Annotated in this window: 57 protein-coding genes (1 of these 57 running past the window's edge); 43 read left to right on the forward strand and 14 right to left on the reverse strand. The window is 40.1% G+C overall.

Annotation, left to right across the window (positions count from 1 at the left end):
• Positions 1–193: 193 nt before the first annotated feature.
• Positions 194–1,705 (reverse strand): acetaldehyde dehydrogenase ExaC, encoded by a 1,512-nt coding sequence (gene exaC, locus ACZ8ZH_RS07775; protein WP_086210170.1) that lies wholly within the window; start codon positions 1,703–1,705, stop codon positions 194–196.
• 198 nt (positions 1,706–1,903) lie between these two features.
• Here exaC and ACZ8ZH_RS07780 point away from each other — a divergent pair, with 198 nt between their 5' ends.
• Positions 1,904–3,079 carry a helix-turn-helix domain-containing protein gene (locus tag ACZ8ZH_RS07780; RefSeq protein ID WP_086210169.1) on the forward strand — a complete coding sequence of 392 codons (1,176 nt, stop codon included), beginning with the start codon at positions 1,904–1,906 and terminating at the stop codon, positions 3,077–3,079.
• 45 nt (positions 3,080–3,124) lie between these two features.
• On the opposite strand, the gene ACZ8ZH_RS07785 is transcribed toward ACZ8ZH_RS07780, so the two are convergent.
• Positions 3,125–4,096, reverse strand: a complete 972-nt coding sequence (locus ACZ8ZH_RS07785) for an alpha/beta hydrolase (protein WP_119063406.1) — start codon at positions 4,094–4,096, stop codon at positions 3,125–3,127.
• 192 nt (positions 4,097–4,288) lie between these two features.
• Positions 4,289–5,500, reverse strand: a complete 1,212-nt coding sequence (gene mdh, locus ACZ8ZH_RS07790) for an iron-dependent methanol dehydrogenase (protein WP_119063407.1) — start codon at positions 5,498–5,500, stop codon at positions 4,289–4,291.
• 238 nt (positions 5,501–5,738) lie between these two features.
• Between mdh and ACZ8ZH_RS07795 the strand changes: the two genes are divergently transcribed.
• The 3 genes from ACZ8ZH_RS07795 (at position 5,739) to ACZ8ZH_RS07805 (ending at position 10,629) form a co-directional block, all read left to right on the forward strand.
• Complete coding sequence (locus ACZ8ZH_RS07795) at positions 5,739–7,712, forward strand: hypothetical protein (RefSeq protein ID WP_119063408.1); 1,974 nt, start codon at positions 5,739–5,741, stop codon at positions 7,710–7,712.
• A 116-nt stretch (positions 7,713–7,828) separates the two neighbouring features.
• Positions 7,829–9,544, forward strand: a complete 1,716-nt coding sequence (locus tag ACZ8ZH_RS07800) for an AAA family ATPase (RefSeq protein WP_119063409.1) — start codon at positions 7,829–7,831, stop codon at positions 9,542–9,544.
• A 101-nt stretch (positions 9,545–9,645) separates the two neighbouring features.
• Positions 9,646–10,629 carry an ion transporter gene (locus ACZ8ZH_RS07805; protein ID WP_119063410.1) on the forward strand — a complete coding sequence of 328 codons (984 nt, stop codon included), beginning with the start codon at positions 9,646–9,648 and terminating at the stop codon, positions 10,627–10,629.
• An 87-nt stretch (positions 10,630–10,716) separates the two neighbouring features.
• Here the strand turns inward: ACZ8ZH_RS07805 and ACZ8ZH_RS07810 are convergent, their stop codons facing one another.
• Entirely contained in the window at positions 10,717–11,937 is a 1,221-nt protein-coding gene (locus ACZ8ZH_RS07810) for an MFS transporter (RefSeq protein ID WP_119063411.1), read from the reverse strand.
• A gap of 248 nt (positions 11,938–12,185) precedes the next feature.
• On the reverse strand, positions 12,186–12,644 hold the full coding sequence (locus ACZ8ZH_RS07815) for a DUF441 domain-containing protein (protein WP_119063412.1): 459 nt from the start codon (positions 12,642–12,644) through the stop codon (positions 12,186–12,188).
• Positions 12,645–12,779: 135 nt separating this feature from the next.
• On the opposite strand from ACZ8ZH_RS07815, the gene ACZ8ZH_RS07820 reads away from it, so the two are divergent.
• Positions 12,780–13,517, forward strand: coding sequence for a pseudouridine synthase (locus ACZ8ZH_RS07820; protein WP_470247898.1), 738 nt, complete (start codon positions 12,780–12,782; stop codon positions 13,515–13,517).
• An 8-nt stretch (positions 13,518–13,525) separates the two neighbouring features.
• On the opposite strand, the gene ACZ8ZH_RS07825 is transcribed toward ACZ8ZH_RS07820, so the two are convergent.
• The 3 genes from ACZ8ZH_RS07825 to ACZ8ZH_RS07835 all read right to left on the reverse strand — a co-directional run bounded on the left by ACZ8ZH_RS07825 (position 13,526) and on the right by ACZ8ZH_RS07835 (position 15,424).
• Positions 13,526–13,966, reverse strand: coding sequence for a GNAT family N-acetyltransferase (locus ACZ8ZH_RS07825; protein ID WP_086210160.1), 441 nt, complete (start codon positions 13,964–13,966; stop codon positions 13,526–13,528).
• A 94-nt stretch (positions 13,967–14,060) separates the two neighbouring features.
• A complete protein-coding gene (locus tag ACZ8ZH_RS07830) occupies positions 14,061–14,396 on the reverse strand; it encodes a type II toxin-antitoxin system RelB/DinJ family antitoxin (RefSeq protein ID WP_086210159.1) in 336 nt (111 codons plus the stop codon).
• Positions 14,397–14,509: 113 nt separating this feature from the next.
• The gene (locus ACZ8ZH_RS07835) at positions 14,510–15,424 is read right to left on the reverse strand and encodes a pseudouridine synthase (RefSeq protein WP_162900257.1); all 915 of its coding nucleotides are present in this window, start codon (positions 15,422–15,424) and stop codon (positions 14,510–14,512) included.
• Positions 15,425–15,547: 123 nt separating this feature from the next.
• On the opposite strand from ACZ8ZH_RS07835, the gene tsaE reads away from it, so the two are divergent.
• The 4 genes from tsaE (at position 15,548) to hfq (ending at position 19,514) form a co-directional block, all read left to right on the forward strand.
• Positions 15,548–16,024: a tRNA (adenosine(37)-N6)-threonylcarbamoyltransferase complex ATPase subunit type 1 TsaE gene (tsaE, locus tag ACZ8ZH_RS07840; protein ID WP_119063415.1), complete on the forward strand. Its 477-nt coding sequence runs from the start codon at positions 15,548–15,550 to the stop codon at positions 16,022–16,024.
• Positions 16,017–17,957, forward strand: coding sequence for a DNA mismatch repair endonuclease MutL (mutL, locus tag ACZ8ZH_RS07845; protein ID WP_119063416.1), 1,941 nt, complete (start codon positions 16,017–16,019; stop codon positions 17,955–17,957). The genes tsaE and mutL overlap by 8 nt, the downstream gene beginning before the upstream one ends.
• A gap of 6 nt (positions 17,958–17,963) precedes the next feature.
• Positions 17,964–18,908 (forward strand): tRNA (adenosine(37)-N6)-dimethylallyltransferase MiaA, encoded by a 945-nt coding sequence (miaA, locus tag ACZ8ZH_RS07850; protein ID WP_470247899.1) that lies wholly within the window; start codon positions 17,964–17,966, stop codon positions 18,906–18,908.
• Between the two features lie 93 nt (positions 18,909–19,001).
• Positions 19,002–19,514: an RNA chaperone Hfq gene (gene hfq / locus ACZ8ZH_RS07855; RefSeq protein ID WP_086210155.1), complete on the forward strand. Its 513-nt coding sequence runs from the start codon at positions 19,002–19,004 to the stop codon at positions 19,512–19,514.
• A 106-nt stretch (positions 19,515–19,620) separates the two neighbouring features.
• On the opposite strand, the gene ACZ8ZH_RS07860 is transcribed toward hfq, so the two are convergent.
• Both ACZ8ZH_RS07860 and ACZ8ZH_RS07865 read right to left on the reverse strand, forming a co-directional pair.
• The gene (locus ACZ8ZH_RS07860) at positions 19,621–20,925 is read right to left on the reverse strand and encodes a peptidylprolyl isomerase (protein WP_086210154.1); all 1,305 of its coding nucleotides are present in this window, start codon (positions 20,923–20,925) and stop codon (positions 19,621–19,623) included.
• A complete protein-coding gene (locus ACZ8ZH_RS07865) occupies positions 20,925–23,384 on the reverse strand; it encodes an LPS-assembly protein LptD (protein WP_110973926.1) in 2,460 nt (819 codons plus the stop codon). The genes ACZ8ZH_RS07860 and ACZ8ZH_RS07865 overlap by 1 nt, the downstream gene beginning before the upstream one ends.
• A gap of 120 nt (positions 23,385–23,504) precedes the next feature.
• Between ACZ8ZH_RS07865 and ACZ8ZH_RS07870 the strand changes: the two genes are divergently transcribed.
• From ACZ8ZH_RS07870 to pyrF, 28 genes are all read left to right on the forward strand, one after another.
• Positions 23,505–24,518, forward strand: coding sequence for an aminoglycoside phosphotransferase family protein (locus ACZ8ZH_RS07870; RefSeq protein WP_119063418.1), 1,014 nt, complete (start codon positions 23,505–23,507; stop codon positions 24,516–24,518).
• A complete protein-coding gene (murU, locus tag ACZ8ZH_RS07875) occupies positions 24,515–25,204 on the forward strand; it encodes an N-acetylmuramate alpha-1-phosphate uridylyltransferase MurU (RefSeq protein WP_119063419.1) in 690 nt (229 codons plus the stop codon). Before ACZ8ZH_RS07870 ends, murU begins: the two co-directional genes overlap by 4 nt.
• A gap of 84 nt (positions 25,205–25,288) precedes the next feature.
• Entirely contained in the window at positions 25,289–25,921 is a 633-nt protein-coding gene (gene rsmG / locus ACZ8ZH_RS07880; protein ID WP_119063420.1) for a 16S rRNA (guanine(527)-N(7))-methyltransferase RsmG, read from the forward strand.
• A 24-nt stretch (positions 25,922–25,945) separates the two neighbouring features.
• Positions 25,946–26,728, forward strand: coding sequence for a ParA family protein (locus tag ACZ8ZH_RS07885; RefSeq protein WP_086210149.1), 783 nt, complete (start codon positions 25,946–25,948; stop codon positions 26,726–26,728).
• Entirely contained in the window at positions 26,725–27,612 is an 888-nt protein-coding gene (locus ACZ8ZH_RS07890; protein WP_086210148.1) for a ParB/RepB/Spo0J family partition protein, read from the forward strand. Before ACZ8ZH_RS07885 ends, ACZ8ZH_RS07890 begins: the two co-directional genes overlap by 4 nt.
• A gap of 36 nt (positions 27,613–27,648) precedes the next feature.
• On the forward strand, positions 27,649–28,299 hold the full coding sequence (locus tag ACZ8ZH_RS07895; RefSeq protein ID WP_470247900.1) for a MotA/TolQ/ExbB proton channel family protein: 651 nt from the start codon (positions 27,649–27,651) through the stop codon (positions 28,297–28,299).
• A gap of 8 nt (positions 28,300–28,307) precedes the next feature.
• A complete protein-coding gene (locus tag ACZ8ZH_RS07900; RefSeq protein ID WP_086210146.1) occupies positions 28,308–28,730 on the forward strand; it encodes an ExbD/TolR family protein in 423 nt (140 codons plus the stop codon).
• Complete coding sequence (gene msbA, locus ACZ8ZH_RS07905) at positions 28,730–30,457, forward strand: lipid A export permease/ATP-binding protein MsbA (RefSeq protein ID WP_470247901.1); 1,728 nt, start codon at positions 28,730–28,732, stop codon at positions 30,455–30,457. The genes ACZ8ZH_RS07900 and msbA overlap by 1 nt, the downstream gene beginning before the upstream one ends.
• Positions 30,458–30,460: 3 nt before the next feature.
• The gene (gene lpxK, locus ACZ8ZH_RS07910; protein ID WP_110973931.1) at positions 30,461–31,465 is read left to right on the forward strand and encodes a tetraacyldisaccharide 4'-kinase; all 1,005 of its coding nucleotides are present in this window, start codon (positions 30,461–30,463) and stop codon (positions 31,463–31,465) included.
• A gap of 8 nt (positions 31,466–31,473) precedes the next feature.
• A complete protein-coding gene (gene kdsB / locus ACZ8ZH_RS07915; RefSeq protein WP_110973932.1) occupies positions 31,474–32,235 on the forward strand; it encodes a 3-deoxy-manno-octulosonate cytidylyltransferase in 762 nt (253 codons plus the stop codon).
• Between the two features lie 19 nt (positions 32,236–32,254).
• Positions 32,255–33,238, forward strand: coding sequence for a DNA polymerase III subunit delta' C-terminal domain-containing protein (locus tag ACZ8ZH_RS07920; protein ID WP_110973933.1), 984 nt, complete (start codon positions 32,255–32,257; stop codon positions 33,236–33,238).
• 14 nt (positions 33,239–33,252) lie between these two features.
• Complete coding sequence (locus ACZ8ZH_RS07925) at positions 33,253–33,594, forward strand: PilZ domain-containing protein (RefSeq protein WP_086210141.1); 342 nt, start codon at positions 33,253–33,255, stop codon at positions 33,592–33,594.
• A gap of 26 nt (positions 33,595–33,620) precedes the next feature.
• Positions 33,621–34,394 (forward strand): TatD family hydrolase, encoded by a 774-nt coding sequence (locus tag ACZ8ZH_RS07930; protein ID WP_110973935.1) that lies wholly within the window; start codon positions 33,621–33,623, stop codon positions 34,392–34,394.
• Between the two features lie 46 nt (positions 34,395–34,440).
• Positions 34,441–35,055 carry a TetR/AcrR family transcriptional regulator gene (locus ACZ8ZH_RS07935; protein WP_110973936.1) on the forward strand — a complete coding sequence of 205 codons (615 nt, stop codon included), beginning with the start codon at positions 34,441–34,443 and terminating at the stop codon, positions 35,053–35,055.
• Positions 35,056–35,067: 12 nt separating this feature from the next.
• Positions 35,068–35,637: a type II secretion system protein gene (locus ACZ8ZH_RS07940; protein ID WP_110973937.1), complete on the forward strand. Its 570-nt coding sequence runs from the start codon at positions 35,068–35,070 to the stop codon at positions 35,635–35,637.
• A 49-nt stretch (positions 35,638–35,686) separates the two neighbouring features.
• Entirely contained in the window at positions 35,687–36,148 is a 462-nt protein-coding gene (locus ACZ8ZH_RS07945) for a type II secretion system protein (RefSeq protein ID WP_404814565.1), read from the forward strand.
• Entirely contained in the window at positions 36,145–36,765 is a 621-nt protein-coding gene (gspJ, locus tag ACZ8ZH_RS07950; protein ID WP_110973939.1) for a type II secretion system minor pseudopilin GspJ, read from the forward strand. Before ACZ8ZH_RS07945 ends, gspJ begins: the two co-directional genes overlap by 4 nt.
• A 78-nt stretch (positions 36,766–36,843) precedes the next feature.
• On the forward strand, positions 36,844–37,794 hold the full coding sequence (gene gspK, locus ACZ8ZH_RS07955) for a type II secretion system minor pseudopilin GspK (RefSeq protein ID WP_110973940.1): 951 nt from the start codon (positions 36,844–36,846) through the stop codon (positions 37,792–37,794).
• A gap of 122 nt (positions 37,795–37,916) precedes the next feature.
• A complete protein-coding gene (locus ACZ8ZH_RS07960) occupies positions 37,917–38,513 on the forward strand; it encodes a 6-pyruvoyl trahydropterin synthase family protein (RefSeq protein WP_119063422.1) in 597 nt (198 codons plus the stop codon).
• A gap of 41 nt (positions 38,514–38,554) precedes the next feature.
• The gene (ung, locus tag ACZ8ZH_RS07965) at positions 38,555–39,268 is read left to right on the forward strand and encodes a uracil-DNA glycosylase (RefSeq protein WP_086210134.1); all 714 of its coding nucleotides are present in this window, start codon (positions 38,555–38,557) and stop codon (positions 39,266–39,268) included.
• A complete protein-coding gene (locus ACZ8ZH_RS07970; protein ID WP_119063423.1) occupies positions 39,265–40,386 on the forward strand; it encodes an enoyl-CoA hydratase/isomerase family protein in 1,122 nt (373 codons plus the stop codon). The genes ung and ACZ8ZH_RS07970 overlap by 4 nt, the downstream gene beginning before the upstream one ends.
• Positions 40,387–40,390: 4 nt before the next feature.
• Entirely contained in the window at positions 40,391–40,888 is a 498-nt protein-coding gene (tadA, locus tag ACZ8ZH_RS07975) for a tRNA adenosine(34) deaminase TadA (RefSeq protein ID WP_086210132.1), read from the forward strand.
• Positions 40,889–40,967: 79 nt separating this feature from the next.
• Entirely contained in the window at positions 40,968–41,399 is a 432-nt protein-coding gene (locus ACZ8ZH_RS07980) for an SRPBCC family protein (RefSeq protein WP_119063424.1), read from the forward strand.
• 17 nt (positions 41,400–41,416) lie between these two features.
• Entirely contained in the window at positions 41,417–42,100 is a 684-nt protein-coding gene (cmk, locus tag ACZ8ZH_RS07985; protein ID WP_086210130.1) for a (d)CMP kinase, read from the forward strand.
• 112 nt (positions 42,101–42,212) lie between these two features.
• Positions 42,213–43,889 carry a 30S ribosomal protein S1 gene (gene rpsA, locus ACZ8ZH_RS07990; protein WP_086210129.1) on the forward strand — a complete coding sequence of 559 codons (1,677 nt, stop codon included), beginning with the start codon at positions 42,213–42,215 and terminating at the stop codon, positions 43,887–43,889.
• 161 nt (positions 43,890–44,050) lie between these two features.
• Positions 44,051–44,353, forward strand: a complete 303-nt coding sequence (locus ACZ8ZH_RS07995; RefSeq protein WP_086210128.1) for an integration host factor subunit beta — start codon at positions 44,051–44,053, stop codon at positions 44,351–44,353.
• A 20-nt stretch (positions 44,354–44,373) separates the two neighbouring features.
• On the forward strand, positions 44,374–44,739 hold the full coding sequence (locus ACZ8ZH_RS08000; protein WP_086210127.1) for a lipopolysaccharide assembly protein LapA domain-containing protein: 366 nt from the start codon (positions 44,374–44,376) through the stop codon (positions 44,737–44,739).
• A gap of 239 nt (positions 44,740–44,978) precedes the next feature.
• Positions 44,979–45,659, forward strand: a complete 681-nt coding sequence (pyrF, locus tag ACZ8ZH_RS08005; RefSeq protein WP_086210126.1) for an orotidine-5'-phosphate decarboxylase — start codon at positions 44,979–44,981, stop codon at positions 45,657–45,659.
• 354 nt (positions 45,660–46,013) lie between these two features.
• On the opposite strand, the gene ACZ8ZH_RS08010 is transcribed toward pyrF, so the two are convergent.
• Positions 46,014–46,922, reverse strand: coding sequence for a LysO family transporter (locus tag ACZ8ZH_RS08010; RefSeq protein WP_119063425.1), 909 nt, complete (start codon positions 46,920–46,922; stop codon positions 46,014–46,016).
• A gap of 45 nt (positions 46,923–46,967) precedes the next feature.
• The gene (locus ACZ8ZH_RS08015) at positions 46,968–48,479 is read right to left on the reverse strand and encodes a flavin-containing monooxygenase (RefSeq protein WP_119063426.1); all 1,512 of its coding nucleotides are present in this window, start codon (positions 48,477–48,479) and stop codon (positions 46,968–46,970) included.
• Between the two features lie 149 nt (positions 48,480–48,628).
• Between ACZ8ZH_RS08015 and ACZ8ZH_RS08020 the strand changes: the two genes are divergently transcribed.
• The 5 genes from ACZ8ZH_RS08020 to ACZ8ZH_RS08040 all read left to right on the forward strand — a co-directional run bounded on the left by ACZ8ZH_RS08020 (position 48,629) and on the right by ACZ8ZH_RS08040 (position 55,183).
• On the forward strand, positions 48,629–49,636 hold the full coding sequence (locus ACZ8ZH_RS08020; protein WP_086210122.1) for an AraC family transcriptional regulator: 1,008 nt from the start codon (positions 48,629–48,631) through the stop codon (positions 49,634–49,636).
• Between the two features lie 85 nt (positions 49,637–49,721).
• Positions 49,722–50,873, forward strand: coding sequence for a cell division protein ZapE (gene zapE, locus ACZ8ZH_RS08025; RefSeq protein WP_470247902.1), 1,152 nt, complete (start codon positions 49,722–49,724; stop codon positions 50,871–50,873).
• Between the two features lie 363 nt (positions 50,874–51,236).
• A complete protein-coding gene (locus tag ACZ8ZH_RS08030; RefSeq protein ID WP_119063428.1) occupies positions 51,237–53,399 on the forward strand; it encodes a malate synthase G in 2,163 nt (720 codons plus the stop codon).
• 77 nt (positions 53,400–53,476) lie between these two features.
• Positions 53,477–53,953, forward strand: coding sequence for a hypothetical protein (locus ACZ8ZH_RS08035; protein WP_119063429.1), 477 nt, complete (start codon positions 53,477–53,479; stop codon positions 53,951–53,953).
• A gap of 567 nt (positions 53,954–54,520) precedes the next feature.
• Positions 54,521–55,183 (forward strand): SOS response-associated peptidase family protein, encoded by a 663-nt coding sequence (locus ACZ8ZH_RS08040; protein WP_119063430.1) that lies wholly within the window; start codon positions 54,521–54,523, stop codon positions 55,181–55,183.
• A gap of 5 nt (positions 55,184–55,188) precedes the next feature.
• Here ACZ8ZH_RS08040 and ACZ8ZH_RS08045 read toward each other — a convergent pair whose 3' ends face one another.
• Both ACZ8ZH_RS08045 and ACZ8ZH_RS08050 read right to left on the reverse strand, forming a co-directional pair.
• Complete coding sequence (locus tag ACZ8ZH_RS08045) at positions 55,189–55,653, reverse strand: MarR family winged helix-turn-helix transcriptional regulator (RefSeq protein WP_086210117.1); 465 nt, start codon at positions 55,651–55,653, stop codon at positions 55,189–55,191.
• A 153-nt stretch (positions 55,654–55,806) separates the two neighbouring features.
• On the reverse strand, positions 55,807–56,109 hold the full coding sequence (locus ACZ8ZH_RS08050; RefSeq protein ID WP_086210116.1) for a hypothetical protein: 303 nt from the start codon (positions 56,107–56,109) through the stop codon (positions 55,807–55,809).
• Between the two features lie 537 nt (positions 56,110–56,646).
• On the opposite strand from ACZ8ZH_RS08050, the gene ACZ8ZH_RS08055 reads away from it, so the two are divergent.
• A protein-coding gene (locus ACZ8ZH_RS08055; RefSeq protein WP_119063431.1) for a TerC family protein crosses the window boundary here: on the forward strand, positions 56,647–57,671 show its 5' portion. Its footprint extends 502 nt past the window's final position; the window shows 1,025 of its 1,527 coding nt (coding positions 1–1,025); the start codon lies at positions 56,647–56,649; its stop codon lies beyond the right edge, outside the window.

Here is a 57,671-nt window from a genome sequence, read left to right on the forward strand (position 1 = left end):
GCTTGGTTCATACAATGTTTAAGCAATTTCAGTACCAAGCAATCAGACATCCTGTCTAATTTTGTGTGTAACGCAGAGATAAATTATTATTTTTGAAGGTTGAAGGTTGAAGGTTGAAGGTTGAAGGTTGAAGGTTGAAGGGGTTTAGGGTAACGAATTACCCTAAACACAACATGCACAAATATATTTATGCTTAGAAGAAGCCCATTGGCTTAGTGGCATAGCTTACAAGCAAGTTTTTAGTTTGTTGGTAATGATCAAGCATCATTTTGTGGTTTTCACGACCAATGCCAGATTTTTTGTAACCACCAAATGCCGCATGCGCAGGGTAGATATGATAACAGTTGGTCCAAACACGACCCGCTTCAATTGCACGACCCGCGCGATAAGACGTATGAGCAGAACGTGACCATACTCCTGCACCTAGACCGTAAATGGTGTCATTTGCAATTTTAATCGCATCATCAAAGTCTTTGAACGTTGTAACCGAAAGCACTGGTCCAAAAATTTCCTCTTGGAAAATTTTCATGTCGTTTGTGCCTTTAAAAATGGTTGGTTCGATATAGAAACCTGTACCCACTTCATTACGTTCACTACCACCCGTCAGTAATTGAGCACCTTCATTACGTCCTGTTGCGATACAGCCTAAAATTTTCTCTTGTTGTTCTAAAGAAGCTTGTGCACCAATCATCGTTTCAGTGTCTAGTGGGTGACCTGTTTTGATGCGTTTGACACGTTCAATTGCTTTTTCCAAGAATTTATCGGCTATGCTTTCTTGAACTAATGCACGTGAAGGGCAAGTACAAATCTCACCTTGGTTCAACGCAAACATAGCAAAGCCTTCAAGCGCTTTGTCAAGATAATCATCGTCTTGATCCATAATATCTTCAAAGAAGATGTTAGGAGATTTACCACCAAGCTCTAAAGTTACTGGAATAATATTTTCAGTTGCATACTGCATAATCATTTGCCCAACAGCGGTTGAGCCTGTGAATGCAATTTTTGCAATACGTGGGTTAGTTGCAAGTGGACGGCCTACTTCAACTCCATAACCATTTACAATGTTTAAAATGCCTGGTGGGAGTAAGTCTTGAATCAGTTCAACCAAGACTAAAATACTTACAGGCGTTTGCTCAGCTGGTTTAAGAACAATACAGTTACCTGCTGCAAGGGCTGGAGCAATTTTCCATGTTGCCATTAAAATTGGGAAGTTCCATGGAATAATTTGTCCCACAACACCTAATGGCTCGTGGAAGTGATAGGCAATAGTGTCTTCATCAATTTCAGAAATACCACCTTCTTGTGCACGAATACAACTTGCAAAATATCGGAAATGATCAATTGCAAGTGGAATATCTGCAGCTAAGGTTTCACGTACTGGTTTACCGTTATCCCAAGTTTCAGCTACAGCCAATTTCTCTAGATTTTCCTCTAGACGATCAGCAATTTTAAGGAGTAAATTAGAACGTGTAGTTGGAGAAGATTTATTCCATTGTGCTTTAGCTTTGTGTGCAGCATCGAGAGCAAGCTCAATATCTTCAGCAGATGAACGTGGGATTTTAGTAAAGGCTTTACCGTCGACAGGAGAGATATTTTCAAAGTATTCACCTTTTATTGGAGCAACCCACTCGCCACCAATAAAGTTTTCATACTGTGCTTTAAATTCTACTTTTGAACCAGGTTGGTTAGGGTCTACGTAGCGCATATTGAAGTTCCTTTGCTTATTGATTTTTTAAAAGCATCTACAGCTTTGGTATAAGGTACATCAGTACAATATTTAAGTAGCATACCTAATATAAGGTTGGAAAAAGGTTGGAAGGATGCAGGTTTACAAGCTTCCGACAAATGTTTACAACCATGCAATACAGTGGATGTGTATCAGGAATTGTTTTGAGAATAAGGAATGATGGCAATGCAACATTTAATACAGAAAAGACAAGAAATAGAAAAGCTTAGAACCAGCAGCAGTATTTCGACGGTACAAGCTGAACAGCTCGGAAAAAGCATTGCAAGTTCGTGGCAGCGTTCTAATTCGGCAGAGATTCCTAAGGATCGTTTTGCAGCGCCCATTTCTGAAGGTTCGATGTCACAAGGTTCAGCATTACAACATGCTTTAAGTTACTGCGCGGATGAGCTCAAGCATATTGCACAGCAGTCCTCAATGGTCGTTGCTGTGGGTGATATTGGTAGTACGATTATTTGGAGTGCTTCAAGTAAGCAAATGCGTAATGCTGCGGAAAGTGTACATTTTGTAGAAGGCGGGCAGTGGAGAGAGGAGTTGGTGGGGACTAATGCATTGGCATTGTCACTTAAAACTCAACAATCGAGTTGTGTGTTTTCTAATGAACATTATATGAGTTCCATCCATGATTGGGTTTGCTATGCAGCACCAATCATCGACCCCTATTCAAAACATGTTTTGGGGGTAATTGATTTATCGACCACATGGAAAAATCATAATAGCCTTGGTTTACTGGCAGCAGAGCGCTGTGCATCTATCATTCAAACAGCATTATTGGAATACCAGCGTCAACAACTGTATATTCGTGCTTTTGGTGTGCCACAAGTGCTTTTTAATGGCAAAGTGATGGTGCTCACACCACGTCAAATTGAAATTCTGACTATTTTAGCGCTATGTCCACAAGGTATGACTTTAGATACCTTACATCAGGCTTTATATGGTGAGCGAAAAGTGAGTATAGGCACACTTAAAGCAGAAATGTCGCAATTAAGGGATTTGTTGGGGGGAATGTTGGGATCTCGTCCTTACCGAATTTTGGCGCATATAGAAGCAGATTTCCTACAAGCAGAGCAGGCATTAGATGCTGCATATATCGAGACGGCTTTAAAGCTTTGCTCAGGTGTGTTATTGCCTAAAACAGAAAGTCCGTTTCTTTGCGCATGGCGCGACTGTTTGGAGTCACGTTTAAGTAGCGCGATTTTTAAAGCCAATGAAACTGATATGCTCTTTAAGCATGTAGCACGCTACCCAGAAGCAATTGATGCTGTTGAACGACTTATTGAGCTGACACCGAGTGGACACCCGGCGCATCAGCTACTTGAGAAATACAAAATTTAATAGTTTTGATTTGAGTTATGGAATAGGTTAATAAAAATTTTGCGATTAAATCTTCTTTTGTTCTAGCCACTGAAATAACTTGGTATAGACTTCGGCACGAACATCTGGTGCGGATAAGACTAAGTCGTGTAAACCATTTTGAATGGTCTCGACACAGATGTCACCTTGTAGATTTTTCGCCTGTTTTTCAATGTCTTTGACATCTAAAATTACATCACTGGTTTGTGCAGCTACGCCCCATTTTTTGGGGTTGAGTGTTTGATGTGAATGCATAATCAGTGCAGGAACAGAAAGCTTTAAACCGCCACGATGAATTTCTTTTTGCGCTTCATGGATGGCACGGACAAAACTGATGCGAACCATAGAATAACTTGGTTGTTTCCACTGCAAATCAAAGTTCCACTCGCCGTGTTCACTCTGATGTAGGCTTGGTACATACCATTTATTCAGTTCACTTGGAAATTTTAAGTCTGGGAAATGCTTTGCAAGTCGGCTGAGTTGTGGCACGCCAAGTTTGCGTTTAATTGGATGCATATTAAAATCATAAAAAGGACTGTTGGCCCATAGCGCTTTGATTAGAGGGTGTTGTGGATGGTGCGCTGCATATAGTGTGGTAATCAAACCGCCAGTCGAGTGTCCTGCCAGTACAACAGAAAGATGACCTTCAGCACCTATAATCTCAAGAGCTTGAGTAATTTCATCGTCATATTCGCGCAGATCACGGACATTGTAGTAGTTTTGGTGGCTTAAACGGGAGCGACCATATTTTCTTAAATCAAGTGCGTAAAAGTCGTAACCATGCTGATTGAACTGTTCAGCCATTTCTGTTTGGAAGAAGTAGTCAATAAATCCATGAATATACAGCACTGCTTTGGTTGTGGTTTGCGTGGCTTTTTTACGAATGAGAGTTGCGCAAACTTCACCTTCGTAGTCATTAGCAAAACTGAGTTTGAGTTGTTCGTAGTCTTCACCAAGGACATCTGGTTGATACGCAAGCGGGTTTTGTAGTGCTGACATAGTTCACTCTGGTTGTTATTGTCATGAGTTCCCTTATCCTTGATGAAGTCAGAATTTTTGTCAACCACAAATAAAAAAAGACAATTTAAGTGCAAAGGTAAGCAAGGATTAGGCTTACCCGAATGAAACAGTATGGACGTCTGTTTCATTCCACTTAAATTGTCAAAGCAAACAAAGTGTTAAGGAGAGAACTTAGACAGCCGCTTTAAAATCTACCACTGAAGCACTTGATTTGAGCGCCGCTTTAAAGATGTCAATCACTTGAGCATGGGTTGCTTTACGAGGGTTAGTCAGCATGCAGGCATCTTTTTGCGCGTTTTCAGACATAATGCCCAAATCTTGTTCTTTTACGCCCAGTTCAGACAAGCTTGATGGAATACCAATAGATGCAGATAATTCACGAATCGCATCAATGGCAGCATAGCCAGCTTCTGTCACAGTTAAACCTGCGGTGTTGACTCCCATCAGTTCTGCAATACGTGCATAACGATCAGGGCAGGCAATTAAGTTGAACTCACATACATGTGGCAGTAAAACTGCGTTACATACACCGTGTGGTAGGTTATAGAAACCACCAAGTTGGTGTGCCATTGCATGAACATAACCTAGAGATGCATTGTTAAATGCCATACCTGCTAAGTATTGTGCATAACTCATGGCATCACGTGCTTCAAGGTTCTCACCGTTTGCAACGGCTGGGCTTAACCACTCACTGATCATCGAAATGGCTTTCTCGGCACAAGCATCGGTAATTGGGTTAGCAGCTGTTGATACATAAGCCTCTACCGCATGTGTTAATGCATCCATACCTGTTGCTGCTGTTAAGCTTGCAGGTTTTGCAATCATCAGTTTAGGATCATCAATTGCAATAAGAGGAGTACAGCGCCAGTCTACAATCGCCATTTTTACATGAGTATCTGTATTGGTAATAATACAGAAACGCGTCATTTCTGAAGCTGTACCTGCTGTTGTGTTGATTGCAATCAGAGGAGTCATTGGAACGGTGCTTTTATCAATCCCTTCGTAGTCACGAATATGACCACCACCAGCAGTGACAAGCCCAATACCTTTTGCGCAGTCATGAGACGAACCACCGCCTAAAGACACGATAAAGTCACAACCTTGCTCATTATAAGCAGTTACACCGTTATGTACGTTAATGTCAGTTGGGTTTGGTTCCGCACCTGGGAAGATATGACTATCAACACCAGCATCTTTGAGATATCCTGCGATGGTGTCTGCTACGCCAAATTTGAATAAGCCAGCATCGGTTACGATCAGTGCTTTCTTCGCACCGAGGTTTTGTGCTTTACCACCAATTTCTTTGGCACAGCCTGGGCCAAACAGTGAAACACAAGGGATATAAAAACCGTTCGTTTGATCTGCAATATTTTTAAAAGCCATGGTGCGATTCCTTCTACCATATTTATGTTGTTATCGGTGCTCATTACCGTTTTTAGAGTATCGAATGATTCAAAAAACTTGTGTACCTACCAAATACCTACCATGCGTAAGGAAATGGAAAATACTGATTCTAAATCGAAAAAATAGCTATGATGAAAAGGCATAGCCTGCATGTGTGGAATTGTTTATATTGGTTTTGAAGCGGGATGAACGTCGCCAAATTCGATGAGGATTCACTGTGGACAGAAACGATAGGATTAAGCAATATCAAAACTTTGCCGTCGTGTTAAGGCAAGTTGTTCCGAGTGTTCAGCAGCTTTATCATGAGCAGTCTATGTTTCTCTCCACGCTCAGTGTGCACAATGTTTTGGGGATTGATGCAAAGCAACGCCAGATTCAAATTTTAAACCATTGCTTTCGTATTCAGTTCTATTCACCGACCGAAAACAAAACGATTTGTGTCCCACAGTTTATGTATAAGGGGCACTACGCTGAATCACTTGAAGAGTTTTGTTTACATGACATTGTCTTCTGGGTGGGTGAGCAGACTCCACAGCATTCTTTGTATTTACGTAATAAAGTAAAACAGTTACGCCAGTTGTTATTGCAACAGGTTTTTGTTGTGGTTGGGGGGCTAAGCCGGATCCAAACGATTTTGACTGAAATAGAGCACAGCCATGCAGAGCTCTTTCAGCAACTGTGTCAATATGTGGGCAGAATAGAACTTTCAGCAACGGATAACAATTTGCTGACTTTACTTGAGCAGTTATGTTACTTAGATGCAGATCAAGCAGAGGATATTCTCCCTATTCAGTCCTTGATGCATAGTTATGATGAGCTGTGTTTTAGTGCCAAGCAATTTCTAGAACCACATGTTTATCGCATCGTAGAAACAGCATTTCCTGAACGTTTTTGTTTACAAGAGCTGATTGATCATGGGCATGATATTTATTTATTGTATCCGCATGCGAAAGAGCAGCCTGAACTGTTGGGTTTTGCACGTTTAATGAATCGTGATCTTTGGTCATTGCCTGATTTGCTGGCAAAGCAACATTTTTTAGAGGTGCAGACCAAAGTTTGGCAAAAAAAAGTTGCTAAACTCCCTATTTTCGATGAAAAACGTACAGTGAATTGGCTATTCAAACAAAAAGCTGCCGTGACAGACTGGGTTAGCCACAACATTCAACATAGTAGTGTACGTGTTGCTGTGACTGCTTTGAGTTATTTGGATACACAGTCTTATCATCCTGAGATTATTTTAGTAGCTTTAAGGTACTTTCAGCATGTTGCAGCACGTTTGTTTATCCAAAGCTGTTATGAACATGCTATAGAACAGCAATGGTTTGAGTTGGAAGCCAACCAGCATGTCGTCTTAAAAAATAGACGCCAAGATATGGATGATCAGCGTATAGCAATCAGCCCGTCGATTTTGTATTTGGATGAATGGTTAGAACTACTGCACCGTGTAGTACAGCAGCAACCCGAATGGGGTAAAAAAGTTTATACAAAATTGAGTCGAGTCATGCAGGCTTACATTCAGCATTTAGATAAAATTGCACAAAAACTACCTGCTGGATTAGTGATTTATTTCAGTGAAGAAAACCAACAACATCGTGATTTTTATCGCCAATTGCAGCAGTACAAACTGCCTATCGAAAGCTTTAGACAACTTTTTTATCTGAATCATCCGCCATTGCGGGTTGCGGTGTTTGATGCTTATGTCCGAGATTATTTACCTGAACATTTCGAGACGCAAAAGGATGTTTTAAAAAATGTCACATGGAATGGCCTATTTCATCAGGCTGTGCAATGGCATGATCAATTACATAGCCAAGAGTTACTTGCTGAACTGAAACGGAAAGTCGGCCATGTGTCATGGCAACCGATCAGTCATGAAGCTTATTATTTTATTGAAAGTTGGGTATTTGAGGAGCTTAAAGATATTGATCGCATCATCGCAGAGTCTCGTCGGTTTAGACATTGTTTAGCGGCAAGCTTTGCTGAACGAATTATTGTCAATGAATACGTGGCCTTTCATATGAGTCATACTGATGCACAGCGCCACTTAACACTTGGCTGCTATTATATCGCGGGGCAGTTGTTATTTGATCAGTTGGAATATCCAAACAACCAAAAGGCACTTCCTGACGATGTGTTAGTGGCAGAGCAGTTTATTGCGATGCTCAACCAAGAACGACAAAAGGGCTGTTAAAATTTCAACAACACTCGACTTAATTTGTCGCACAAGAACTTCTATATGACGAGATCTGCTTAACTTTTTAGCAAAAACTCGGTAGGCTATAGCCGTTCATTAATGGTATAGGTCTTATGAAGCAAGAAACTGCACTCAAACTTCTAAAAGCGGGCGAAAATGTCTTTTTAACTGGTTCCGCTGGTGCAGGAAAAACCTATACATTGAACCAATACATTAATTACTTAAAAGCCCGTAAAGTGCCTGTGGCGATCACAGCCTCTACAGGTATAGCTGCAACACATATGAATGGTATGACGATTCATACTTGGGCTGGTATAGGTATTAAAGATGCATTAGGGGAAGATGAACTCAAACGCATGAAAGAACGTAAATATTTAAAAGAGCATTTAGAAAATGCCCAAGTGTTAATTATTGATGAAATTTCGATGCTACATGCGAAACAGCTCAATTTGGTCAATAAAGTTTTAAAATTCTTTAAAGAAAGTGAAGAACCATTTGGTGGAATTCAGGTCATTGTTGCAGGAGATTTCTTCCAGTTACCGCCCGTGGGGAAGAATGAAGAACGTAATCGCGATAAGTTCTGTTTTATGTCTGATGCTTGGGTGGAAGCCAAGTTCCGTGTGTGCTATTTGACCGAGCAGCACCGTCAGGGCAATGACTACCTCAACGATATTTTAAATGCTATCCGTAGCCAAACGATCCGCTCCGAGCATTTGCAAGCTTTACAAGCCACACGTCAGCAGGATATTGGTGAAACATTCACACGTTTATACACCCATAATATGGACGTGGACACCATCAACTTCAAACATTTGAATGAAATTGAAAATGAAGGTCGTCAGTTTGAGGCGGTGTGTGATGGCAATGACAAGCTTATTGAAACGTTAAAGTCGTCTGTGCGCGCACCTGAAAACCTCACTCTCAAGAAAAATGCCAAAGTGATGTTTGTAAAGAACAACTTTGACGTGGGGTATATTAACGGTAGTTTGGGTGAGGTGGTTGGCTTTGAAGAAGATGATGATTTCGGAGTCTTACCAAAAGTAAAACTGACTGATGGTACAGTACTGGTGGTTGAGCCTGAAACATGGTCGGTGGACAATGATGCAGGTAAAACCATTGCCAGTTTTCAGCAGATTCCATTGCGCTTAGCGTGGGCCATCACCATTCACAAATCTCAAGGCATGACCTTAGCAGCAGCAGAAATTAACCTGAGCCATACTTTTGAAAAAGGACAGGGCTATGTGGCTTTGTCACGGTTAAAGACTTTGGATGGTTTAAGACTACTGGGTTTTAATGAACAAGCCTTAGAGCTAGACAGTCTTGCCATTAAAGCAGATCGACGTTTCCAAGAACTTTCCGATGAAGCCGAAACACACTTTGAGGTCATTGATCTAGAGCCACAACACAAGGCCTTTATTCGTCACTGTGGCGGAACGCTCAATGAAGTTGAGATTGAGCGTAATGAAAAGAAAATTGCCCGTAATGCAGGTAAAGCCAACTATGCTTCTGCAACACTCGATGAAACACGTGAACTTTTTGAAGGTGGTTATGAAATTGCCGATATCGCCCAAGAGCGAGGGTTGACGGCTGCAACGATTATCAACCATTTGGCGAAGCTACATAAAGAACAGGGCTTAGACATTTCTATAGCTCATCCAGGCGAAGAAGTGGTAGAGCAAGTGCGAAAAATTTATAAACGTCTCATGAAACGTCAGCAAGCTGAACACTTTAGTGAAGATGGCGCAATTAAACTACGTCCGATTGTAGAGTTAACCAATCCGCGTATGGGCTATGACCAAGTGCGCTTGGCCTTACTCTATATTGAATAATGCTGCCGCAGTTGTACGATTCGTACCGAAATTTCTTACTTACTTTGCTGTTAAGTTCGGTTAAACTGAATTTTAAGGGATAAGAATAACGTAAAATCGTAATGAAATTGACAGCTTGGTACATGTTACGCAAATTTGTTTATAACAATTTGCATAATGAAGACTATGAGACACCCTTAAGCCGAGGGCTGAACTATTTCCTCATTGTACTGATTATGAGTAATGCTGCTGCTGTGCTGTTGGAGTCGGTACAGAAGTACTATATGTTGTATCAGGACTTTTTTTATTATTTTGAAATCTTCTCGATCATCGTTTTTACGATTGAATATCTCTTACGTTTTTGGTCAATTGCTGAAGCTAATAGTTTTGAGTCGGATTGGAAAAACCGCCTAAATTGGGTCAAAAGTGGTGGGGCAATTATCGACCTCTTGGCGATTTTACCTGCATATTTAAACTTCTTTGTTCAGTTCGATTTACGTTTTTTAAGAATCGTTCGTTTGCTCCGACTTCTCAAGTTAACCCGCTACTTTGTCTCTCTACAAATCCTATTGCGGGTCATTGAGCGCGAAAAAGGCTCATTTCAAGCGGTTATTTTCATTTTAATGATTATGATCATTATGGCGGCTGCGGGGGTGTATTTGATTGAAAGTCAGGCACAACCTGAGGTTTTTAGTTCTATTCCAGCTTCTATGTGGTGGGCTGTGGTTACACTGACCACCGTAGGGTATGGCGATGTGACACCTATTACACCGCTAGGACGTTTCTTGGGTGCGATCATTACTATTTTAGGTGTAGGTTTAGCAGCATTACCCGCAGGTATCTTGGCAAATGGTTTGGCCAATGAACTAGAGCAGCGCAAAGAACAACTAGAACTCAGATTTCGAGAGTTAATCCAGAATAGCGACATTGACTTTGTCCTAGAAACAGAAAAAATTGAGGAAGTTCGTAAAGAGGTTGGACTGACCAAAGAACAAACACAAGATATTATTTTGCAGCTTATACGTGAGCAAAAAGAAGAGTCATTAAAACAAGAGCGTGATCAGTATGCGTATTGTCCACATTGTGGGAAGAAGCTACCTGAATAAATCGGTGTAAAGAGGCATGTGTATCAACGTTCAAATCGAATGTTGATACACATGCCTTACTTTATCTGAATAGAAATCTAGATTGGTCTAACAGGTTTGATTTACATCATCTTTAGATATAGACATTGACTTTTTTTCATGCTGAAAAGCGAGTAGCAAGATGATTAGACCGCCTAGACTTAATAAGGTACCTACCCAAATCGGTGCTAACCAGCCCAGATTTTGGCTAATGAGCCAGCCACCAATAAAAGCACCAAAAGCATTGGCAATATTAAAGGCAGAGTGATTGAGTGAAGCAGCTAGACCTTGGGCATGACCAGCAACATCCATTAAGCGGGTTTGCAGTAAAGGTCCTAGACCAGCAATACTGAAACTCACTAAAAATAGCGCAATAAGAGCCGTCGCAAGATGATCCATTGATAATGCACAAAGCACATAAGAACAGGCATTGGATATCAATACCAAAATGATGGCTTTGTTTAGGTTTTTATCGGCAAAGTGTCCTGCAACAGCACCTCCAATCACTAAACCTAGCCCGATACATGCCAGTGCAAAAGGAACAACTTGAATGCTGGCATGGGTATATTCAGTCAAAATGGGTGATACATAACTATAAACCGAAAAGAGTCCACCAAAACCAATTGCCCCTACAGCAAGAGTCATCCACATTTGTGTATTTTTAAGTCCGCGGAGCTCATTTTGAATGCTTGCAGTGTGATCACGTTGCATTTGGGGTAGGCCAAAACAAATCGCGACAACAGTTAAAAATGCGATAGATGCCGAAAACTCAAAACCTGCCCGCCAACCATAGAGTTGTCCGAGCCAAGTTGCAAGAGGTACGCCAATCACGGTCGCGACATTTAGGCCCATCATCAGCATTGCAACAGCAAAAGCACGCTTTTGTTTACCAGCAAACTCTGCAACCACGAGAGCAGCAATACCAAAGTATGCGCCGTGTGGAAAGCCTGCGATAAAACGAGAAATCAGCATAGACTCATAACTATTTGCAAGTGCGGTGCTTGCATTGGCAATGCCATAAAACAACATGAGTCCAATTAAGAGTATTTTTCGTGGCACTTTTGCAGCCAAAATGGCAATGACAGGCGCGCCAATTGTCACGCCCAAAGCATAAGCACTAATAAAATGCCCTGTGATAGGGATACTAAGCTTGAAACTCTGCGATATCTCTTGGATGAGTCCCATCGCAACGAATTCAGTCGTACCAATACAAAAACCACCGAGTGCCAAGGCTAAAATAATGACAGATAAGTGACCTGTTGATGGGCTGCTATTTTTTTGAATGGACATAAATAGAGAGTGAAATGAAAAATATTATACGTTCTTTATCACATAAAAATTAGGTTGTTCAAAAATATTATAAGTTAATTCAATAACACTAAAATCTATGCGATGCCTGAGTATTCTTAAATACAGTATCTATTGGTTTGTCTACATTTAATTGATTATTCCATAAAGTCATGCCTAATTTAGATAAAGCAAAAATAGCGCCAACTCAGTGAATATTTGAAATGTGACTTCAGCTACGATACATGTATTTAAGATTGTCCCGTCCCAATTAATAAGGTCAGTAGACCTGCGGCAATTAATGGGCCCACAGGTACACCACGCAGTAATGCAACCCCTGCTACAGTTCCAACCAACAGACCTGCAACTACATCTGGTTGATTCGACATGAGTTTCACACCGCGTCCACCTAACCATGCAACTAAAACGCCAATCGTAATCGCTAGTAATGATTTAAGGCTTAAGAAAGATTTAAAAATACTTTCACCGCTAATTTTACCACTGGCAATAGGAACTAAAACGGCAATTGTTAAAATAATAATGCCGATATTTAATCCATGTTGTTGGATTAGCGGGAAGTATTCGCTCAGTGGCGTCATGCGTAAAATAATGAGTACAGCCGCAGCAATGGTTACCGCAGAATTGTGACTGAAAATACCGCAAGCCAGCAGGATAAGGAGGACGATCAGGTTCAAATCTAAGTTCGGCATAGGGGGGAGACTGGTCAAAAAAACATGTGCATTGTAACGTTTTTTTAGCCAGTCTGCCGAATGATCCGAGTCCTTTGATTGATGTTCCTGTATTTCAGTATAAAATGAGCCTTTATTTGAAAAAGTGGTGTGCTGATGCTGTTGGAAAAAATGTTGCAGTCGCAAGGATTCGGTTCGCGGAAGCATTGCCAACAGTTGATTAAAAATGCAACCATCGAAATTGATGGGCAGATCATTACAGACCCTAAACATAAACTTAAATTAGATGGTTTGCACTTTAAAGTACATGATGAGAGTTTTGAATATCGTGAAAAAGTCTATATTGCCTTAAATAAACCTCAGGGTTATGAATGTTCACATCAGGCAACACACCACTTTAGTGTTTTCGATTTGTTTGATGATGTGCTCTTGAATCGTGGTATTCAGTGTGTTGGACGTCTGGATCAAGACACGACTGGCTTGTTGTTGCTTACTGATGATGGTCAATTCTTACAGGCATTGACACATCCTAAAAAGCATGTGGCCAAAGTGTATCGCATGCAAACGGCTGATCCTATTAAAGATGAACAAATCCAGCAGTTAGAACAAGGCGTTGAGTTACGTAATGAAAAAGGGATATTTGCAGCAACAGGGGTAAAACGATTAGCTGAATGTGAACTGCAAATGACGGTGCATCAGGGAGTGTATCATCAAGTAAAGCGTATGCTTGCAGCTGTCGGCAATAAGGTGGAATGTTTGCATCGTCAGCAAATTGGAGAACTCGACTTAATCACATTGTCTGATTTAGTCGAGGGAAGATGGGTGTATTTAAATGAGGAACAAGTCGCTTTAGCCAAGACTCGTCATAGCAGCCCTCATGAAAACGGCATATAAATCAGTAGCTATAAGAAGCAGTGATAGGTTTTAAATTCGCTATCCGCTACAAAGCCCATGGCTTCATATAGGCTGTGGGACTGGTAGTTATTTTTTTGCGTTTCAAGTGTTATGCGAATCGCTTTTTCATGACGAGCAAACAAAATTGCGGTATCAATGAGTTGTTTTGCAGAGCCATGACGACGATGTGGCGGTGAGACATAGACATCATCTAAAATATAATACGTTGCACAAGCCACGGAAGAAAAGCCTAAGTATAATAAGACAAAACCAGTAATCACATCGTCTTTGACATGAATAAAAATCACGCTTTGTTCATTTTCAAGACGAAGTTTGAGGAACTTTTGGGAAAGGCTTAAGTTGGAAGATGCGCCATAGAATTGGCGATATTCATCGAATAATACAGCAAGTTTTTCTAAGTCTTCTAAGGTGGCACGTCTTACGATCATGTATTACTCCATGCTGTTTTTTATAATGTTTACATGAAGCATACCGAAGTTTTGAACAGGATATTTCTAAAATTTGTTTAGAAATGCAACACTGTTAAGTTTTGTCACTCTCACCCAAAATTGCAGCTAATTCTTCAAATAGATCAATGTGTTCATCATCGGCAAATAAATCATTAGTGGCTGTAGAGTCGGGGCTTGTGATTTGTTCGACTGCTTTTTGTTCTTGCTTTAACTTACGTAATTTAATGAGTTGCTCTAAGTTGATGTTCTGATTTTCAATTGAAAATGGGATAGATTTGGTTAAAACCACTTGTTTGAAGAACAAACGAACGGCTTGTGCAGGTGTAATCCCCAATTGTTTAAACACGGCAAATGCTTGTTTCTTTTCTTGGGAATCGAGTCGAATTTGATAGACTTCTGTTTTTCTCATGATTTATTAAATAATTTGAATCACTTAAAGGGTAGAAGTTATTTTAATCAATTTCATTGTAATTTCAATATTCACACAATGGAATTTTAAATTATTTTGTAATGACAATTATATTACAGTGTCAATTCAAAGTGAGAGTTGAACAGCATAAGTTGTTGAGTTATTGGGTCTTTAAATGATAATTTCTTGGCTAAAAGCTGTAATGGTTGGCTGAAATCATAGTCGGTTTTGTGTACAACTTTAGGATAGAACGGGTCATTTTTAATCGGGCAGCTTAAAGAATTAAGGTGTACACGCAGTTGATGCTGTTTTCCTGTATGTGGTTTAAGCTCGTATTTTGCCCATGTTGAGTCATATTCCAACAGCGAAATATCTGTTTCACTATTGGGTGCTTTGTCTAATACCCGCATAGTGTAGAACGGTTCACCTTTTTGCATGTGTACCCTTACAGTTCGTGGGAAATTAAGTTCTGGGTTAAAAGGTGCAATTGCATGGTAGGTCTTTTGCACCCGCCGTTCCGCAAACATTTGTTGATAAGCCCCACGCGTTTCAATGCGCTTGGAGAAAAGTACTAAGCCTGCAGTTTCACGGTCTAAGCGATGGATAGGGGTTAAATGCTCAATACCTGTCTGTTGTTTTAGGCGAACTAAAAGAGTTTGTTGAACATATTGTCCCGTTGGACTGATAGTTAGAAAATGTGGCTTATCTACCACTAAGAAATGATCATTTTCAAATAAAATCTCATGCTGAAATGGTACTTCAATTTCACGCGCTAAAAAGCGGTAATAAAACACATGTTGATTTTCAAGATATGCCGAATCTGTGCTGAGCACATTACCTACAGCGTCATAGACCAAGCCATCATGAAAACGCTGTCGCCATTCCGCAGCTTCAATGTGCTGAAATTGCGCACATAAATAAGCAAATATGCTTTTAGGCATAGGTTGAAGTTTAGGTAAGTACACCTTACTGGCACTGACGCCTTTGAGCATAGGTGGACAAAATTCAGAAGTTTGGTGGTTGGACATGTTTTTTGTAGGTAATATCTAGGCGGTTGATACAGGAAAATACGAGTTTTCAAACTTGCGACTTGGGCATTTTATGGGTGCGATGCTATCATAATTACTCTTTTGCCACTTGTCGTGAGTATTATGCAGTATTCATTCAACTTAACACTCAATAATGAACAAGATACCCAAAATTTAGCACAAATTTTGGCACAGCATTTTACGACGGGTGTAGTGTATTTGATTGGCGATTTGGGGGCAGGAAAAACCACCTTAACACGTCATTATTTACAGCATTTAGGGCATCAAGGTTCAGTGAAAAGCCCAACCTATACCTTGGTTGAACCTTACCAAGTGCAAGGGCATGATATTTTCCATTTTGACTTGTATCGTTTAAACGATCCATATGAGTTGGAGTTAATGGGCATTCGTGACTATTTGGAAACACCCAATGCACTGTTTTTATTTGAATGGCCATCTAAAGGGGGAGATGAAATCCCTGCGGCGGACTTAATTATTGATATTCAAAAATCTGAAGATGAGCTAACACGACATGCCACATTGAGTTTTCAGTCAGTAGCATTATTACAAGCTTTAGAGAGCCAATTAAACAATGCGTGATGATTTAAAGATACGTCGTATTCAGACTCTGAATCCTGCTTTAGCCAACCAAATTGCAGCAGGTGAAGTCATTGAACGCCCTGCGTCTGTGGTCAAAGAGTTACTCGAAAACTCGATTGATGCAGGTGCGACAGAGTTGATTATTCGGGTAGAGCAAGGCGGCAGTACTTTAATTGAAATCATGGACAATGGTCGAGGGATTCATGCTGAAGATCTCCCTTTGGCGGTGATGCGCCATGCGACCAGTAAAATCCAAACTGCAGAAGATTTACATGCAATTGTCAGCTTGGGTTTTCGTGGAGAGGCTTTAGCGTCTATTGCAGCAGTTTCGCGTTTAACCTTGACCAGTAGTCAAGCGGATGATGGGATTGGCTATCAAGTCGAAGTTAATGGAACTGCATTTGACCATCAAGAGATTCAGGCTGTAGCTGCACCGAAAGGTACGCATATTCGGGTACAAGATTTATTTTTTAATGTGCCTGCACGTCGCAAATTTCTCAAAAAACCTGGCACAGAGTTTGGTCATATTGAAGAAATCGTTCGACGTTTAGCATTGACTCATTTCGATATTCGTTTTGTGCTTGAACATAATCAAAGCATCAAGTTGAACTTACCAATTGCCGATAGTGGTGAACTACGTTTTCAGCGCGTACAACAGTTACTTGGTCGTGCATTTACTGAAAATGCGTATTGGATGGATGCGGATAGTATCAACATGCGTTTAACAGGTTGGTTGGGACATCCCTCCGATGCTCGTGCGCAAGCAGACTTGCAGTATGTCTATGTGAATGGTCGAATTGTTAAAGATAAAACCATCTCTCATGCGCTACGTATGGCTTATGACGGTATTTTACATGGTCATCAGCATGCGGGTTATTTGTTGTTTTTAGAAGTCGATCCTGAAAATATTGATGTCAATGTACATCCGACTAAACATGAAATTCGCTTTTTAAATCAGCGTGAAGTGCATGAGTTTGTCCGGCACTATGCCAAAGAGACTTTATCGCAGTTTCAAACGGCAACCGCAGATTTATCTGATGCAATGAAGATTGCAGAGGATCAAGCTTTGATGTCTGTGCAGCCTCGCTATCAAGAGCCTTTGCAGTTGCATCGTCATGTTGAGTCTGAACAAACTGGTGAGCAAGCCTCATCGGATGTGCTCACTGACTTTAGTTCAAATCAACCGCAAGGTGTTCATTATTCTGCGCAAACCTCGCGTTATCAGGGTTCACAACAGCTTAATAATGCCTTGCAAAGCTATTTAGCGCCTTTGCGTGATACGTCATCTAGTGTTGATCAAGCTCAGCCTTTGGCTGATTTTACAGTGCAAAGCCCTAAAGTCGATGAACATCCGTTGGGAATAGCCATTGCACAATTGCACGGTATTTATGTGTTGGCTCAAAATACAGAAGGACTGATTATTGTTGATATGCATGCAGCCCATGAACGTATTCTGCTACAGCAAATGAAGTCCGCATGGGATAAACCAGAGTTCTGGACTTCTCAGCAGTTACTCATTCCCAAAGTGATTAATATCACACGGATGCAAGCGACACGAGTGGAAGAGCTCAAAGATCAATTGGCGCGTTTAGGTCTTGAAATTGATCAATATGGTGATGAGCAGGTGATTGTTCGTGGTGTGCCTGCGATTTTACATAAAGCCAATTTTGAGGCGCTGGTACCTGAATTACTTAACGATTTGGATCCAAATGATGAAGCTCAGGGCTTACTGCAAAAGCGTGATCAAATTTTAGCGGGTATGGCCTGTCATGGTGCTGTCCGCGCGCATCGCATTCTGGGTCTTTCTGAAATGAATGCTTTGCTTCGTCAAATGGAACAAACTGAATTTGCTAGCCAATGTAACCATGGTCGCCCAACTTGGCGTGCGTTTCCATTGGCTCAACTAGATAAGCTTTTTGCTCGAGGAGAGTAGTTGTACATGTCAACTCAATTGCCGGTCATCAATTTAATGGGGCCAACTGCAAGTGGTAAAACTGCTTTGGCATGTCAGCTCTATGAGCAAGGGAATTTTGAACTCATTTCTGTAGACTCAGCACTGGTCTTTAAGGATATGGATATTGGTACAGCTAAGCCGACCAAAGAGGAGTTGCTGCAATATCCACATCATTTGATTGATATTATTACACCTTTAGAAGTGTATTCCGCTGCAAATTTTGTTGAGGATGCTTGTCGCCTGATTGACGATATGCATTTACGTGGCAAAACTCCGATTTTAGTCGGTGGAACCATGCTCTATTTTAAAGCACTATTAGAGGGGCTTTCGAGTAATTTACCTAGTGCTGATTATGCTGTTCGTGCCGAGATTGAGTCTAAAGCTGAAAGTGAGGGTTGGAACGCAGTTTATGCAGAATTATGCAGTGTGGACCCTTTGGCGGGCGATAAATTTAAAGTGAGTGATAAACAACGGATTATTCGTGCTTTAGAAGTTTATAAGTTGACTGGGCAGCCCATTACTAAGCTTCAGGCAGAACAGCCTAAAAATGTACCTTATCGTTATAGTTTTCATAATTATGCCTTAGTGCCAGATCGAGCTGAATTGCACCAAAGAATTGCACAGCGCTTGAAAATTATGTGGGATATCGGATTTTTGAATGAAGTGGAAGCTCTTATGAAAAAATACGATTTAAAGGAAAATTTACCTTCTATGCGCTCAGTTGGGTATCGACAAGCACTCGAATTTTTACAAAAAGGAGATAAAACTGTCGAAAAACAACAAGAAATGGAGGATAAAGCACTTTTTGCGACACGACAACTTGCCAAACGTCAATACACTTGGTTAAGATCTTTGCAAGAAATACATAAATTTACAACCTATTCAACGATCACGCAGGCACAAGAAGACTTGCGAAACTGCTACGGATAAAGCAAAATTTAGCTACTGTCTTTTTTATAATTTTTAATTGAAAAATAAAGATAGTTTTTTGCGCTGATTTTTAATTTTTTTTGGAGTTATAACATGTCTAAAGGTCAAACTTTGCAAGATCCGTTCTTAAATTCTCTCCGTAAAGAACGTATTCCTGTATCTATCTTCCTTGTAAATGGTATTAAATTACAAGGTCATATTGAATCTTTCGACCAATATGTTGTTTTATTAAAAAATACGGTAAGCCAAATGGTTTACAAACATGCAATTTCTACTGTTGTTCCTGCACGTAATCCACGTCCTGCTGGTGCGCCTGCTGGTGCTGGTCAACAAGGCGGCTTTGGTGGTCAACAAGGCGGCTTTGGTGGTCAACAAGGTGGCTTTGGTGGTCAACAAGGTGGCTTTGGTGGTCAAGGTGGCTTCGGTGGTCAAGGTGGCTTCGGCGGTCAAGGTGGCTTCGGCGGTCAAGGCGGCTTCGGCGGTCAACAAGGTGGCTTCGGTGGTCAAGGCGGCTTTGGTGGTCAAGGTGGCTTCGGTGGTCAATCTGCAGGTTTTGATGGCGAATCAAAATTTGAAGACTCTCAAGATGACGAAAACAATCGTTAATTGATAAAAAAAGCCTCTCTGCTGAGAGGCTTTTTTTATTTAAAATTTTTTAAATGACTTTGTCATAAAAAAACCAGCATGAATGCTGGTTTTTTTGTGCCACATTTTAAGACTTGTTATTTTTACGGTCTAAATTTGGATCTTTGATCTCAACATAAGCTTTGTTTCGAATTTCACGTAACCAACTATCTAGTTCAGCATCAAATTGACGTTCACCTAAAACTTGGCGTGCCATGCGCTCTTGGTATTCAGTCGTCATATCTTGCTGACGTGTTTCTGTCACTTGTAGGATATGCCAACCAAACTGAGTCTGGAATGGTTTGCTAATTTGTCCAACAGGGGTATTCTTCATGGTTTCTTCAAACTGAGGCACCATGACGCCAGGGCTAACCCAACCAAGACTACCACCATCACGTGCTGAACCTGTATCGTTTGAATAGGTCGAAGCTAAAATTGCAAAATCTTCCCCCTTTTCTACACGATTATACAAGTTGTCGATCATTTGTTTTGCGTTTTCAGGGCTAACCACTTCTGATGGCTGAATAAGAATGTGACGTACTTTATATTGGGGTACAATGGCTTTTTGCTCTGCACCTTTACGTTCAACTAACTTTAAAATATGTACGCCATCACGGACTGTAATAAGGTCAGTGGTTTGCCCAACTTGGAGTGGACTCACACGTGCAGCAAGTTCACTTGGAATATCAGAAAGTGCTCTAAAGCCCATATCTGCACCTTCAACTTTGGTGTTGGCTGTGCTGAACTTTTTAGAAATTGCAGCTACATCATTGTCGCTTGCGAGAACGTTTTTGACTTGTTTCGCCACAGCGTCAGCATTGTCACCAGAAACACGCACATGTAAGACATGTACTTGATTGCCTAATGCAGCTTGACCTTGTGGGGTATTTAAGAAGTTCTTAACATCTTGATCTGAGATTTGAATACGAGAGGTGACGATTTGTTGGCGTAAACGGCTAATCGCTAAATCTTCAGCAATACGACTACGCAAAGAGGCATAGGTTCCTGGTGCCATTTTGTCCAACTTTTGTTGAAATGCTTCTAGGCTTGTTGTTCCAGATTGTTTCGCGACATTTAAAACAGCATCATTCAAGCTTTTCTCATCAGGTTGAATGTTGTAGCGTTTAACCTGTTCAAGCTGGGTTTGACGAATAATCAGTTGTTCTAAAGCTTGCTGTGCTAAATACTGCTCAGGTGGAACTTGTTTTTTCTGACTTTCAAGTTGGTGCTTAACTTCAGCCATGCTTGCTTCTAAGTCACTTTTTAAAATAACACTGTTATCGACAACAGCAACAACTTCATCCGACGCGTGTACAAAAGTTGGAATAGCGGTTGCGAGAGCTAAAGCTAAAGCACTCGCTTTAAAAAATTGTTTGAACTGTTTTGTCTTCATTAACGGTCTGTCCAAGTCTGATTAATATTGTTAAAGCCTAGAATACGATTTTCTAGTAATGATGAAAGTTTGCTGTTTAGTCCTCCTAAGCCTTTTAGGGTGACTTCAGCCATAATTGCACGGTTTGGTTTTACACTTGAATCGCTAACGTCATCTAAGTCGTTGTAATACTCGCGCCCATACACCGAGATACCCCAGCAACATGCTTCATAATTGACGCCTAGTAAGTATTCGCGCGCGACATTATTGTCAAGGTCATACTGAGCATGGCCCATAATACGCCAGTTGTTATGTACAGGTTGTACAAAAGATGCAACCACTTGATCGTAGTGCTCTTGGCGGTTCGCGATTTCTTTGCGGTAGTAATAGCCCACATTGTATAAATTGCCTTTATCCCCTGTGTAATACAACTGTAAATCGCGTTGAGCATTGTCGCCATTTGACATCCAAGCCGAATTAGCACCAAGGGTAAAGTTTTGTGAGAGTTGGCTTGATACGCTAACAATTGGACCAGTATGTTTTTCGTTATCAAACAAATCTGTGGTTTGATCAAGAGTCACACGACGGTCTTCAAAATAATAGCTTTGACCAACACTTGCTTTTAAGCGTTCCAGACCGACAGTATCAAATAAGCTATAACTGAGCCCTAACGACAAGAAGTTATTGTCTTCTAAGCGGTCATGACCGTAGAAACGATTAGGGCTAAATAGTTGATCATAGTTAATGGATGCGGCTACAGAGTCAAAGTTTGGTGCACCATCTTGATTTTTATATGGAGCATACGCATAGAACATGCGCGGACTGAGGGTTTGTAAGAATGTGCCTTCTTTTTCAAAGGTTAAGCCAGCATCAAAGGTAATTTGTGGAACAGTATATGATTTGTCTTTTGATGAACGATTCGTGCTATCAAATTCATTTATCGTGTCTTGGTCATAGAATGTATTTACATTACGAATAGAGATCTGTGGGATCGCAAATGCCCAAGGTGTACGATAGTTGTAACGTACAGAAAAGTCATTGTAGACACGTGTACCACTTGGTTCGAAACTGTCGTTGGTATCGCCATCAATCGTACCAAAATCCTTTTTAAAGTAGGCTGTATCATTATTAAATTCGTATTCTAAGCCTAAAGCATTACCAGTTTTATAGTTGAGTAAAAACTGAGGTAAGCGGGCATAAGGACGGTCAACGTAGGGTGTTGTTTCATCCAGTGTTTGGAAGTCTTCAATTTTAAGCTGAGCTTTTAAGCCTGGGATCCCATTTTTATAGTTGAGTTCCCATGCACGACGAAGATTTAGATCTGTTTTTGTATTTGGATTATTACTTAAGTCCGTAAAATAGTCTTTATCTGATGCGTAGTTATATTCGAGGTTTGTCGAAAATTGTTCGTTAATTTGCCAGTTATGTAAAAAGTGTAAGTCTTTACGGTCTTGATCATCATACTTGCGATCAGATGAAAGGAAACCACCCCAAATTTGGCCAGAACCGAAATTTTCAGTGAGATATCTAAACTCACCTTCAATCATAGGTCCGCGGTCACTGATGTAACGAGGCGTAATGGTTGCATCGTAGTTTGGTGCTAAATTTAAATAAACAGGGACTGCAAGTTCGATGCCTCCATCATTGGTGAAGCCGAAACTTGGTGTCAAGATACCTGTAGTGCGTCGGTCATCAATAGGGAAGTTGAAATAAGGAACTGCGAGTACAGGCACATCTTTAATATAAAGTTTGGTACCACGCGTTTCACCACGGCCTGTTTCTTGATTGAGTTTTATTTCATCTGCTTGAATTTTCCAAGTCGGTGCTTTTTCTGGCGGACATGTACTATAAGTTGCATTTTTTAAGGTAGTGGTTGTTTGCGACTGACGTAAAATTTGTTCTGCACGTCCATGCGCATGTTGTTCTTCAGCAATATAAAAACTATTTTTTAAGTCACCTTGCTGGGTTTTGAGGTTGTAATTGATTTGATCACTTTGAGCCAATAATCCACTTTGCGCCATTTGCACACGACCTTCTGCATTGGCAAAAGTCTGTGTCTGATCAATGGTGATTTTATCGGCACGAATTTGACGCCCTTCTTGGTCAATAAGCACATTGCCTTCAAGAACAGAGTCGCCTTGTGGATTGTAATGACCATAATCCGCAGTGATTGTAGAGGTTGCATTGGCAGCATCAACAGCTTTGGTTTCAGGGCTTACAGGCGTCAACCATGTTCCTTGACAATAGGCTGAGCTTAAATACTTGCCTTGTCGCTGCTGAGCTTCAGGAGACGATTTATCAACATAGTATTGCTCGTAGAACTTTTGCCCTGGATAGCTTTCTTGTAAAGCTTGTTTCAGTGATTGTTGTTCGTCTGAAATAGAAGTAGACGATGTTGCAGCATAGCTTGTGATTGAGCTACCACAAAGAAGGGTAAATATCGCAGTCGCTAAAGGATTAAATTTAAACTGATGCTTCATGTGTCTCATTTACCAAGTATGCTTAATCGCAATTAATTATTGTCGCATCATAGAGAAAAAGTTGATAAGTGGCTACACTTAGCACTTTAAAAACTCAGCCTGTATTAGAATTTATCGCAAATGAATACACAACGTGAACAATTGATACAAACTTGGATTTCATCTGTACTTGGTTCAGATCAATTTGAAATTAACTTTTTAGCAGGCGATGCAAGCTTCCGTCGTTATGCAAGAATCAAATTGAATAATAAAACATTTATGCTCATGGATGCACCACCAGAAAAAGAAGATTGTGTGCCTTTTGTGACGATTGATGAATTTTTCGATGCTAATGGTGTTCGGGTACCGCATATTGTTGCGAAAGATTTAAATCAAGGCTTCTTGTTGCTTGAAGATTTTGGTGATGTTTTGCTGTCCACACAGTTGGATGATAATACGGTCGATGCTCATTATGAGCAGAGCTTTAAGCAGTTGATTCAATTGCAATCCATTGATGGTAAAGGGCATTTTCCTGCATATTCTTATGAAAAATTAATGACGGAAATGAGTCTGTTGACTGACTGGTTACTGCCTAGTTTACAGATTAAACCCTCCGATGCTGAATCTGCGTTGATTAAACGTACCTTTGCGATTTTAGCCAATGCTGCTTTAGCACAGCCACAAGTGATTGTGCACCGTGATTTCCACAGTCGAAATTTGATGCTTTTGGCCGATGAGCAAGAGCAAGGTGTGATTGACTTTCAGGATGCGGTGATTGGTGCGGATACTTACGATCTGATTTCAATTACACGCGATGCATATGTACAGTGGAATCCTGAGCGGGTTTATCAGTGGTTTAAAGTGTTTTATGGCTTGTTGCCTGCTACAGCAAAAGAAGGGCGTGACTTTGAGCAGTTTAAGCAAGATGCTGATTTAATGGCGATTCAAAGACATATTAAAATTTTGGGCATTTTTGTACGTTTATTTGAGCGTGATGGCAAATCAGGTTATCTCAAAGATTTACCACGGGTGATGTGGTATTTACTTGAAGAAAGTAAACCTTATGCAGAACTACAACCTTTTATGCAGTTTATGTGCGATAAAGTGATGCCGAAGTTTGAAGCAAAATATGGCAAATATGAGGTTGTTGCATGAAGGCGATGATTTTGGCAGCAGGGCTAGGCAACCGTATGCGCCCCCTCACACTGTATAAACCTAAACCCTTGCTCGAAGTCGGTGGCAAGCCCTTAATTGTTTGGCATATTGAGAAGCTCAAACAAATTGGGGTCACAGAAATTGTGATTAATTCAGCTTGGCTGGCGAATATATTGATTGGTGCTTTGGGTGATGGTTCACAGTTTGGGGTCGATATTCGCTGGACTCGTGAGGAAGAAGGTTTAGAAACGGCAGGTGGCATCATTAATGCTTTGCCACTTTTGGGTACACAACCTTTTATCTTAATCAATGGTGATGTCTGGACGACTTTTGACTTTGCATCATTACTCAATGTTGATTTGGGAGAGGATTTAGCCCATTTGGTTTTTGTTGCCAATCCAGTGCAGCATCCCAAAGGGGATTTTATTTTAAATCAAGGACGGGCTTATACCTTTGAACAAGAGCAGTCGGGTGAGGCGCTAACTTATAGTGGTGTTGCTGTGCTTCATCCACGTATGTTTGATGGACTAGACGCAGGTAAGAGACCATTGGCACCTTTGTTAAAAGAAGCGATGTCGGCCGGTAAAATTTCTGCTGAAAAAATGCAGGCAACATGGGTAGATGTTGGCACACCTGAGCGATTAAGTGATCTAGATCTACAGATTCGTCAAGGTAAGTACGTTTAAGTGCATAATCACTAAGCGTTAACTACTGTTCCACGGCTTAGAAATCGGTATACTTCAGTTTAATTTTATTGAGATGTCTTCTTTATGCATCCATTTTTTCAAGACTTAAAGCAAGGTAGTCAAAAGCTTGGCTTAGATTTGAGTGAAGAAGCATTAAATCTATTGCTGAAGTATCAAGATGCCCTTGTGCTGTGGAACAAAGCCTACAATTTAACAGCGATTCGTGATCCTAAAGAAATGCTGGTAAAGCATTTATTAGATAGTTTAAGTATTTTAAGAGATTTACCGCAGGGCCGTTTACTGGATATTGGGACAGGTGGTGGCATGCCAGGCATGATTATTGCTCTTTGCCAACCTGAGCGTCAATGTGTTCTGCTTGATTCAAATGGTAAAAAAATTCGTTTTTTAAAGCAGTTTATTGCAGACTTAAAATTGACCAATGTAATTGCAGTTCAAACGCGTGTTGAGAATGAAGAGAGCATTAACGAGCTTGGGCAGTTTGATGTTATTACCAGTCGCGCATTTGCATCTTTAACGGATTTCATCAGTGCATCTAAACCATATATGCATCAAGACAGCATTATTGCGTCGATGAAAGGTTTGATTCCACAGGATGAAGTCGAAGCATTTAAAGGTGAATTTAGCTGTGAAATTATTGCGTTAAAGGTTCCACGTTTGGACGAACAACGCCACTTACTTTTATTAAAACGTATCTAAAAAATTCAAAGGATTGGGCGGGTCATGGCACAAATTATTGCGATTGCGAACCAAAAAGGTGGTGTTGGTAAAACCACAACCGCAGTAAATTTGGCTGCATCTTTAGCAGTACTGAAAAAGCGGGTGTTATTGGTTGATATGGACTCGCAAGGTAATGCGACCATGGGTTCAGGCATTCAAAAAAATGACTTACTATATTCAGTGACCGATGTGTTGCTGGGCGAAGTGCCGATTGAAACTGCAATTACCAAAGCTGAGGTTGGCTATAAAGTTTTGGGTGCAAACCGTGATTTGGCTGGCGTAGAGTTGGCGATTGCTGAGCAAGAAGGTCGCGAGTTTATCCTTCGCGAGGCACTGAAAGAGGTCGAACAAGCATTTGACTACATCATTGTAGACTGTGCACCAAGTTTAAGTCTGATTACGGTCAATGCTTTGGCCGCAGTGGATGGTGTGATGATTCCAATGCAATGTGAATACTACGCTTTAGAAGGTTTGGCTGATTTAACACAAACGATTGATCGTATTCAACAAGCATTGAACCCAGAGTTAAAAATTATTGGTGTATTACGTACTATGTATGATGCACGTAATGCTCTGACACGGGATGTATCTGAAGAATTAGAACAATACTTCGGTAAGAAACTCTATGACACGGTCATTCCGCGTAATGTGCGATTGGCTGAGGCGCCAGCACATGGTTTACCTGTGATTTATTTTGAAAAAAGCTCAAAGGGCGCAGTGGCTTATTTACATTTGGCTGCTGAAATGATTAAGAAAAGCAAAGTGAAAAAAGGAAGTAACGCATGACCGTTAAGAAACGTGGACTAGCAAAAGGTCGTGGTTTAGATGCCTTACTTGGCTCAATCCAAAAAGAGAAATTACAACTTGAAGCACAAGCGCTTGATCATGGTCAACTCAAGCAGATTGATGTTCATTTATTACAACGCGGTGCATATCAACCACGTCGTTTTATCAATGAGCAAGACTTACAAGAGCTAGCGGCATCTATTGAAAAACATGGGGTGATGCAACCGATTGTGATTCGTCCAATTGACAATGAACAACATCCTTATGAAATTATTGCGGGTGAACGTCGTTGGCGTGCGGCGCAACTTGCAGGCTTAACAGAAGTTCCTGCTATTGTGAGGGACTTGAGCGATCAAGTTGCCATTGCACTGGCTTTAATCGAAAACATTCAGCGCCAAGATTTAAACCCTGTCGATCAGGCGATGGCATTACAACGTTTTCATGATGAATTTGGCTTGAGCCATCAGGAAATCGCTGACACGGTTGGTAAGGCGCGTACCACAGTAAGTAATTTACTTCGTTTATTGAGTCTTGCTGAACCTGTGAAAGATTTTATGCAACAGGGTTTACTCGATATGGGGCATGCGCGTGCCATTTTAACATTGAAGGCAAAAGATCAGCTCAAAGTTGCAGAGTTAGTAATTGAGAAGAGTTTGTCTGTACGTCAGACTGAACAATATGTTCGTGATTTTAATGCACCTAAGCAAGAAAAAGAAAAAACGGAAATTGCGCCTGATATTCAACAGTTGACGCAACGTTTGACGGATCGTTTTAGCGCAAATGTCAAAATTGATCATAATAAACAAGGCAAAGGTAAGCTCACGATTCATTATCATTCACTCGATGAGTTGGATGGTATTTTGAATATTTGTTTGGCTGAATAATTTTATTTTCAATTTATAAATACTTGGGGAAGTGTTATGTGGGAATTGGTAAAAGCAGGGGGGTGGCTCATGCTTCCCCTTGTACTCTGTTCAATCTTTACTGTTGCGATTAGCTTGGAGCGTTTTATTCGCCTGAAAAAATCGACGATTCTACCTAAAGATTTACTTTTGACTCCATCACAAAGCATACAAAGCATTTTGCCTAAACTTAAACAGTCTGATTTACAGACGACAACATTAGGGCGAATTTTGGAAGTGGGTTACCAAAGTAAAACTCAAGGTGAACAGTTTGCACGTGCACAGATGGAAGCAACAGCGTCTCAGGAAATTGGCTATCTTGAAAAAAATATTAATTTTCTAGGTACACTCAGTGCTGTTGCTCCGTTGTTAGGCTTATTAGGAACAATACTTGGTATTATCGAGTCGTTCTTAATGATTGATATTGGTAACAGCAGTAATCCAACTTTGATGATTCCAGGGATTTCAAAAGCTTTGATTACGACAGCGGCAGGGATGTTCATTGCGATTCCAGCACTGTTTGCTTACCGCTATTTTCAGCGTTTAGTACAAGAATATATTGCTGAACTAGAACAGCAATCGACCTTGTTTCATGCTGCTTTATTTTATAAGCAATCAGAAACGTTGCTTGAAAATCATGATGATGTTGTGGTTAAACAAGCGAGCTAAGGTGAACGATGAAATTCAAGCGCACACAAGTTGAAGATATTCATATCAACCTCACACCAATGATTGATTGCTTATTGTTTATTTTGGTGTTTTTATTGCTGACCACAACATTTAATCAATTTAGCCGTATGAATTTAACCTTGCCCGATGCGCAGGGAGTTCCGCCCAAGACATTTGATCATAAAATTGAAGTTGTTGTTGATTCCACAGGACACTATTCAATCAATGGTCAGTCGATTGCATCGAAAGATACATCAGAATTAAATACCGCAATTAAACAGATTTCTAATGACCGTCGTGATCTAATGTTTGTGATTGCTGCTGATGCTAAAGCAACTCATCAAGATGTTATTCGTGTAATGGATGTGGCCGGTCAGCTTGGATTTGTAAATGTCAATATTAGTACGAAAGTGCCTTCCCGAGGTTATTAGTGAAACACGATTTTAAAGTTTATCTACGTCTACTGAGCTATTTAAAACCGTATTGGGGCGTAGCGATTCTTGTATTTATTGGTTTTGCTATAAATGCAGCGACAGAGGTTTCTGTCGCTAAATTGCTTGAAAAAATTATTGAGGCAATTCAGCATCGTGATCAAAGTTTCACTTCGCTATTTCCATTATTGGTTGTACTGGTGATGTTTTTTCGTGGGCTAGGTTTGTTTATGGGTGGCTATTTTACAGCCGTGATCTCAAGAAACTTGGTTTTTAACATTCGCCAAGTCGTCTTTGCTAAATTATTACGCTTGCCCTCACAGTATTATCTCGATAATAACAGTGGTCATATCACTGCAAAAATCATGTTTAATGTTGAGCAGTTAACGGCTGCATCTTCAGAGTCCTTAAAAACCATTGTTCAACAAGGCCTGATTACCATTGCTTTACTTGGCTATCTCATTTATAGCAATTGGCGTTTGACTTTATGTATTTTGATTTTTGCCCCGCTGATAGGTCTGCTTATTCGTAAAGCTGCGAAGCGTATGCGTAAGTTATCTATTCAAGTACAAAATACCATGGGTGATGTGAACCATGTTGTACAAGAAACAGTCAATGGTCACTTGGTGGTCAAAGGTTTTGGTGGTCAGACTTATGAGCAACAGCGTTTTAAAGATACGTCTATGGAAAATTTGCGACGTGGCTTAAAAATGGTGGTTGTACAACAATTAAATAGTCCGATTATACAGCTTATTATGTCCATTTCGCTAAGTGTAGTGATGTGGATTGCGTTGCGTCCAGAAATCATGCAAGACACCAGTGCGGGCCAATTTGTGGCTTACATTACAGCAGCAGGTATGTTGAGCAAACCGATTAAAGCACTGACAGATGTGAATGAGAAGATTCAGCGTGGTATGGCTGCGGCGCATTCTGTTTTTGAAATTTTAGACTTACCAGAAGAGAGAAATACGGGCACTTTAACGCCTGCGCTAAGAGGTAATATTGACTTTAAAGATGTTAATCTGGTGTATACCGATGGTCATCATGCTCTACATGATTTTAACCTCAGTGTAAAAGAGGGTGAAACTGTTGCGCTGGTGGGGCGCTCAGGTGCTGGTAAAACGTCTTTGGTAAATTTGTTGGTTCGCTTCCAAGATACGACATCAGGCCAGATTCTATTTGATGGTATAGATATATACGACATTGAAATCAATAGTCTGCGTAATCAAGTTGCAATGGTTAATCAACAAGTGGTTTTATTTAACCGTACTGTGCGTGACAACATTGCCTATGGTCAGCTTGAAAATGCCTCTGATGAAGAGGTTGTTGCGGCAGCAAAAGCTGCGTATGCACATGATTTTATTATGGCATTACCGCAAGGTTATAACACTAAGTTGGGTGCACAAGGTCTTAATCTATCAGGTGGACAACGTCAACGTATTGCGATTGCTCGTGCAATTTTGAAAAACGCGCCTGTATTAATTCTAGATGAGGCAACCAGTGCACTTGATAATGAGTCTGAGTATTTTATTCAACGTGCTTTTGATGCAGCCATGCGTGACCGTACAACGATTGTGATTGCCCATCGTTTATCGACGATTGAAAATGCAGACCGTATTGTGGTGATGGATAAAGGGCGTATAGTAGAACAAGGTAGCCATGCCGAGCTTATTGCAAAACAAGGTGCCTACTATCAGCTCCATCAGCGTAATTTTGAGGAAAACTAAACCATGTCAGGTGCGCAGTTTATTCAGGATGCTTGGAACTCACAGGCAAAGTGGTTAATTGTGCTTCGACCCTTGTCTTGGTTATATCGAGGTGGTTTTCTTCTGAACCGAAAACTGTATCGGTGTAATATTAAAAAAGCCTATACCGCTCCTGTTCCTGTGATGGTGATTGGCAATATCACCGTAGGCGGGAGTGGTAAAACACCGCTGTTGATTCATCTCGTCAGTTATTTGCAAAGTAAAAATATTCGAGTCGGAGTCATTAGTCGTGGTTATGGTGCAAAAGGGCCTTTTCCAGCACTGGTAGACTTAAACTCGGTGCCCGAATATGTCGGTGATGAGCCTACTTTGATTGTGCAGTCAACAGATGTACCTATGGCTGTGGGACCAAACCGACAAGAAAGCATAGAGCTCCTGTTATCGCATTCTCCTATTGATCTAATTATTAGTGATGATGGTCTGCAACACTGGGCATTGAACCGTCAAATTGAATGGATTGTGTTGGATAATAATCGTGGTTTAGGTAATGCGAAATTATTGCCTGAAGGTTATTTGCGCGAACCAAAGTCAAGGCTCAATGAAGGAACAGTAATTGAGCATGCCGATCATCCTACATATAGGATGCATATGCATTTAGAGGTCGCAGAGCCTTATTTGTTGAACAGCACTGAAGCCAAAGTATTTAATCGGCAAGATGACTTTTATGCTGTGGTGGGGATTGGATTTCCTCAGCGCTTTTATCGCACTTTAGAAGGGATGGGCGTGCAGCAGTTCCAGTGTCATGAATTTGCTGATCATCATGAATATGAATTAGAAGATTTGGTCTTTGATGATGCCAATCCGATCATTACTACTGAAAAAGATGCTGTTAAAATTTTAGCTTTGTTGAAACAAAACCCAAGTTATTCTCGTGATATTTGGGTTGTTCCTGTCGATGCTGTTTTGTCAGCCGCATGTTATGACACTTTGCATCAACAACTTGCCTCTGTTGGTATTAAAATTTCTTAAGGTTTTTTATGAAACACATTGTTATCCCTGCGCGCTTTGCGAGCACACGTTTGTCTGGTAAACCTTTGCTTAAAATTCATGGTCGCGAAATGATTTTACGAGTGGTTGATCAGGCTAAAAAGGTAGAGGGTTTTGATGATTTGTGCGTCGCAACAGATGATCAGCGAATTTATGATCTCTGTAAAGCTGAAGGGGTGGATGTGGTGTTAACTTCGACAGATCATCCATCTGGTACAGACCGCCTAAGTGAAGTGGCAAAAATTAAGGGCTGGGCCAGCGAAGATATCATTGTGAATGTTCAAGGTGATGAACCGCTATTGCCTGCAAGTTTAGTTAAGCAAGTTGCACAGCTTTTAGAGACTCAGGTTGATTGTTCAATGTCGACTTTGTGTGAGCCCATTCAGCATCTAGATGAGTTTAAACGTGACAGTATTGTTAAGGTTGTGATGTCGAAATATAAGCAAGCACTATATTTCAGTCGTGCCACTATTCCTTATGACCGTGATGCAGCAAAACAAGCAGAACCAAGCTTACATCATCAAGCCTATCGCCATTTGGGGCTGTATGCTTATCGTGTGAAATTGCTTCAAGAGTATGTGACATGGGACATGGGGTCACTTGAAAAACTTGAAAGCTTAGAGCAACTACGTGTTTTAGAAAACGGTCATCGTATTGCGATAGATGTTGCAGAAGCGAATCTACCACCGGGTGTCGATACTCAGGAAGATTTAGACCGACTCAATGCCATGGATGTGGCTCATTTTGCATAATTGGACTTAGGTTTTAGACATGAAACAAACCCTGCCTGAGCAGATTTATCCGTGGCATCAAAGTGTTTGGGAAACGTTGACGACACGATTTCCCAATATTGGTCATGGCTTATTGTTTTATGGCAGAAAAGGTTGTGGTAAAGAGACTTTTGCTGAGCAGTTTTTGGCTTGGGTGTTGTGTGCTAATCGACAAGCTAAGCAATTAGCCTGTGGTGAGTGTGGAAGTTGTCAGTGGTTAAAGGCGGATACACACCCTAACTATGTTCACATCACCACAGATGAAGACAATAAAAAGCAAAATGCCAAAATCAAAATTGAAAAAATCCGTGATCTTTTGCCTTTTGTACAACAAACCGTGGATGGTTGGCGTGTTGTTATGATTGAGCCGGCTGAAGCATTGAATATTGCATCAGCCAATGCGCTACTAAAAACGCTTGAAGAACCGGGTGATCGTGTTGTTATCATCTTATTGGCAGACCACTATTTAAAACTGCCTGCAACGATTCGTAGTCGTTTACAACACTTTGCTTTGGATCGGATTCAACCGCAACAAGCAGAGCAATTTTTAAATCAACATTTGCCCAATAGTGACTTAGCACAGCTACATTTGCTGATGAATTTATCTAACCACATGCCTTTGCAGGCTATTGTATTATCCGAGAGTGAATGGTTGGCTCAACGGGCTGAATTTTTAAAAGATTGGCAAAAGTTGGTGGTGGATAAAAATATGCCAATGGCAATTGCGACCAAGTGGAATAAAGTGCTCGCATTCAGTGATTTTATTCAAATGTTTGAGTACTTGTTGTCAGATTTGATTTGTGTCAAGCTAAATCAACAGTTGAAAAACACTGATTTGGATTTCAGTGTGCTAGCAGAACAGTATTCACTTGAAACGTTGTTTTCAATTTATGCTGAGCTGCAACAGTCAAAACAATATATTGAACAAAATGTACAAACTAATTTAGTGCTCGACCAATTGTGTATTCGGTTGATGGATGTTTAAAACAGGGGAATTTTATGCAACCACGTATGGGCGGAATTATTCAAGCCAATATTCCAGATAAAGCAACGTTATATGCTAGTTATATGCCTTTTGTTGTAGGTGGTGGTTTGTTTATTCCATCTAAGCAGCCTGTGAAATTGGGCGAGGAAGTCTTTGTTTTGGCAACATTGCCAGAACAGTCGCAAAAAATTCCACTGACGGGCAAAGTTATTTGGGTTTCTCAAAAACAAAATGGAATCAAACTTCAAGGATTTGGGATTCAGCTTTCTGGAGAGAAAGGGGTTTATTACAAATCTGAGGCGGAAAAATTGCTTGCAGGTCTTAAGTCTGAAGGTCGAACTAGTTACACTATGTGATTATGTAAGTGAAGTAGGAAACGCCTGTGTTTGTAGATACGCATTGCCATTTAACCATGTTGGATTTAACGCCTTATGATGGGAGTTTAGATTTAGCATTAGCGCAGGCACGTGAAGCTGGCGTTCATCGCTTTATGAGCATCTCGGTTGATATTGATGACCATATTGAATTGGCAAAAATAGCGGCTCGTCATAACGATGTAGGTTATAGCGTTGGTGTGCATCCTTGTGAAGATCCTGAAACTATGGCGCGTGCAAGTACAGATTATTTAATTGAACTTGCACAACCTGAAAAGGTATGGGCGATTGGTGAGACTGGGCTTGATTACTTTCATAGCACAGATTTTATTGCAGAACAAAAAGACTGTTTTGCACGACATATTCATGCTTCACAAGCCGTAAAAAAACCAGTTGTTGTGCACACCCGTTCGGCGAAACAAGATACTGTGGATATTATTCGTGCTGAAAAATCAACGCATGGTATTTTGCATTGTTTTACTGAAGATTGGGAAACAGCCAAGGCAGTTTTAGATTGTGGTTATTATGTGTCATTTTCAGGTATTGTCTCTTTCAAAAATGCGCAAGACCTGCGTGATGTTGCAAAACAAGTTCCTTTAGATCGCCTCTTGATTGAAACGGATAGCCCCTATTTAGCGCCTATGCCGTATAGAGGAAAGTCTAATGAACCAAAGTACGTTCCTTATGTAGCAAAAGCCTTGGCAGACGTATATGATAAGTCCTTGGAAGAGATGGCTTTCATCACAACGCAGAATTTTGAAAACCTTCTCAAGATGAAGTAAATAAAATTGAAACGATAAAAGCGTATAAGAGAGTGATAGGGTGAAGATGGATCGTCAGGCTCAGTTTCGAGCGAGAGAAGCGTTAATTTTTCAAGTGGCTGAACAGTTGCTTTTAGAAAATGGCGAAGCAGGAATGACCCTTGATGCATTGGCAGCAGAATTGGATCTGGCAAAAGGTACGCTTTATAAGCATTTTCAAAGTAAAGATGAACTGTATATGTTGCTTATTATTCGTAATGAGCGCATGTTGCTTGAAATGATTCAGGACACGGATAAGCAGTTCCCTGAACATTTAGCTTTCTTTATGCTTCATCATTTGCATCATCCTGAACGGACGGTGTTATTTCACCAAATCGAAGAGCGATTATCGACCACTGGTGTTGGGATCTATCATTTATTTACCGAGCTTTATCAGGTGCGTAAGCAACGTTTGCGTTTGATTATTCGTATGACGGAGCGGTATTTAGAGTCGATCGACAGCCAAATGACGGTACGCGATTATTTGGCTTCTATTTGGTCTTTAACGCATGGTGCGGCAGCCATTTTAAACTCTAGTTTTTATCAACGTTATTTGGGTTCGCGTGATACCTTGCGTGTTGCTTATATTGACCAAGCTTTGGCGATGCCTAAACAAATGGGTGCCGCGGGATATTTTGCTTAGCGGATTAGATCTATGAAACAGAAACCACCTTCAAGGATTCAAGGATTTACACTGGTTGAATTGATGGTGGTGATTGTGATTATGGCCATTATGGCATCATTGGTGATGTTGAATATCAATGGGGTTGATCAACGTAAAGCGGCGCAAGCCCGTGATTTTTTCATAATGGATGTGCAGAAAATTGCACGCGAAGCCAATGATCAGGCACGTGTGTTGGCATTAGAAATTCATCCTGCAACTGATGTCGCCGATTTTTCATATAATGTGATTGAATATAAAAATCCACAACTAACAGCTTTTACACCACAACAAAATAATACGATGCAAAATCAGCAAAAGTGGCAAGCATATACAGAGTTTCCTCAGCAAGTTTTAGCCAAGAATGTTTCTTTCGCAGTGCAATCTTTAGATTATGACGCTTCGAAAGCGGGAAATAATGATTTAATCCAAGAAAATGCCCCTAAATTGATTTGGCTGGGAAATGGGGAGGCTAAGCCTGTACGCATTCAATTTTATTATGCGAATGAACCAGTGGGGGCGGAAATTGAAATTGATCATTTAGGTAAGATTAATGCGAGCTAAAAGTTTACAACATCGCCTGCATTCTTGTGCTCGGATGAAACAGTATTTCATGACTCCTCGCCCCTCAAACATAGCTTTGGGTCTTTCTTGCGAGGCAGTACCCCTTAGATCGAATCTTGCGCGAATTAACCACTTCTCAGGATTTACATTGTTGGAGGTGATGGTTGCTCTGGCTATTTTTGCTACCGCAGCGGTCGCTTTAACCAAAGTAGGTATGCAATATACCCAGTCTACAGCACATGCAATTTTACGAACCAAAGCTCAATTTGTTGCTTTGAATGAAATTTCCATGATGGAAATCAATCGTGATTGGTTACAAGGTACAGCCTCTAAACAAATCACTCAGCAAGGAGAAACTTGGCAAATTGATAAATCGGCTCAGGCAACGATCAGTGCCAATGTCCAACGTGTCAATGTTCAAGTGAGCTTGGTGAATACTGAAACTGGAAAAGTGGATTCAGGTGTTACGAGCTTGGTCTTTTTTAACCATCGTGATGGAAGCCAGCCATGAAACAACGCTCAGGCTTCACTTTGGTTGAGTTATTGGTGGCGATTGCAATTTTTGCTGTATTGTCCGCTTTGGGCTGGAAAGTGTTTGATTATCTAATCAAGATCAAAGATCGAAATACGCAACATGAGCAACGTTTAGGGCAGTTACAAGAAGCTTATCAGCAATTGCTACGTGACTCGGTACAAATTGTTCCAATTACAGCCAATGTGGCTGATCAAATTCAGCCTGCTTTGGTACTGCAAGATGGGCAGCTTAGTTTTAGTAAAACGGGTGTGACAGATCCTTTAATGCAAGGTATACCACCTGAAGAACGGGTTGAATATGTTTACAAAGCAGATGAAAAAAAACTGTATCGTTATAAATATAAAAACTTAAATCAAATAGGTCATGACCAACCTGAAACCAGTGTCTTAATGGAGTCGGTCGATCAATTTCAAGTGATGGTGCTCAATCCAAATGAATTAGCACAGTGGCCTGAAGCAGCATTAAATGATCATGATCTAGCACAGGCCAAGCTGTTGCCTCGCGGTTTAAAAATAAACCTCACAGTCAATGATGAGCGTTATGAATGGGTATTTAGTTTGTTAAATACCGACTTTTTAAAACAAAAAGATTAAGTTGTAGGACATGAAACACGCGGGCTTTATACCAAACCATTTGTTTTTAAATATATTCGTTGCGAATAGGGGCACCTTTTGATGCGGTTTCAGCGTGGTATTGCACTGATTACGATTTTGGTGATGGTGGCTTTAGCAACTATCCTCGCAGCGACTATTGCGAAACATCAGCGGAATACGGCTGAAAGTACTGCTTATCTAATGAGACAAAACCAAGCCTTGTTATATGCAAAAAGTGCTGAAGCTTTTTTTGCTGAATTGTTGGTGGATGATGCGCAGAATGCTGCGGATGTTGATCATCTACAAGAAACGTGGGCAAAGCCTATGCCTGCTTTTCCAGTAGAGGACGGTTTTGTTTCAGGGCGTCTGGAAGATCAGTCGGGTAAATTTAATTTAAATGGGCTGCTTAAATCAGACGGAACAGTCAATGAAGCTGCAAAACTCTGGTTTGAAAAATTGTTAGAGCGTGTTGGATTGCCTGCACAACTTTCAGAAGCAGTTATTGACTGGCAAGATGAAAATGACGAAGTCAGTGGGTCGATGGGCGCAGAATCGACTTATTATCAAAGTTTAGCTCAAGGTTATTTACCAGCAAATCGACCTTTTTATAATATCGAGCAGTTGAAGTTGGTTCGTGGTTTTGAAGGTCGTAATTATCAACTCATCGCACCTTATGTCAGTGCATTATCGAGCAATGCCTTAAAGGTGAATATAAATACAGCACCTGCGTTGGTATTGGCAAGTATTGACCCGAAACTAGATATATCAGCTATTCAAAACATGCAAAAACAACAACAGGCCAGTCTTAAACATTTTTCTAATGTCAGTGAGCTGTGGGAAATTGATCCGTTTAATCAGATTGAAGAAGAGCAACGGGCTGCGGTTAATGATTTTCTGGGTGTTCAATCCAATTATTTTAAAGTAAGAATAGACGTGATGCTCAATGAGCGTAAACGTCAATTTAGTAGTGATTTGGTGCGAAAAGAACAAACAGTTTATGTGGCATATCGAAGTATGGCACCGTTTTAAACGTCGTTGGGCAGATTGATATGATTTGTCAATCGACTTCAACAATAAAATAAATGAGCATCTATTAACTTTTGCTTTATAATTAAAGTTAATCCTCAGAAAGTTTGATTGCATTACGACATATGTTAATTCGTAAGTTATTTAAGTTTGAAAATGCCCATATTGTACGTAATTGTACTTCGGATCGTTGTAAGCGTTCGATTCATGGTCATAGCTACAAAGTAGAATTACTTCTCAAAGCCTCTAAATTGGATCATGGTCAAATGGTCTATGACTTTGGTTTGCTCAAAGGTGTGATTAAAGATCTTTATGATTCTTTTGATCATGCAATTTGTTTTTGGCAAAACGACGATCCTGAATATATTCAAGCCTGCAAAACATTTAGTGCGCGTTGGGTATCTTTACCAGTTTCACCATCAGCTGAGCAATTTTCGCGTATCTTCTTTTACCTTGCCCAACAAGTACTTGCTTCGACTGTAACTCAAAACGGTGAGGGTGATGTGGAAGTGTATTCTGTGATTGTACATGAAACAGATACGGGTTATGCGCAAAGCTTTATTGAAGATATTGAAAATGAGCAGATGGGACTTTTAGCTCTTAATGAAATAGAATTTTCAGAGCAAATTCAAGCAGAATGGAATGATACTGAAATGTATAGCAAGTTAAAAGAAGGTATCAAATTTCATAATCCGAATGTAGAATTGCAAGTCAAATTGTGAAATTTGTCACAGAATATAAAGTCAAGGAATAAGGCGCAAGTATGTCTTTAACAGAACAACAGCAAACCAAGCTTGATAAAATTCAGCTGGATGCCAGTTGGAAATATGGATTAAGTGATTTTTTACTGAGTCCAAAAATGGATGCGTTAAAGCAATTTCTTGTTACAGAAATCAAGGCGAATAAAGTGATTTATCCGCCAAATGCACTGATTTTTAATGCATTTAATACAACACCATTGTCAAATGTAAAAGTAGTGATTCTAGGACAAGACCCATATCATGGACCCGATCAGGCGCATGGACTCAGTTTTTCCGTACAAAGAGGGCTTGCTTTACCGCCATCTTTACGTAATATTTTCCATGAGTTAAATAAAGATTTAGGTATTGAAATACCTAAACATGGGGATTTAACTCGTTGGGCGCAGCAAGGTGTTTTGCTGTTGAATAGTGTATTAACCGTTGAAGCTGGTCAACCGACATCACATCAAAAACAAGGTTGGGAAGACTTTACTGATCATGTGATTGATGTGTTAAATGAACAGCGAGAGCATATTGTTTTTATTCTTTGGGGAGCATATGCGCAGCGGAAAGGACAACGGATTGATCAAGAAAAACATTTGGTGTTAAAGGCGGCACATCCGTCACCTTTGGCAGCAAACCGTGGTGGATTCTTCGGTTGTAAAGTTTTTTCAAAATCCAATAATTATCTTAAACAACATGGCATTGAGCCTATAGACTGGCAGCTGGACGCATGACATATTCTCCCGTTTCTAAAAACTACCATCCAGATTTGATTGTAGAAGAAGCAAAAAATGGTTGGCGCATTGTTCGTCTGAATCGACCAAAATCACTTCATGCTTTGGATGAAACGATCGTTTCTGCTCTATTTGAAGTATTTCAAGACTTTCATAATGATGATGCTGTTAAAGCCATTTGGTTAGATTCTACGACACCAAAAGCATTCTGTGCGGGTGGTGATGTGCGTAAGCTGCGTCAATTGGTGATTAATGACGAAGTAGCGACAGCAAATAAATTCTTTGAACAAGAATATGCACTGGACCTACTATTGCATAATTATGCAAAACCAGTATTGGTGTGGGGCGAAGGTTATGTGATGGGTGGTGGTTTAGGTCTGTTTATGGCTGCGCCATTCCGTTTGGTCACACCGCATTCACGTTTGGCGATGCCTGAGATTAATATCGGTTTGTATCCAGATGTTGGCGCAACGCGCTTCTTGGCAGATCGTGGTGCTATTGGCTTGTTTACTGGCTTAACGGGTTCAATTATGACGGCAGCTGGCGCATATGGTATAGGCTGGGCCACCCATATTTGTGATACGCAACGTAGTACCGTGCTTGAAAAGTTGATCAATATTGATTGGAGTCATTATCCAGCAGGTGACTTTAGAGCGATTGATGATACCTTAAATAGTATGCACCGCCCAGTAGGTCCAGGCCCACTACAAAACTCGTTGGATGTGATTCATAGTGTATGTCGTGGTTTGAACTTTGAGCATGATTATGATGCTATTGTTGGTTTAAGTGATGCGCGTAGCGATTGGCTTCGTCAAGCCAGTGAGAACTTGCAAAAAGGTTCACCTACAACTGCAGCATTAACATGGCTGTTATGGCAGTGGGGCAAGCAAGTTCATTCATGGAATGAAGTTTTTGAGCTTGAGACACAAATTTCTGACTGGAAAATTCGCCATGCAGATTTCGTTGAGGGTGTACGTGCGCGCTTAGTGGATAAAGATTTGTCACCAGCATGGAAACAAGGGGTTAATAATAGCTTAAAAGGTATTTTTGCTGGAAACCCGCCAACGACAACTATCGCAAGTTGGAACGAACTTCTTAAGCATTACGATCTAATTTGACTTTATGACAGATGTTTTAAAAACGGACAGTGAATGGATGCAGCTTGCTTTAGAGCAAGCTGCAGTTGCCGCTTCAAAAGGAGAAGTTCCTGTTGGGGCGGTCATCGTGAGCCAGAATAAGGTTATTGGTTCAGGCTTTAATGCCCCTATTTCATTGAATGACCCTACCGCACATGCAGAAGTTCAAGCTCTTCGAGATGCTTGTCAAAATATACAAAATTATCGTTTACCTGATGATGCGGTCATATATGTGACGCTTGAGCCATGCACCATGTGTGTGGGCGCTTTAGTGCATGCACGTGTTGCAAAAGTGGTTTTTGGAGCAACTGAACCCAAAGCAGGCTCTTTAATCAGTGCCCGTAAACTATTTGAAACAGGGTATTATAATCATCAGTTTTTGTTTGAAGCAGGTTGCTTGCATGAGCAATGCTCGTTGCAACTTAGTCAATTTTTTAAAATGCGTCGCGAGCAAAAACGACTATCTCGTTTACAAGAAAAGTGACAGAGATGTTTGTATAATGCTCATTTCATGTAAAATAAAATGACAATTAAAATTGTCAAATAATATATTGGAATCGACCATGAATCATATTCAGATTAAGAAAGAGTTTAGTGCGCCTTTAGAGCAGGTGTTTGATTTACTGTCTAAACACTCCACGTATAACGTTGCATTTGCACCAGTCCAAGTGGTTCGGGTAAAAGACTCGGCAGATCCAGAACGACCTGATGGACTAGGTTCTGTTCGTCATATGGGCTTCGGTCCTATTAAGCCTTTACAAGAACAAATCACATTAATGAAAGTGAATGAGCGGATTGAATACAAAATTATTAAAAATCCACTCATCAAGCATCATCTCGGGATTATTGAGTTCGAAGCAATTGATCCAAATAAAACTTTAGTGACCTATACGATTGAATTACAGGCACGTGCGCCTTTTGTCAGTAAATTAATTCTTGCGCAGCTTAAATCTGCGATTAAACTAGGTTTTTCAAAACTCGCTAAATCTGTATAACAAACTTTGGGTAAGCAATGACAGTTCAAATTATTACGATTGATGGTCCAAGTGGTTCGGGCAAAGGCACGCTCGCTGCAAAAATAGCAGCGCATTATCAGTTTCATTTGCTTGATTCAGGTGCACTTTATCGTCTGTTGGGATTGTCCTTACATCAGCATGATTTGTTAGATGTTGTGGCGACAGAGTTGGCACAATGTGTGGAAATTGCTACACATTTAGACATACAATTTTTAAGCACTGCGCAAGGCACACAAGTCTTGCTTAAGGGTGAGGATGTTAGTCAAACCATTCGCACTGAGCGAGTTGGTGAGTTTGCATCAAAAGTTGCAACGATTCCTGAACTTAGAGCTGCACTGGTTGATCGCCAGCATGCTTTTGCACAGCCCCCTGGTTTGGTTGCAGACGGTCGAGACATGGCTACATCTATCTTTCCTGAAGCACAAGCGAAGATTTATTTAACTGCTTCAGCCCAATCTCGTGCTGAACGAAGAGTAAAGCAGTTGCAGGGTATGGGGCTGGATGCTAAAATAAACGATATTTTAGCTAATATTGAGGCGCGTGATAAACGTGACATGGAGCGAGAAGTTGCTCCACTCAAACCAGCGGCTGATGCTTATCTCATTGATAGTTCTGAATTGAACATTGATGAGGTGTTTCAGCTCATGACGGCTTATATAGATAAGCAATTAGCAAATTAACGAATTTTATATTCAGCAGAAGCATAGCTTGATCAGTTCAATATGGACTATGTAGACGCTTAACTAAACCGGCCTTGTCTGATCCAAGACCGCTGACTTTATCAGGTATATCATGACCGAATCTTTTGCAGCCCTCTTTGAAGAAAGCGAATTAAACCTCAACGTTGAAAAGGGTGCTGTCATCCAAGGCGTTGTAGTAAACATCGATTCTGACTGGGTAACAGTTGACACTGGCCTTAAATCAGAAGGTATTGTTGACCGCGCTGAATTCTTAAATGAACAACGCGAACTTGAAGTTCAAGTTGGCGACACTGTTGATGTTGTTGTTGAAGCTCTTGACAATGGCATGGGTCAAACAGTTTTATCACGTGAAAAAGCGAAACGTGCTGAAACTTGGACTAAACTTGAAAAAATCTTTGAAGACGGCGAAATCGTTACTGGTGTTATCTCTGGTAAAGTTAAAGGCGGTTTCACTGTTGACATCGGTCCAGTTCGTGCGTTCCTTCCAGGTTCTTTAGTTGATACTCGTCCTATTCGTGATACTACTCACTTAGAAGGTAAAGAGTTAGAATTTAAAGTAATCAAACTTGATGCTAAACGTAATAACGTTGTTGTATCTCGTCGTGCTGTTATGGAAGCTGAATCTTCAGCTGACCGTGAAGCTCTTCTTGCTCAGCTTGAAGAAGGTCAAACAGTTACTGGTACTATCAAAAATCTTACTGACTACGGCGCATTCGTTGACCTTGGCGGTATTGATGGTCTTCTTCACATCACTGACATGGCTTGGAAACGTATCAAGCATCCATCAGAAGTGGTTGAAGTTGGTCAAGAAGTTACTGTTAAAGTACTTAAATTTGACAAAGAACGTAACCGCGTATCTTTAGGTCTTAAGCAATTAGGCGAAGATCCATGGTTGGCGATCATGAGCCGTTATCCTAAAGGTTCTATCGTTAAAGCTCGCGTAACTAACTTAACTGACTACGGCTGTTTTGCAGAAATCGCTGAAGGCGTTGAAGGTTTAGTACACGTTTCTGAAATGGACCACACAAACAAAAACATCCACCCATCTAAAGTTGTTCAGATTGGTGATGAAGTTGATGTTATGGTTCTTGAAGTTGACGAAGAACGTCGTCGTATTTCTCTTGGTATCAAACAAACTCGTGCTAACCCATGGGAAGAGTTTGCTAAGAACCACGACAAAGGTGAAAAGGTTTCAGGTACTATCAAGTCAATCACTGACTTCGGTATCTTCATCGGTTTACCAGGCGGTATTGATGGTCTAGTTCACTTGTCTGATATTTCTTGGAACGAACAAGGTGAAGAAGCGATTCGTCGTTACAAGAAAGGTGACACTGTTGAAGCGGTTATCCTTTCTGTAGATGCTGAAGGTAACCGTATCAGCCTTGGTATCAAACAAATGAACAGCGATCCGTTCAACGATTTCTTAGCTGCTAACGAACGCGGTGCGCTTGTTAAAGGTACTGTAACTGCTGTTGACGCTCGTGGCGCAACTGTTAAGTTAGCTGACGAAGTTGAAGCGACTCTTAAAGCATCTGAAATCAATCGCGACCGCGTTGAAGATGCAACTAAGTTCCTTGAAGTTGGTCAAGAAGTTGAAGCTAAAATCATCAACGTAGATCGTAAATCTCGCTCTATCAACTTGTCTATCAAAGCGAAAGACGAAGCTGAAGAGAAAGAAGCAGTTGCTAACTTGAAGACAGCAGCTAACGGTCAAGACAATGGTCCTAAGACTATTGGTGATTTGATCAAAGCTCAAATGGGCAACTAAGTAGATGTTTAAATTGTATTGTTAATGTAAGTTAACTAATACTTTTTACACAAATACAATAAACGGTAGCGTAGTATTCACTTATTACGCTACCGTTTTGTATTTAAACAGGTTATTATCATTCTATCTACATGGTAGCTTGATAATTAAAGAGGTCGCAGATGACTACGGAAGCACTTAATAAGTCTGACTTAATAGAGCGTATTTCTCTAAAAAATCCACACTTAGCAGAGCCACTAGTGGAAGAAGCTGTTAAGATTATGATTGATCAAATGATTGCATCACTATCTTCTGATAGCCGTATTGAAATTCGTGGTTTTGGGAGTTTTGCACTTCACCATCGTGAGCCTCGTGTAGGTCGTAACCCTAAAACAGGTAAGTCGGTAGAGGTGGCTGCTAAAGCTGTTCCACATTTTAAACCAGGTAAAGCATTACGTGATGCAGTAAACGATTCTGCAGACTAATAAAATTTATCGGGGTGTTTATGCGTTACGTATTATTCGCATTATTAATTGTACTGTTTGGCTATTGTTTAGCTTTAGTACTGCAAAACGGAACTGAGCTGACTGTTGATCTGTTGTTTATACAGGTTCCAGCAATGCGTCTAGGTTTGTTGTTATTGTTAACAATGGCGCTAGGGATTGTTTTGGGTTTGTTGATTGGTGTTCAGGTATTTCGTGTATTCCAGAAAAGTTGGGAAATTAAGCGATTACGTAAAGATATTGATCACCTCCGTAAAGAACAAATTCATGCGGCGCAGTTGGCTGCTGCTGAAGCTGCAGCACATACAAGACATGAAAAAACGGTGTTAGATATCAATCCGAATGATCGTCCATCTACACCGCTTTGAGCCACAATATGAAGTAAGGTTTTTATTTTACTAAATATTGAAGCTAGTTTGATTTAAACGCCTTTGGATATATGGCCAAAGGCGTTTTTTATTGTGCATTAATCTATTGATAATGATATAAAATTATATAAATAAAGAGCTTGGTTTGAATTTTGAATAGTTTTTAGAAAAAATAGTCTTGGTCGTTTTCGGCTTAATCCGTATAATGCCATAATTTTGTCAGTTTGAAGGGTCTCCTCATGAGTATTATCGTTGCCTTAGATGCAAAAAGTCATTATGACGCAATGACGATTGCTGGGCAATTAGACCCTCAATTATGCCGTGTGAAAGTTGGTAAAGAATTATTTACCCATGAAGGCTCATCTATCGTTAAAGCTTTACATCGTGAAGGCTTTGAAGTGTTCTTAGATTTAAAATTTCATGATATTCCAAATACCACTGCGCAAGCGGTGTGTGCTGCGGCAGAAATGGGCGTTTGGATGGTGAATGTCCATGCTTCAGGCGGCCGAAAAATGATGGAAACTTGTGTCGAACGTTTAAAAGCGGGAAATTATAATACCCAGCTCATTGCAGTAACGGTCCTGACTTCGATGGGTCGTGAAGATTTAGCCGATATCGGCCTCGATATTGAACCCTTTGAACAAGTTAAACGTTTGGCTAAGCTGACCAAAGACAGTGGTTTAGATGGCGTAGTGTGTTCAGCACAAGAAGCAAAAATGTTACGCGAAACGCTTGGTTCAGAGTTCGCATTGGTAACTCCAGGTATTCGCCCTGAAGGTTCGAGTGCAGATGACCAAAAACGTATTGTAACGCCAAAGCAAGCCATGCTAGATGGCGCAACTCATTTAGTCATTGGTCGTCCAATTACGCAGTCTGCTAACCCATGTCAAACGCTTAAAGACATTCTAGCAACGCTCTAAATATAAAACTCTAAAAAGCCTTTCATTTGAAAGGCTTTTTTTATACATTCTTTTTTTAAAGAATCTTTTGAGCTGAAGATGATTACGGCAAAGCAAAATACTGAATTATGCAGTGCGACTGTAAATGAAGCCGGATTTAACAGAACAAGATGAAGACTCCACGAATTCATCTGCTTGGGTATCAGCCATAGCTGTTGTTCAGCTATCAGTTAGGTGCAACAATGGTTGAGGCGGTGGGTGATCTGGTGAAAAAAATTGATATAAGCTGAGTCAGTTTATTTTAAAAGATGAAAAGAGAAATGTTGAGTGCAGTATCACACCTCATGTGAAGAGGCGTGATGATCGTGAGATGACTTATACTGCTGCCAAGACACTGACAACAATAGGCGCCAGCACAGACAAGATAAAACCGCTTACCATGGCATGAGGGATAAAGTCATTTCCACACGCTTGTTTGACCATAGGTAGGGTAACATCCATGGCAGTAGCTCCTGCGGAGGATATGGCAGAGCGTGGATATCGCCAGCCAATAATGTACATGAACACAATTGCAAAGATTTCTCTAAACAAGTCGTTCATGAGGGCGATACTACCCAAATGTGCATTTTTTAATTCCGTGACTACAATCCCCGTCATCGAGTAGAAACCATAGCCTTGTGACAGCATAATTAGATCTTTTAATTGCAAATTAGGTACAAAATAAGCAGTCACAAATGCACCAATTAATGAACCAAGGATACAACCAAGTGGCACGAGTAGTATTTGCCAATTTAACCATGAGCGATCGAGTGGTGAATAGGCTAAATCAAGCCCAATGAGGAACATGAAAACCAAGAGTAAGTTCCATGTGCTGATATGAAGGGTATAGCCGAAACTTGATGATAGCTCTGCCAAAGCATAACCCAATCCTAATGCAATAAATGCATAACTGATATTGATTAAAGACTTAGTCACTAGACTCATGGACACTTTACCATGACTTGGTTGATAACCTAAAAGTTTGAATAAGATATAGCAACAAACAAAAGCCCCGAGGCTGGTCATAACTGCTAAAAGAGCCGCATGATTAAGTATCTGCAAAGGTTGGGCAATGCTATGTAATGTGGTTGAGAATTCAACCGCAATTGCAATTAAGAGAATATAGGTAAAATAAGGCAGGATTTGAAACGCAAGTCGTTCAAACCATTTAGGTAAACGACGCGCCAAAACAAATCCAAGTGTTAAACAAACCAAAAGCTGGAAAATCAACCAAAAAGATTGCATGTCAAATAAAGTGTGAAAAAATACTGACTTATTATGACCGCGATCTTAATTGATTGCTTGACTATCTTGCTTGGAATTTAAAAAACGATAGTCTGCAGGATTTACTTTTCGTGTTTTCAGCCAATATTTCCAGGTATAGGTAGGCCATAAAGAGAAATTTTTCCCGTCCTCTTGTTGATACCAACTCACACAGCCAGATTGCCAAATGGTATTGGTAAATTGACTTTGTAGATGTTGATTAAACTGATCTTGAGTATCTGCTTTCACAACGATCGCTTGAGATTGCGTTTTTTGTGTCATCTCGATGAGCTGTAAAATGTAATTCACTTGTGACTCAATCATAAAAATAACCGAGTTATGACCTAAGACCGTATTGGGCCCTAAAAGCTGGAATAAGTTAGGGAAGCCTTTGGTGCTAATCCCATAGTAACTTTCGGCGCCATTTTTCCATGCCTCTGTCAGCTCGACATGATTTAGTCCTGTACAGCTAAAAGATTTGAGGTAAATACGAGGGTTGGTCACAAAACCTGTGCCATAGATCAGGCAGTCAATTGCACGCTTTTTCCCATCTTGGGTGATGATACTGTCCTCAGTTAACTCCAAAATATCATCGGTAACCAATTCAACATTTTTACGGTTAAAGCTTGGATAATATTTGTTGGAGACCAATATTCGTTTACAACCCATAATATAGTTAGGAACTAATTTCTCCGCAGTCGCAGAATCTTTTACTTGATGGCGAATATAGGCTTCTGCTAGTTTTTGTGCATATTTCATGACCTGTGGTTTCATAATGGGAACTACACGAGATTCATTTGTCCAATAGAGTCGGGCACGGTGAATTTTTCGGAACCAATCAAAACGTTTAAAAAGGGTTTTCTCAAGGGGGAGATAGCGCCTTTCATCTCGTGGAATAACCCATGCAGCTGTCCTTTGTAGTACGTAAAGTTGCTTCACTTTTTCTGCAATTTCAGGAATATATTGAATCGCACTGCCGCCTGTGCCAATGGAAGCAACATTTTTATTGTTAAGGTCGTAATTATGATCCCACTGTGATGAGTGGAAAACTTTGCCTGTAAATTTCTCAATGCCTGCAATATACGGGATTTGTGGTACATGCAATGGACCTGAGGCAAAAATCACAAATTGAGCAGTCAGTATTTCTGTTTGATTGAGTTTCAACTCCCAGATGCATTTATTTTCTAAGTAACGGGCTGAGCTGACTTCGGTATTAAAACGGATATAAGACTGCAATTGATGTTGAGTAGTCAGTGTTTGCATGTATTGATAAATTTCAGGTGCTTCAGCATAACGTTTAGACCAATCAGTCTTGGGTGAAAAAGACAGAGAATATAAGTGAGACTGCACATCGCAAGCAGCGCCTGGATATTGGTTCTCACGCCAAGTTCCGCCTATTTCACTGGCTTTTTCTAAAATGATAAAGTCTTGAATATTACTTTCTAACAGGCGAATCGCCATAGCTAAGCCACCAAAACCTGCGCCAATAATAGCGATCCGTGCATGAGGAGTGTTTAAGCTTGAATTTGCTGCCTGCATAAGAATTTCCTTTTTTGTTTTGATTGATTGTAGAGCAATGCTTAACAAGATCTATGATAGAGCTGACATTAAAATTGATAGATTCGGCAATTGTTGAGTGCTGGATGGTTGTAGTAAAACATAGCCCAATATTTTGCTTTTAATTGATTATGAAACGTTCTGTACTTGGCTTGATGTATTTGATTCAAGGAATGCGTAAAGCAGGAGTCGCAGTCGATCAAAAGTTACAAAGCATTGGTTTGCGTGTAGAGTCGCTTGATCCGAATGCGATCATCCATCCTGCTCTAGAGTGGGATATTTTGAAAATCATTGCAGAAGGTATTGAGCCTGAGCAGGGCTTGTTCATCGGTCAGCATTACGCTCTGGCAGGTTACGGTCCTTTACTCATGTTATTGATGACCAGTCCGACGACACACACAGCATTGGAACAGGGTATCCGCTATCAGAGTTTGACGCATTTAAGTGGCTTATTAGGTTTGAAAAAACAAAATGAGCAAGTGGCACTGTGTTATTTACCACGTGACTTGCAAACACCATTGGGACAGTTACGAGCACATTCTGAAATCGCGGGAACCTATAAGTTCCTACAAGATATTTATAAGATGATTGGGTTAGAGATGCCTGAGATTCGGATGACTTTACCTGTTGCACGACCTGAAGATGCGAAGAAGCTTGCGCTCTATCGGCAGGTTTATGGTCAGCAAGTGAGTTTTGGTACACAGCAAGCTGAATTTTGGTTTGATGAGCGTATGCTTAATATACCTATTCCTTCAGCAGATGCTATGACCTTCAACGTGTATGCGGGCAAATGTCAGGCAGAATTGCAACGTTTGGAAGAAACCGCTGAACAGCCAAGTTTGATTCAACGTGTACAAGATTATTTGGAGTTGCAGCGGGGGTTACTACCGACTATGGCAGAAACCGCGCAAGCGCTGAACTTGCCAGAGCGAACATTGAGGCACCAGTTGCAACAGTTAAATAGCAGTTATAAACAAATTCGTGAGCAATTAATGAAAGATCGTGCACTACATTTGATGGAATATCAGGAATATTCCATTGAAATGATTGCAGAGTTATTGGGCTATTCAGAGCCAGCAGCTTTCAATCATGCGTTTAAGCGTTGGTTTGGTTATAGTCCACGACAATATGGGAAATAGCCTAAGCATAATCATGCCAAAGTGTTATAGATTAACTTTTCCACTCCGCTATAATTGATATAGCCTAAAAATAGTATTAAATGATATGTCAGATTTTAATTCACCTACCGCATTCAGCCCTTTATCTCCTGCCGAGCGTTATGCTCAAGCCTTAGCATCTGGACAGTTTATGCCCGATGACGCGCAAGCACAGGCCGTACACGAGTTGGATCGCGTTTGGCATGAATTAATTCAACGTTTTAAGGCATCAAAAAAGGCATTCCGTCGTTTCCGCCGTCAAACCTCTCCACGTGGTGTATATATGTGGGGTGGTGTCGGTCGCGGTAAAACATGGCTGATGGATCAGTTTTATGACTCAATTCCGTTTCGCCGTAAAACACGCATGCACTTTCATCATTTTATGCAACACGTACATCGTGAGCTCAACAAGCTTTCAGGTCAGCGTAATCCTTTAGATGCGGTTGCTGATCAAATTTATAAAGAAGCGGTGGTTATTTGTTTTGATGAGTTCTTCGTCTCGAATGTGACGGATGCCATGATTCTCAGTGATTTGTTCCAAAAGCTTTTTGCACGTGGTGTTACCTTGGTGGCGACCTCAAACATTGCGCCAGATGGTTTATATAAAAATGGCATTCACCGTGATCGTTTCATTCCAACCATTGAAATGGTGAAACAACAGTGTGTGATTTTAAATGTGGATGCGGGCGTGGACTACCGTTTACGTGTTTTAAAACAGGCGCAACTCTTTAAATCGCCTTTAACACATGAACACCAACGTTGGATCGCACAGCGTTTTAGCGCATTGACACAAACCCAAACCATTTCAGATGAGCCGATTATTATTAATAATCGTATTGTGGAAACGGTAGGACATACTGAAGATGTCTTATGGTGTGAGTATTCGGAGCTGTGTTTAAAACCACGGAGTCCTGCTGACTTTATTGAAATTGCAAATATTTATAATACGGTGTTGGTAAGCAATGTGCCGCACTTAACGGACTATCTTTCTGAAGGGACACGTCGTTTTATTTATTTGGTCGATGAGTTTTATGACCGTGGGGTAAAACTGATTTTAACCTCAGAAGATACGATTATTGATTTGTACTCTGGTGATAAATTAGCCTTTGAAATTGAACGCACGCGTTCACGTTTATTGGAAATGCAATCAGATGATTACTTGAATGAAGCGCATCGACAAATACAAGCTGAAGCAAGTAAACAACAAGAAGAAATCTAAAAGTTAAAGCATCCGAAAGGATGCTTTTTTTATGTGCATTTTCATTGTTTATTTTATCGACTTTTTTTTATAAACATGGCTTAATCAGGGTTGAAAAACAGGGAGAATATTGGTTTTAAGTGTGAAATATAAGCAAAACTGCACTTAAGTCTAATTTCGACATTTCAAAAACTTAATAAACTATTAAAGAGCATTTTGTAAATTGATAGTGCTTGTGCTTTGAGCAGTATATTATTTGGTAGCTTTTTTACGGTATTAAATAAAAAATGATCACTATTTCGCACGGTGATATTACTATTCAGCCAAGTTTAAATCGGTATACTAGAATCTCTTGTATAAAAAGTAGCAATATCAGGAAAGACAATGACTGCACGTATTCAAAAAGGCAAGTTAGCGATTGCTAAAGAACTTTACGATTTCATCGAAAATGAAGCACTTCCAGGTTCAGGTTTGGACAGTGAAGCTTACTGGAAGAACTTTGAACAAGTCGTTGTCGATCTTAGCCCAAAGAACAAAGCACTATTGGCTAAGCGTGACGACATTCAAGCGAAGATTGATGAATGGCACCGCAACAACAAATTTGAACTTGGAGCTTACAAAGCTTTCCTTACTGAAATTGGCTACTTGGTACCAGAAGTAGAAGATTTCCAAATCAGCACAGAAAATGTAGATGAAGAAATCGCATTATTGGCTGGTGCGCAATTGGTGGTACCTGTACGTAATGCACGTTACTGCTTAAATGCTGCAAACGCGCGTTGGGGCTCTTTATACGACGCACTTTACGGCTTTGACGTGATCCCTGAAGACGGTGGCGCTGAAAAAGGTAAAGGCTATAACCCAGTACGTGGCGATAAAGTTATTGCATTTGCTAAAAACTTCTTAAATGAAACCTTCCCATTAGCAAATGGTTCACATGCTGATGCGACAAAATATGCAGTTGAAGGCAAAAAGTTAGTTGTGACCTTGAAAGATGGTTCAACAACAGGCTTAGCACACGAAGCACAATTTGTAGGTTTCAATGGCGAAGAATCTGCTCCAACAGAAATCGTACTTTTAAATAACGGCCTACACGTTATTATCGAAATTGATGCAAATAGCCCAATTGGTAAAACAGATGCGGCTGGCGTAAAAGATTTGGTTCTTGAGTCTGCATTAACCACAATTCAAGATTTAGAAGACTCGATCGCTGCTGTAGATGCAGAAGAGAAAGTTGAAGGCTACCGTAACTGGTTAGGTTTGATGAAAGGTACACTTTCAGAGTCTATCGAGAAAAATGGTAAAACTATTACGCGTACTTTGAATAAAGACCGTACGCACAAAAACTTGATTGGCGGTGAAACGAAACTTCATGGCCGTTCATTGATGCTTCTTCGTAACGTGGGTCACCTCATGACCAACCCTGCGATCCTTGTAGATGGTGCTGAAATCTACGAAGGTATCATGGATGCATTAATCACTCCGCTATTGTCTTTTGCAGACATTAAAGGTGAAAACGAAAACAAGAACTCTCGTAAAGGTTCAATGTACATCGTAAAACCTAAAATGCATGGTCCTGAAGAAGTTGCTTTTGCGGTTGAGTTGTTTGAGCGTTCAGAACAAGCGCTTGGCTTGCCTGCAAAAACGTTAAAAATCGGTATCATGGATGAAGAGCGTCGTACTTCTGTAAACTTGAAAAACTGTATTGCTCAAGCAAAAGACCGTACTATCTTCATTAATACAGGTTTCATGGACCGTACAGGTGATGAAATTCATACTTTCATGGAAGCAGGTCCATTTGTTCGTAAGGGCGAAGTGAAAGCACAAATTTGGTTCCCAGCATATGAAAACCGCAATGTGATGATCGGTCTTCAAGCGGGCTTACGTGGTAAAGCACAAATTGGTAAAGGCATGTGGCCAAAACCAGACATGCTTCTAGACATGTACAAAACCAAGATTGAACATCCAGAAGCGGGTGCAAGCTGTGCATGGGTTCCATCTCCATCTGGTGCTGTCATTCATGCGATTCACTATCACCAATGCAACGTGTCTGAGCGTCAAAAAGAACTCTTGAATACTCAGCCTTTATCATTAGACGATTTGTTAACACCGCCTTTAGCGACAGATACTAACTGGACTGAAGAAGAGAAAACTAAAGAGCTTGAAAATAACCTTCAAGGGATCTTAGGTTATGTTGTACGTTGGGTTGACTTAGGTGTAGGTTGTTCGAAAGTTCCAGACATCAACAACGTTGGTTTAATGGAAGACCGTGCAACTTTGCGTATTTCATCTCAACACGTTGCAAACTGGTTGCGTCATGGCATCGTATCTGCAGCGCAAGTTGAAGAAGTGATGCAGCGTATGGCGAAAATCGTTGATGAGCAAAACGCAAACGATCCGCTTTATACACCAATGGCACCAAGCTTCGATGGTTATGCATACAAAGCAGCTTATGACCTAGTGTTTAAAGGTGGTGAGCAACCATCAGGTTATACAGAGCCACTTCTACATGCTGCACGTTTGAAGTTAAAAGGTTATACAGGTGACTAATCTGTAAATCTAAAAAAAGCCTCTTCGGAGGCTTTTTTTATCAGCAATTTTAAATAGTATAAGAACAAGGAATAACAATGTACTTCTGGAATGTTAATAAATTAGTAGAAGATTTGAAGTTAAATAAAGTCTCAGAAACAGATTTTAAAAATTATTATATCGTGAGTGCCATTATTATCTTGTTGAGTTATTTAGCACTTACACTTGCACCCGAATCTACCGTATCCGCAGCGTGGGCATCATTTATTCTGCAAATTGGTTTGTTGATTAGCTGGATAAATGCAATCTTTAAAGTGAATGGGGGTGAAAAAGGTCGTGATTTTTTAAAGCGTATTATTGCTTTGAGTCTACCTATTACAATTCAATCACTTGTGTTGTTTTTGATAGTTGGTATTTCCTTGCAAGTCATAATTTTGGTTTTTGCTTCCAGTTTGGAAGAGGCAATGCTTAAGCAATTAAATATAGTCTTAGATCTTATTTTTGAAGTTATTATCAGTACATATATTTATTGGCGAATTTATGTGGCAGTAAAACAAATTAATCAACTGAGATGAAAAAGATTTATATTCATAGAGAACTTTTATTGAGCTTTCGACAGGATATATAGTCCACCAATCACTTGGTTTGCTCTAAAGCCAAGAGTAAAAATAAGGTCTATGTCTACTAGATTTGTTCTAAGATAAATGGATTTCTTGCATAAGTCATTTTTTGAGCTGTATTGAAATCACAATGAAAGTTCCTTCTTCTTTTAAAAGGAGAAGGCTAGGGAGAGGATTGATAGGAAGAATCCGCCCTCATTCTAAGCTTTTCACCAAGAGTGAAGTGACGTTCAACACTTATTTTATTACCAATGCATGATCATTTTTTGACTTTTGCAAGAGCTCTAATGAATGTATTGGCCTTACAGAGCGTATCAATCTTGATTGCTATATGGTGCGAATTTGTGGATGAAGTTTCGACATCAATAAGCTGACTTCGACCTAAGTGATGTATTTTGAAGACTTTAGTTTGGGCTTTGGTTGATTATGCCTGATGGGTAAAATATCCAAGATGATATGTTACTCTATTGATTAAGTTTAGAAATTTGCTTGAGACAAAAAAAGCAAAAATGATTTGATGCTATGTGTGCTAATTTTAAACCTCTAATCCTTGCTCAAGTACAGCAGTTTGGCCTACCTGAAATTCCTTTTGATTATGTGGAAGAGGTGTATCCAGGTTATGAGCTGCCCTTATTGTTCAAATCAAATATAGGATTTGAATGGCGTAAGGTGCATTTTGGTTTAATACCGAAATGGGCAGAAGATAAGAGTATTGCAAGCAAAACCTATAATGCTCGAAGTGAGACACTTCTGCAAAAGGCTAGTTTTATTGAAGCGACTTCGAAATATCAGTTTGGGGTAATTCCAGTTTTTGAATTCTATGAGTCAAAATATATAGAGCAAAAACCACAGAGATGGGGTGTTAGACGACGGGATGGACAGGTTATTTTTGTTGCCGCTCTTTATGAAATCTGTCGCATAGCAGGCGAGGTAGTGCGTTCAGCAACCATGCTGACGATGGATGCTATAGACCACCCAATGATGCGGGAGTTCCATGAGCCGGGGGATGTGAAGCGCTCAGTGATTGTGATTCCACATGACCGTTTAGAGGAATGGCTTAGCTGGAAATCGTCAAATATTCAATCTTTTGTACAAGGCTTTCCTGTTGAAGAGTTTGAATGTTCTTATGTACCCAAAATAAAAGTCGAAAAAGAGAGTCCCCAGCTCAACTTTTTCGACTTTTAAACGGTTTAGCGCGCTAAATTTTTAAACACGTGTTTCAAGCTTTCCATCATTTTTTCAATTTGCAAAGGTGTTAAACCTTCAAATGATTGCTCAAGTACTACACTGGTTAAATCATTAATTTTACTGGTCATCTCCGTGCCTTTTTCTGTGAGGAGGACACGAGTGATACGTGCATCATCTTCACAAGAATAAGTTTCAACCAATCCTTCATCTTTCAAACGATAAACAATTTTGGTGGTTGTCGACATTTTTGAGACGACCATGTCAGATAGATCAGAAACACTGGCATGTGGTTTTGATTTGAGAGCAAGTAAAATACGACGACGAGAGTTGTCTAAACCATATTTTTTCAAAGCGTGATCGACATTGAGTACATATTGAGCATGTACTTGAGTTACCCAGTAAAATGGAAAGTTTTCCAGTGAAAAATCTTCAGAACCTGGTAGGAACTTACTATACTTTTTGGTCATGTGACGGATTCCCCGTGAATCGTATTTTTATTTTATAAATCAATTGAACACATTTTATGTGAACACTCATATACTTAGCAATATAAAATTACTGTTAAAAGAGATTTGCAGATGAAATATCTTTTAACAGTAATTTGAAGCTAAGTGTGGCTATTAAACAGATAGGGTATAACTGCTTTTATTTTGGTGAAAGCCAACAATAGTCTGCGCAAATTGTATAACTTCATCTTCTACTTCAGCATTCTGGTGAGAATCTAAAGAAAGTTTAGCCATTGGGGTACCGTCTTGTAGAACGATAGGTAGGAGCATTTCAAACTTTTGGTTATTATGCGAAACCACAATTTTAACTTGATGCTGATCAAATGATGAGTCTAAGTTGAGATATGAGCCTTCATAGCTAGTATTGCTAAGCATTTTTGACGTTTTATTAAAAGTCAAAGCCTTTTCATTGGTCATAGCAATGAATCCTATTCTGTATTACTTGATTGGATTAGAAATCCGCGCATCCTTGGTTTTAGCAATTGATTATTTTTACAACAATCTTGGCTGTGTTTCATTTTAGTGAAAAAAATGGATTTGTGAACTAGTGTTTTTAACAAAAAGTTTCAATGCGTAAGGTCATAAATATTATAAATTGATTTTTTTTAACTATTATTAAAATAAATAATGTATAAAAAACATTTATTTGATTCAAATAAATTGAGTCTGAAAATTAATTTTTTAAAAAATGACCAATGCGTCTAGAATTTTTAAACATCGAATATTGGCATTAAGTGACAATATCTAAAGTCAAGTTTGGTGCTTTAAGGGTAAATTTCACTCTATAAGTATCTAAATATTAAAATTTTGTTAAAAACCATAAAAAAAATATTACAAAGCAAACATCTCAGGCATAATTATTTCATCTTTAGTTGAACAGGTCACAAAAATGGATCCGTCGCCGTGTGGGTTTATGCTTTTAAAACAGAAACATAATTCTGGAGTAATGAAATAATGGAATTTCTATTAGATCCGGGAATATGGGTTGGTTTGCTTACTCTTATTATATTAGAAATTGTTTTAGGTATTGATAACCTAGTCTTTATTGCCATTTTGGCTGAAAAACTTCCCCCTGAACAACGTGATAAAGCGCGTGTCATAGGTTTATCCCTTGCACTTATTATGCGTTTGGGTTTGTTATTTACAATTTCTTGGTTAGTCACATTGACTCAACCGCTTATTTCTATATTGGAATGGACATTCTCTGGACGCGACCTCATTTTACTTTTTGGTGGCTTATTCTTGGTATATAAAGCCGTTACTGAGTTGCACGAAAAAATTGAAGGTAAGCCTGAGCTTAAAGTTACAAGCAATGTTGTCTATGCAGGTTTCACCGCAGTCGTTGCACAAATTGTTATTCTAGATGCTGTTTTTTCACTGGACTCAGTAATTACCGCCATTGGTATGGTAGATAACATTTATGTCATGATGGCAGCGATGATTGTTGCGATGGCCGTGATGTTGTTGGCATCTAAGCCTTTAACTGCTTTCGTAAACCGTCATCCAACCGTGGTTATTTTGTGTCTTAGTTTCCTGTTATTGATTGGTATCAGCCTAATTGCGGAAGGTTTCGGCTTCCATATTCCTAAGGGTTATATCTATTCGGGTATTGGTGTCGCGATTGCGATCGAGGCATTTAACCAGTTTGGTGAGCGTAATGCGGCAAAACATGAAGCTAAAATTCCACTACGTCATCGTACTGCGGATTCTATTTTAAAACTCATGGGCGGAAAAATCGAAGCTGAAGACCCGGAACAGCGTCAAGCACAAGAAGCTTTTGCGGATGAAGAGCGTTATATGATCGGTGGTGTGCTGACATTGGCCGAACGCTCTGTGGCTTCAATCATGACGCCACGTAGCCAAATTTCATGGGTCAATTTAGACGATTCCCCTGAAAAAATTCGTGAGCAGGTATTGTCTGTACCACACAGCTTATTTCCAGTGTGTCGTGGTAGTCTAGACAAGGTCATAAGTATTGC

The sequence above is a fragment of the Acinetobacter sp. SW-226 genome (genome assembly GCF_055632855.1).

What these genes read in the sequence shown, in the direction of transcription:
- exaC (WP_086210170.1), bottom strand. Translation starts at nt 1,705, where the DNA reads ATGCGCTACGTAGACCCTAACCAACCTGGTTCAAAAGTAGAATTTAAA.
- ACZ8ZH_RS07780 (WP_086210169.1), top strand. Translation starts at nt 1,904, where the DNA reads ATGATGGCAATGCAACATTTAATACAGAAAAGACAAGAAATAGAAAAG.
- ACZ8ZH_RS07785 (WP_119063406.1), bottom strand. Translation starts at nt 4,096, where the DNA reads ATGTCAGCACTACAAAACCCGCTTGCGTATCAACCAGATGTCCTTGGT.
- mdh (WP_119063407.1), bottom strand. Translation starts at nt 5,500, where the DNA reads ATGGCTTTTAAAAATATTGCAGATCAAACGAACGGTTTTTATATCCCT.
- ACZ8ZH_RS07800 (WP_119063409.1), top strand. Translation starts at nt 7,829, where the DNA reads ATGAAGCAAGAAACTGCACTCAAACTTCTAAAAGCGGGCGAAAATGTC.
- ACZ8ZH_RS07805 (WP_119063410.1), top strand. Translation starts at nt 9,646, where the DNA reads ATGAAATTGACAGCTTGGTACATGTTACGCAAATTTGTTTATAACAAT.
- ACZ8ZH_RS07810 (WP_119063411.1), bottom strand. Translation starts at nt 11,937, where the DNA reads ATGTCCATTCAAAAAAATAGCAGCCCATCAACAGGTCACTTATCTGTC.
- ACZ8ZH_RS07815 (WP_119063412.1), bottom strand. Translation starts at nt 12,644, where the DNA reads ATGCCGAACTTAGATTTGAACCTGATCGTCCTCCTTATCCTGCTGGCT.
- ACZ8ZH_RS07820 (WP_470247898.1), top strand. Translation starts at nt 12,780, where the DNA reads ATGCTGTTGGAAAAAATGTTGCAGTCGCAAGGATTCGGTTCGCGGAAG.
- ACZ8ZH_RS07825 (WP_086210160.1), bottom strand. Translation starts at nt 13,966, where the DNA reads ATGATCGTAAGACGTGCCACCTTAGAAGACTTAGAAAAACTTGCTGTA.
- ACZ8ZH_RS07830 (WP_086210159.1), bottom strand. Translation starts at nt 14,396, where the DNA reads ATGAGAAAAACAGAAGTCTATCAAATTCGACTCGATTCCCAAGAAAAG.
- ACZ8ZH_RS07835 (WP_162900257.1), bottom strand. Translation starts at nt 15,424, where the DNA reads ATGTCCAACCACCAAACTTCTGAATTTTGTCCACCTATGCTCAAAGGC.
- tsaE (WP_119063415.1), top strand. Translation starts at nt 15,548, where the DNA reads ATGCAGTATTCATTCAACTTAACACTCAATAATGAACAAGATACCCAA.
- mutL (WP_119063416.1), top strand. Translation starts at nt 16,017, where the DNA reads ATGCGTGATGATTTAAAGATACGTCGTATTCAGACTCTGAATCCTGCT.
- miaA (WP_470247899.1), top strand. Translation starts at nt 17,964, where the DNA reads ATGTCAACTCAATTGCCGGTCATCAATTTAATGGGGCCAACTGCAAGT.
- hfq (WP_086210155.1), top strand. Translation starts at nt 19,002, where the DNA reads ATGTCTAAAGGTCAAACTTTGCAAGATCCGTTCTTAAATTCTCTCCGT.
- ACZ8ZH_RS07860 (WP_086210154.1), bottom strand. Translation starts at nt 20,925, where the DNA reads ATGAAGACAAAACAGTTCAAACAATTTTTTAAAGCGAGTGCTTTAGCT.
- ACZ8ZH_RS07865 (WP_110973926.1), bottom strand. Translation starts at nt 23,384, where the DNA reads ATGAAGCATCAGTTTAAATTTAATCCTTTAGCGACTGCGATATTTACC.
- ACZ8ZH_RS07870 (WP_119063418.1), top strand. Translation starts at nt 23,505, where the DNA reads ATGAATACACAACGTGAACAATTGATACAAACTTGGATTTCATCTGTA.
- murU (WP_119063419.1), top strand. Translation starts at nt 24,515, where the DNA reads ATGAAGGCGATGATTTTGGCAGCAGGGCTAGGCAACCGTATGCGCCCC.
- rsmG (WP_119063420.1), top strand. Translation starts at nt 25,289, where the DNA reads ATGCATCCATTTTTTCAAGACTTAAAGCAAGGTAGTCAAAAGCTTGGC.
- ACZ8ZH_RS07885 (WP_086210149.1), top strand. Translation starts at nt 25,946, where the DNA reads ATGGCACAAATTATTGCGATTGCGAACCAAAAAGGTGGTGTTGGTAAA.
- ACZ8ZH_RS07890 (WP_086210148.1), top strand. Translation starts at nt 26,725, where the DNA reads ATGACCGTTAAGAAACGTGGACTAGCAAAAGGTCGTGGTTTAGATGCC.
- ACZ8ZH_RS07895 (WP_470247900.1), top strand. Translation starts at nt 27,649, where the DNA reads ATGTGGGAATTGGTAAAAGCAGGGGGGTGGCTCATGCTTCCCCTTGTA.
- ACZ8ZH_RS07900 (WP_086210146.1), top strand. Translation starts at nt 28,308, where the DNA reads ATGAAATTCAAGCGCACACAAGTTGAAGATATTCATATCAACCTCACA.
- lpxK (WP_110973931.1), top strand. Translation starts at nt 30,461, where the DNA reads ATGTCAGGTGCGCAGTTTATTCAGGATGCTTGGAACTCACAGGCAAAG.
- kdsB (WP_110973932.1), top strand. Translation starts at nt 31,474, where the DNA reads ATGAAACACATTGTTATCCCTGCGCGCTTTGCGAGCACACGTTTGTCT.
- ACZ8ZH_RS07920 (WP_110973933.1), top strand. Translation starts at nt 32,255, where the DNA reads ATGAAACAAACCCTGCCTGAGCAGATTTATCCGTGGCATCAAAGTGTT.
- ACZ8ZH_RS07925 (WP_086210141.1), top strand. Translation starts at nt 33,253, where the DNA reads ATGCAACCACGTATGGGCGGAATTATTCAAGCCAATATTCCAGATAAA.
- ACZ8ZH_RS07935 (WP_110973936.1), top strand. Translation starts at nt 34,441, where the DNA reads ATGGATCGTCAGGCTCAGTTTCGAGCGAGAGAAGCGTTAATTTTTCAA.
- ACZ8ZH_RS07940 (WP_110973937.1), top strand. Translation starts at nt 35,068, where the DNA reads ATGAAACAGAAACCACCTTCAAGGATTCAAGGATTTACACTGGTTGAA.
- ACZ8ZH_RS07945 (WP_404814565.1), top strand. Translation starts at nt 35,687, where the DNA reads ATGACTCCTCGCCCCTCAAACATAGCTTTGGGTCTTTCTTGCGAGGCA.
- gspJ (WP_110973939.1), top strand. Translation starts at nt 36,145, where the DNA reads ATGAAACAACGCTCAGGCTTCACTTTGGTTGAGTTATTGGTGGCGATT.
- ACZ8ZH_RS07960 (WP_119063422.1), top strand. Translation starts at nt 37,917, where the DNA reads ATGTTAATTCGTAAGTTATTTAAGTTTGAAAATGCCCATATTGTACGT.
- ung (WP_086210134.1), top strand. Translation starts at nt 38,555, where the DNA reads ATGTCTTTAACAGAACAACAGCAAACCAAGCTTGATAAAATTCAGCTG.
- ACZ8ZH_RS07970 (WP_119063423.1), top strand. Translation starts at nt 39,265, where the DNA reads ATGACATATTCTCCCGTTTCTAAAAACTACCATCCAGATTTGATTGTA.
- tadA (WP_086210132.1), top strand. Translation starts at nt 40,391, where the DNA reads ATGACAGATGTTTTAAAAACGGACAGTGAATGGATGCAGCTTGCTTTA.
- ACZ8ZH_RS07980 (WP_119063424.1), top strand. Translation starts at nt 40,968, where the DNA reads ATGAATCATATTCAGATTAAGAAAGAGTTTAGTGCGCCTTTAGAGCAG.
- cmk (WP_086210130.1), top strand. Translation starts at nt 41,417, where the DNA reads ATGACAGTTCAAATTATTACGATTGATGGTCCAAGTGGTTCGGGCAAA.
- rpsA (WP_086210129.1), top strand. Translation starts at nt 42,213, where the DNA reads ATGACCGAATCTTTTGCAGCCCTCTTTGAAGAAAGCGAATTAAACCTC.
- ACZ8ZH_RS07995 (WP_086210128.1), top strand. Translation starts at nt 44,051, where the DNA reads ATGACTACGGAAGCACTTAATAAGTCTGACTTAATAGAGCGTATTTCT.
- ACZ8ZH_RS08000 (WP_086210127.1), top strand. Translation starts at nt 44,374, where the DNA reads ATGCGTTACGTATTATTCGCATTATTAATTGTACTGTTTGGCTATTGT.
- pyrF (WP_086210126.1), top strand. Translation starts at nt 44,979, where the DNA reads ATGAGTATTATCGTTGCCTTAGATGCAAAAAGTCATTATGACGCAATG.
- ACZ8ZH_RS08010 (WP_119063425.1), bottom strand. Translation starts at nt 46,922, where the DNA reads ATGCAATCTTTTTGGTTGATTTTCCAGCTTTTGGTTTGTTTAACACTT.
- ACZ8ZH_RS08015 (WP_119063426.1), bottom strand. Translation starts at nt 48,479, where the DNA reads ATGCAGGCAGCAAATTCAAGCTTAAACACTCCTCATGCACGGATCGCT.
- ACZ8ZH_RS08020 (WP_086210122.1), top strand. Translation starts at nt 48,629, where the DNA reads ATGAAACGTTCTGTACTTGGCTTGATGTATTTGATTCAAGGAATGCGT.
- zapE (WP_470247902.1), top strand. Translation starts at nt 49,722, where the DNA reads ATGTCAGATTTTAATTCACCTACCGCATTCAGCCCTTTATCTCCTGCC.
- ACZ8ZH_RS08030 (WP_119063428.1), top strand. Translation starts at nt 51,237, where the DNA reads ATGACTGCACGTATTCAAAAAGGCAAGTTAGCGATTGCTAAAGAACTT.
- ACZ8ZH_RS08035 (WP_119063429.1), top strand. Translation starts at nt 53,477, where the DNA reads ATGTACTTCTGGAATGTTAATAAATTAGTAGAAGATTTGAAGTTAAAT.
- ACZ8ZH_RS08040 (WP_119063430.1), top strand. Translation starts at nt 54,521, where the DNA reads ATGTGTGCTAATTTTAAACCTCTAATCCTTGCTCAAGTACAGCAGTTT.
- ACZ8ZH_RS08045 (WP_086210117.1), bottom strand. Translation starts at nt 55,653, where the DNA reads ATGACCAAAAAGTATAGTAAGTTCCTACCAGGTTCTGAAGATTTTTCA.
- ACZ8ZH_RS08050 (WP_086210116.1), bottom strand. Translation starts at nt 56,109, where the DNA reads ATGACCAATGAAAAGGCTTTGACTTTTAATAAAACGTCAAAAATGCTT.